The 46,397-nt window shown below is 55.1% G+C and carries 35 protein-coding genes and 1 pseudogene; 17 read left to right on the forward strand and 19 right to left on the reverse strand.

Annotation, left to right across the window (positions count from 1 at the left end; all coding sequences use genetic code 11):
• The first annotated feature begins 169 nt into the window (after positions 1-169).
• Positions 170-1,426, forward strand: a complete 1,257-nt coding sequence (locus H9S92_RS05780) for an IS4 family transposase (protein WP_187465081.1) — start codon at positions 170-172, stop codon at positions 1,424-1,426.
• 168 nt (positions 1,427-1,594) lie between these two features.
• On the opposite strand, the gene H9S92_RS05785 is transcribed toward H9S92_RS05780, so the two are convergent.
• From H9S92_RS05785 to H9S92_RS05795, 3 genes are all read right to left on the reverse strand, one after another.
• On the reverse strand, positions 1,595-2,359 hold the full coding sequence (locus H9S92_RS05785) for a succinate dehydrogenase/fumarate reductase iron-sulfur subunit (protein ID WP_187465770.1): 765 nt from the start codon (positions 2,357-2,359) through the stop codon (positions 1,595-1,597).
• 119 nt (positions 2,360-2,478) lie between these two features.
• Positions 2,479-4,473, reverse strand: coding sequence for a fumarate reductase/succinate dehydrogenase flavoprotein subunit (locus H9S92_RS05790; RefSeq protein WP_187465771.1), 1,995 nt, complete (start codon positions 4,471-4,473; stop codon positions 2,479-2,481).
• 29 nt (positions 4,474-4,502) lie between these two features.
• Complete coding sequence (locus H9S92_RS05795; RefSeq protein WP_187465772.1) at positions 4,503-5,207, reverse strand: succinate dehydrogenase cytochrome b subunit; 705 nt, start codon at positions 5,205-5,207, stop codon at positions 4,503-4,505.
• Positions 5,208-5,736: 529 nt separating this feature from the next.
• On the opposite strand from H9S92_RS05795, the gene H9S92_RS05800 reads away from it, so the two are divergent.
• A complete protein-coding gene (locus H9S92_RS05800) occupies positions 5,737-10,992 on the forward strand; it encodes a T9SS type B sorting domain-containing protein (RefSeq protein WP_187465773.1) in 5,256 nt (1,751 codons plus the stop codon).
• A gap of 243 nt (positions 10,993-11,235) precedes the next feature.
• Here H9S92_RS05800 and H9S92_RS05805 read toward each other — a convergent pair whose 3' ends face one another.
• Positions 11,236-12,852, reverse strand: coding sequence for a CTP synthase (locus tag H9S92_RS05805; RefSeq protein WP_187465774.1), 1,617 nt, complete (start codon positions 12,850-12,852; stop codon positions 11,236-11,238).
• Positions 12,853-12,998: 146 nt separating this feature from the next.
• Between H9S92_RS05805 and H9S92_RS05810 the strand changes: the two genes are divergently transcribed.
• Positions 12,999-13,943: a pepsin/retropepsin-like aspartic protease family protein gene (locus tag H9S92_RS05810; RefSeq protein WP_187465775.1), complete on the forward strand. Its 945-nt coding sequence runs from the start codon at positions 12,999-13,001 to the stop codon at positions 13,941-13,943.
• 49 nt (positions 13,944-13,992) lie between these two features.
• Positions 13,993-14,238, forward strand: a complete 246-nt coding sequence (locus H9S92_RS05815) for a hypothetical protein (protein WP_187465776.1) — start codon at positions 13,993-13,995, stop codon at positions 14,236-14,238.
• A 13-nt stretch (positions 14,239-14,251) separates the two neighbouring features.
• Here the strand turns inward: H9S92_RS05815 and H9S92_RS05820 are convergent, their stop codons facing one another.
• Complete coding sequence (locus H9S92_RS05820) at positions 14,252-15,358, reverse strand: flavin monoamine oxidase family protein (protein ID WP_187465777.1); 1,107 nt, start codon at positions 15,356-15,358, stop codon at positions 14,252-14,254.
• Positions 15,359-16,018: 660 nt separating this feature from the next.
• Between H9S92_RS05820 and aroB the strand changes: the two genes are divergently transcribed.
• Positions 16,019-17,086 (forward strand): 3-dehydroquinate synthase, encoded by a 1,068-nt coding sequence (gene aroB / locus H9S92_RS05825; protein ID WP_187465778.1) that lies wholly within the window; start codon positions 16,019-16,021, stop codon positions 17,084-17,086.
• A gap of 427 nt (positions 17,087-17,513) precedes the next feature.
• Here the strand turns inward: aroB and bshC are convergent, their stop codons facing one another.
• A complete protein-coding gene (gene bshC, locus H9S92_RS05830) occupies positions 17,514-19,106 on the reverse strand; it encodes a bacillithiol biosynthesis cysteine-adding enzyme BshC (RefSeq protein WP_187465779.1) in 1,593 nt (530 codons plus the stop codon).
• 181 nt (positions 19,107-19,287) lie between these two features.
• Here bshC and glpK point away from each other — a divergent pair, with 181 nt between their 5' ends.
• Positions 19,288-20,784, forward strand: a complete 1,497-nt coding sequence (gene glpK, locus H9S92_RS05835) for a glycerol kinase GlpK (RefSeq protein ID WP_222935993.1) — start codon at positions 19,288-19,290, stop codon at positions 20,782-20,784.
• A 300-nt stretch (positions 20,785-21,084) separates the two neighbouring features.
• Here glpK and H9S92_RS05840 read toward each other — a convergent pair whose 3' ends face one another.
• The 11 genes from H9S92_RS05840 to H9S92_RS05890 form a co-directional block, all read right to left on the reverse strand.
• Complete coding sequence (locus H9S92_RS05840) at positions 21,085-21,813, reverse strand: class I SAM-dependent methyltransferase (RefSeq protein WP_187465780.1); 729 nt, start codon at positions 21,811-21,813, stop codon at positions 21,085-21,087.
• A 269-nt stretch (positions 21,814-22,082) separates the two neighbouring features.
• On the reverse strand, positions 22,083-22,970 hold the full coding sequence (locus tag H9S92_RS05845; RefSeq protein ID WP_187465781.1) for a WD40 repeat domain-containing protein: 888 nt from the start codon (positions 22,968-22,970) through the stop codon (positions 22,083-22,085).
• Complete coding sequence (locus H9S92_RS05850; protein ID WP_222935994.1) at positions 22,964-23,731, reverse strand: SH3 domain-containing protein; 768 nt, start codon at positions 23,729-23,731, stop codon at positions 22,964-22,966. The genes H9S92_RS05845 and H9S92_RS05850 overlap by 7 nt, the downstream gene beginning before the upstream one ends.
• 448 nt (positions 23,732-24,179) lie before the next feature.
• A complete protein-coding gene (locus tag H9S92_RS05855) occupies positions 24,180-25,292 on the reverse strand; it encodes a hypothetical protein (RefSeq protein WP_187465783.1) in 1,113 nt (370 codons plus the stop codon).
• A gap of 411 nt (positions 25,293-25,703) precedes the next feature.
• On the reverse strand, positions 25,704-26,120 hold the full coding sequence (locus tag H9S92_RS05860; protein WP_187465784.1) for a hypothetical protein: 417 nt from the start codon (positions 26,118-26,120) through the stop codon (positions 25,704-25,706).
• On the reverse strand, positions 26,098-26,661 hold the full coding sequence (locus H9S92_RS05865; RefSeq protein WP_187465785.1) for a hypothetical protein: 564 nt from the start codon (positions 26,659-26,661) through the stop codon (positions 26,098-26,100). The genes H9S92_RS05860 and H9S92_RS05865 overlap by 23 nt, the downstream gene beginning before the upstream one ends.
• Positions 26,662-26,748: 87 nt before the next feature.
• A complete protein-coding gene (locus H9S92_RS05870) occupies positions 26,749-27,666 on the reverse strand; it encodes a hypothetical protein (RefSeq protein WP_187465786.1) in 918 nt (305 codons plus the stop codon).
• A gap of 112 nt (positions 27,667-27,778) precedes the next feature.
• Complete coding sequence (locus H9S92_RS05875) at positions 27,779-28,237, reverse strand: hypothetical protein (RefSeq protein ID WP_187465787.1); 459 nt, start codon at positions 28,235-28,237, stop codon at positions 27,779-27,781.
• Positions 28,238-28,385: 148 nt separating this feature from the next.
• Positions 28,386-28,811 carry a hypothetical protein gene (locus tag H9S92_RS05880; protein WP_187465788.1) on the reverse strand — a complete coding sequence of 142 codons (426 nt, stop codon included), beginning with the start codon at positions 28,809-28,811 and terminating at the stop codon, positions 28,386-28,388.
• A gap of 545 nt (positions 28,812-29,356) precedes the next feature.
• Entirely contained in the window at positions 29,357-31,279 is a 1,923-nt protein-coding gene (locus H9S92_RS05885) for a plastocyanin/azurin family copper-binding protein (RefSeq protein ID WP_187465789.1), read from the reverse strand.
• A 50-nt stretch (positions 31,280-31,329) separates the two neighbouring features.
• Complete coding sequence (locus tag H9S92_RS05890; RefSeq protein WP_187465790.1) at positions 31,330-33,012, reverse strand: PA14 domain-containing protein; 1,683 nt, start codon at positions 33,010-33,012, stop codon at positions 31,330-31,332.
• Positions 33,013-33,455: 443 nt separating this feature from the next.
• On the opposite strand from H9S92_RS05890, the gene H9S92_RS05895 reads away from it, so the two are divergent.
• The 7 genes from H9S92_RS05895 to H9S92_RS05925 all read left to right on the forward strand — a co-directional run bounded on the left by H9S92_RS05895 (position 33,456) and on the right by H9S92_RS05925 (position 41,511).
• Positions 33,456-33,926, forward strand: coding sequence for a single-stranded DNA-binding protein (locus H9S92_RS05895; RefSeq protein ID WP_187465791.1), 471 nt, complete (start codon positions 33,456-33,458; stop codon positions 33,924-33,926).
• Between the two features lie 572 nt (positions 33,927-34,498).
• Positions 34,499-35,545, forward strand: a complete 1,047-nt coding sequence (locus H9S92_RS05900; RefSeq protein ID WP_187465792.1) for a glycoside hydrolase family 26 protein — start codon at positions 34,499-34,501, stop codon at positions 35,543-35,545.
• Positions 35,546-36,032: 487 nt separating this feature from the next.
• Entirely contained in the window at positions 36,033-37,562 is a 1,530-nt protein-coding gene (locus tag H9S92_RS05905; RefSeq protein WP_187465793.1) for a SulP family inorganic anion transporter, read from the forward strand.
• A gap of 56 nt (positions 37,563-37,618) precedes the next feature.
• Positions 37,619-38,821, forward strand: coding sequence for a THUMP domain-containing class I SAM-dependent RNA methyltransferase (locus tag H9S92_RS05910; protein ID WP_187465794.1), 1,203 nt, complete (start codon positions 37,619-37,621; stop codon positions 38,819-38,821).
• A gap of 297 nt (positions 38,822-39,118) precedes the next feature.
• Positions 39,119-40,681 (forward strand): carboxylesterase/lipase family protein, encoded by a 1,563-nt coding sequence (locus H9S92_RS05915; RefSeq protein ID WP_187465795.1) that lies wholly within the window; start codon positions 39,119-39,121, stop codon positions 40,679-40,681.
• A 50-nt stretch (positions 40,682-40,731) separates the two neighbouring features.
• Positions 40,732-41,004 carry a hypothetical protein gene (locus tag H9S92_RS05920; RefSeq protein ID WP_187465796.1) on the forward strand — a complete coding sequence of 91 codons (273 nt, stop codon included), beginning with the start codon at positions 40,732-40,734 and terminating at the stop codon, positions 41,002-41,004.
• 57 nt (positions 41,005-41,061) lie between these two features.
• Positions 41,062-41,511 (forward strand): DinB family protein, encoded by a 450-nt coding sequence (locus H9S92_RS05925; protein ID WP_187465797.1) that lies wholly within the window; start codon positions 41,062-41,064, stop codon positions 41,509-41,511.
• Positions 41,512-41,582: 71 nt separating this feature from the next.
• On the opposite strand, the gene H9S92_RS05930 is transcribed toward H9S92_RS05925, so the two are convergent.
• Positions 41,583-42,497: an SDR family oxidoreductase gene (locus tag H9S92_RS05930; protein WP_187465798.1), complete on the reverse strand. Its 915-nt coding sequence runs from the start codon at positions 42,495-42,497 to the stop codon at positions 41,583-41,585.
• Positions 42,498-42,515: 18 nt separating this feature from the next.
• On the reverse strand, positions 42,516-43,298 hold the full coding sequence (locus H9S92_RS05935; RefSeq protein WP_246463687.1) for a nuclear transport factor 2 family protein: 783 nt from the start codon (positions 43,296-43,298) through the stop codon (positions 42,516-42,518).
• 228 nt (positions 43,299-43,526) lie between these two features.
• On the opposite strand from H9S92_RS05935, the gene H9S92_RS05940 reads away from it, so the two are divergent.
• The 4 genes and pseudogenes from H9S92_RS05940 to H9S92_RS05955 form a co-directional block, all read left to right on the forward strand.
• Positions 43,527-43,958 carry a winged helix-turn-helix transcriptional regulator gene (locus H9S92_RS05940; protein ID WP_187465800.1) on the forward strand — a complete coding sequence of 144 codons (432 nt, stop codon included), beginning with the start codon at positions 43,527-43,529 and terminating at the stop codon, positions 43,956-43,958.
• A 470-nt stretch (positions 43,959-44,428) separates the two neighbouring features.
• Positions 44,429-44,698, forward strand: coding sequence for a hypothetical protein (locus H9S92_RS05945; protein ID WP_187465801.1), 270 nt, complete (start codon positions 44,429-44,431; stop codon positions 44,696-44,698).
• A 121-nt stretch (positions 44,699-44,819) separates the two neighbouring features.
• Positions 44,820-45,758: an alpha/beta hydrolase gene (locus H9S92_RS05950; RefSeq protein WP_187465802.1), complete on the forward strand. Its 939-nt coding sequence runs from the start codon at positions 44,820-44,822 to the stop codon at positions 45,756-45,758.
• Between the two features lie 318 nt (positions 45,759-46,076).
• Positions 46,077-46,397: pseudogene (locus H9S92_RS05955) on the forward strand (transposase); the annotation flags it as partial.

Here is a 46,397-nt window from a genome sequence, read left to right on the forward strand (position 1 = left end):
GCTACTCTCCCTACACAAGTTTATTCGTTAAAACATCGCATATTTACCTCATGGAGATTCGTTTAAAAAAAGATTTGACAAGATCAGCTCGCTGATCCGTCTGAGCCTGACATGCGTTGTAAACCGCTTCGGCTCGAACAAGGCCGAGCAAGTAGCCACAGAACGGTTTATGAACAATGAAAATGTCACGCTGGAAGACTTGGGAGAGTTACTCTCAGCACCTTGTCACTTGCAAGACTTGGATCATGTCGTGTTGGTTCAAGACACCACGCAGTACAACTTCGAGGCACACCGAGGGCGGTTTTCGGCGGATGATGCCGATATTGGCGTTCTGGGGGATAACCGTTCGCTGGGTCTGTTCGTGCATCCGACCTTGGGCTTCGATGAGGCAACGGGGATTCCGTTTGGGATTACCGACTTAGCAATCTACCAGTTGCCAGAGGATCGGGAACTGAAAGCAAACAGGGGTTATACCAAGCAGCCCATCACCGAAAAGCATTCTTACCGTTGGATCAAGTCAATAGAGGATAGTGTGGCCAAGATGCCAAAGGTGAAAAACTTTACAGCCATTGCTGACCGGGAAGCCGATATGTATGAGCTCTTCGCCCACCCCTTTGATAGCCGGGTTAAGTTGTTGATCAGAAGTGCACAAAACCGTAAATTAGCCAATGGACAGTTGCTTCATGCCTATCTGGACGACCAGCCCTGGCAAGGGGAGTACGAGTTGGAAATCAAGGGCAATAAAAAACGGTGCGACCGCACCGCCCAGATGACCATCAGGTGGTCAACTGTAGAAGTTGTTTGTCCTTCTAGTTTACATCGGCTGAAAAAAGATCATCCAGCTACAATTTCCATACAGGCCATAGAAGTCAAAGAGATAGAAGCGGGGGAAAGGGCCGAAGGGGAAGAACCTCTCCACTGGTATCTGTACACTACTCATGAGGTAACAAACTTGGTGCAGGCACTTCAAGCTGTCGAGTGGTACGTCAAGCGTTGGTGGATAGAGGACTTCTTTCGCCTCACTAAAAGTCAGGGGTTCGAGCTGGAGAAAAGTCAATTTAGTAGTGGAATGGCACTCAAACGACTAATCTACTTGGTTTACGGGGAGGCAATCAAGGTGCTGGCGTTGCGACAAGGTCGAACACTAACCGTTTCAGATAGTGCCAGGCTCGTCTTTGATAATGTAGAACTCCTCTTGCTAAAAGCATTGCTCCCTAAACTGGAAGGACGTACGGCTAGCCAGGCCAACCAGAACCCTACCAATAGTATTGCTTGGGCTGTATGGATTATCGCCCGACTAGGAGGCTGGACACCAAGAAACATCAACGTGAGACCCCCAGGCGTGATCACATTGCTTAGCGGGCTAAAGATTTTCAAGCAACGACTCGAAGGGTTTAAATTGATCTACAGTCAAATATCACCCTAATTTCTAATGATTTTTGCCCCAAAACTTGTGTAGGGAGAGTAGCTCCCATGGAGAGGGACCGAGGGAGAGGGCAAATCCGGTAAGCCTACCCTTTATAACGGACCCTCCACACCCGTTATAAAGCGTCACTCCGTACGATGCAACCTAACCCAACACCACTATTGGTGCCTACCGCACCGCCCCAATGCTGGCCGCCAAATACTCGCGGTTGAGGCGGGCGATGTGTTCCACGGAAATTTCCTTGGGGCACTCCGCTTCGCAGGCCGTGATGTTGGTGCAGCGGCCGAAGCCTTCGGCGTCGTGCTGCTCGATCATCCGCTGGGCGCGCTGGGGAGACTCCACTTCCCCCTGGGGCAGGAGGGCGAGGTGACTGACCTTGGCGGCGGTGAAAAGCATCGCCGAAGCATTGGGGCAAGCCGCCACGCAAGCACCGCAGCCGATGCAGGTGGCCGCATCCATGGCCGTGTTGGCAATTTCCTTCTCCACGGCAATGGCGTTGCCGTCCTGGGCCTGACCGGTGTTCACCGAAACGTAGCCACCGGCCTGGATGATGCGGTCGAAGGCATCGCGGTTCACGACGAGGTCTTTCACTACCGGGAAGGCCGCCGAGCGCCAGGGCTCGATGGTGATGGTATCGCCGCTCTTGAAGTGGCGCATGTGCAGCTGGCAGGTGGTCGTACCCTGCTGCGGACCGTGGGGGTAGCCATTGATCATCAGGCTGCAGGTGCCACAGATGCCCTCGCGGCAGTCGTGTTCAAAAGCGACGGGCTCTCCCTTGCTGCTGATGATTTGCTCGTTGAGCACGTCCAGCATCTCCAGGAAAGACATGTGCTCGTTCACAGTGTCGAGGGTATAAGTCTCAAACCGGCCTTTAGCGTTCGTATTGTTCTGCCGCCAGATCTTGAGGGTAAGCTTCATGTTTTCGGATCCCATGGTTACGATGATTTTGGTGCTCCGCTCCTGGCTTTCAAAGACTTTCCCGGCACCTGCGGCCGCGCCCAAAAAGCGCTGCCAAGGCCGGCGGAAACCCGGAAGGGGAGCTGGCGACTGATTTATTTGTAGGAACGGGTTTTGAGTTCGACGTTTTCGAAGACGAGTTCTTCTTTGTGCAGGATGGGTTCGGTATCGTTCCATTCCCAGGCGGCTACGTAGGCGAATTCGTCGTCGCGGCGCAGGGCCTCGCCGTCTTCGGTTTGGTATTCTTCGCGGAAGTGGCCGCCGCAGGATTCCTCGCGGTTGTTGGCGTCCACCATCATGAGTTCGCCCAGTTCGAGGAAGTCGGCCACGCGCATGGCTTTTTCCAGTTCGGGGTTGTACTCGTCGGCGCGGCCGGGAACGAACACGTCGCGGTAGAATTCGTCGCGCAGTTCGCGGATGAGTTGGCGGCCTTTGGCGAGGCCTTCGGCGCTGCGGGACATGCCGCAGTAGTCCCAGACGTAGTGCCCGAGCCGGCGGTGGAAGCTTTCGACCGACTGGTTGCCCTGGATGCTCATCAGGCGGCTGATGCGCTCATTGACCTGGGCTTCGGCTTCGAGGAAGGCGCTGCCGTTGGGGTCGATTTTCGGCGTCCGGATCTCGTTGGCCAGGAAGGTGCCGATGGTGTAGGGCAAAACGAAGTAGCCGTCGGCCAGCCCCTGCATCAGAGCGGAGGCCCCGAGACGGTTGGCGCCGTGGTCGCTGAAGTTGGCTTCGCCGGTGGCAAAAAGGCCGGGGATGTTGGTTTGCAGGTTGTAGTCTACCCACAGGCCGCCCATGGTATAGTGCACGGCGGGGTAGATCTTCATCGGCATCACGTAGGGGTTCTCGCCGGTGATTTTCTCGTACATCTCAAAGAGGTTGCCGTACTTCTCGGCGACTACTGCCGTGCCGAGTTCGCGGATGCGGGCTTCGCTGGCGTTGTGCTCGTTGAGGGTGCTGGCGCGGCTCTTGCCGTAGCGCTGGATGGCGTCGGCGAAGTCGAGGTAAACGGCCAGGCCGGTGGGGCTTACGCCGTGGCCTTCGTCGCAAACGACTTTGGCGGCGCGGCTGGCTACGTCGCGGGGGACGAGGTTACCGAAGGCGGGGTAGCGGCGTTCGAGGAAGTAATCGCGCTCTTCTTCGCGCAGTTCGCGGCCCGTCTTTTTGCCTTCGCGGATCAGGCGGGCGTCTTCTTTGCTCTTCGGTGCCCACACCCGGCCGTCGTTGCGCAGCGACTCCGACATGAGGGTGAGTTTCGACTGGTATTCGCCGGAAACGGGAATGCAGGTGGGGTGGATCTGCGTGAAGCAGGGGTTGGCCATGTAGGCACCGCGTTTTACCGCATTCCAGGCGGCGGAGACGTTGCAGTTCATGGCGTTGGTGGAGAGGTAGAACACGTTGCCGTAGCCCCCGGTGCCGAGCACCACGGCATGGGCGGCGTGGCGCTCAATCTTGCCCGTGAGGAGGTTGCGGGCGATGATGCCGCGGGCTTTGCCGTCCTGGATGACGACGTCGACCATCTCGTGGCGGTTGAAGAGCTGGACGTTGCCCAGGCTGATCTGCCGGCTCAACGACTGGTAAGCACCAAGTAACAGCTGCTGCCCCGTTTGGCCACGGGCGTAGAAGGTGCGGCTGACCTGCACCCCACCGAAAGAGCGGTTGGCCAGGAGGCCGCCGTACTCGCGGGCGAAGGGTACGCCCTGGGCGACGGCCTGGTCGATGATGTTGGTACTGACTTCCGCCAGGCGATGCACGTTGGCTTCGCGGCTGCGGTAGTCGCCGCCCTTGATCGTGTCGTAGAAAAGGCGGTAGACGGAGTCGCCGTCGTTCTGGTAGTTCTTGGCCGCATTGATGCCACCCTGGGCGGCAATGGAGTGGGCGCGGCGCGGACTATCGTGGAAGGTGAATACCTTGACCTTGTAGCCCAGTTCGCCCAGCGTGGCTGCCGCAGCACCACCGGCCAGGCCGGTGCCTACTACGATCACCTCCAACTGGCGCTTGTTGTTGGGAGCCACCAGCGGCATGGAAGAACGGTACTGGGTCCACTTTTCCGAAAGTTCGCCAGCGGGGACGTTAGATTGGAGTGCCATGATCTTGAGTTTTTAAGGCCGGTTGGGAATTACTGGTTCAGGTAGAAATACACGTACAAGGGAATGATGGCAAAGCCCAGCGGTACCAAAATGCTGTAGGCACGGCCGACGAACTTGATGAGCGGCGTCCATTTTTTGTGGTTGAGCCCCAGGGTCTGGAACGCCGACTCAAACCCGTGAAAAAGGTGGAAAGCGATGAACACCATGCTGATGACGTAGAAGATCACAAACCAGATGTTAGTGAAAGCGGTGTACACCAGCGTATAGAGGTCTTTCACCGCGTACTCCGCGCCGGGGTAAGTAACCTCCGCAACATTACCGGTAAACTTCATCTGGGCCCAGAACTGCACCATGTGGATGATGATGAAGATGAGAATCACCATACCCAAAGACCCCATGTAGAGCGAGCTCTTGGGGGCCGTGGCCAGGCGGTCCCGCTTCACGGCGTAGCCCTGGCTGCCCCGCGCCAGACGGTTCTGGTTCCACAGGATCAGGCCCTGGATGGCGTGGAGGAGGATGAAAGCATACAGGCCGTAACTAGTGAATTTGATCACCGGGTTGTGGGTCATGAAATACGCGTATTCATTAAAGGCCTGCCCACCGTCTCCAAACATCAATTGTACATTGCCCGCCAGGTGGACGGCCAGAAAGGAGATCAGGAAGAGGCCCGTCAAAGCCATCACCACCTTCTTTCCAATGCTAGAGGTGATGAACCGAACAAACCATGACTTCATACGAGGTAATTTTAGCGAAACGCGGCAAAACTAACAGTTAAAAAGCGGATATACCAAGTGGTTGAAGCCGGATGCCGGAATCGGCACTGTTTAGATCGCATCTAATTTATCCCCAGCAAATTAGGCTGCCTCCGGCTAAGCCGCCGCCCCCCGCTCTCCGCCGTTTCCCTACCGCTGCCCGGGCCACCAGCCCGTTGTTAAGCCAGCATTAAAAAGTCGGGCGGCTATTGGAACCTGACGCGCCCGCTCCCCACTTTTGCGGCGAGAGAAAAGCTGGGCTTCCCGGGCCGGGGGTGCGTACCTTCGCCCCGGAGAAAAGCAGCTTTTTTCCCGCTTTTTTGCCGTTGCCAATACTAAGCGCGCTGGCCCGGGCGTACTTAAGGCTGGACCCGTCAGCGGGCCTGGCCCCAAAAATTTTTCCCGCAGCCATCGGCCCCTCCGCCTCCGGGCGTCGGCGGTCAGATTGCCTTTTCTGAATTCTTTCCTGAGAGCGGACGACCGAACAGCACACTCACATACCTAGTCCCAGATGATGAAAGTTTACCCGTTTATCGGCCGTTTTGCGGCTGGGCTTGTTCGTTTCGTTCTCCCCTTTCTTTGCACCCTTCCGCTGGCCGGGCAGTGCCTGAATCCGGAATTGGCCGTCATCAATTCCTGCATCGAACATCCCAATCCTGGGGGTGGCCCGCTCAATGTGGAATCGGAAATCCTGGTGGTTTCCAGCGGTCTGGTGCCCGTCAACGTCGCCGACGCGGGCGTTGACTTGCCCTTCAACGGTTTCGGTGCGGCGAATGCCGACATCAGTGCCGAGCCTGGCGACTGCCCCTTCAAGTTCCCCACCGTTACGGCATTGCCGGGCTGCCCGGGCGCCATTCCCCTGGGGCCCAATGACGTCATCCCAGCCGGTGCCATCGTCGTGATTTTCGTTACGGGCACGACCATTTCGGCCGATATTCTCGACGTCGACTTCAGCAACATCTGCCCGAACGGCCAGCCCGTGTACATCCTGCAGAGCAGCTGTGAGCGGACGGCCGGGGCCTTCGCCAACGGCTCAACGGGCGGCAATCCGCTGCGCACCATCGGGGTCACTTCCCCCTGCGGCGTGCGGGCGTTTACCTACAATACCCAGGAGATCAACCCCGCCGACGGTACGTACTACCTCGTGGGGGCCAATGCGGTGGGCAACCTCGATTGCGACCTGCCTACCATCCCCGAAACCTGCCCGGCCATCGACCTGACCTACTACATCTGCGATCCGGCCGGCGCGCTGGCTCCCGTGCCCGCCACCGACCTGGCCAGCATCTATCCCCTGAGCGACGTCTCCGTATCCTTCTTCCCTACCGCAACGGCCGCCGAGACCAATACGGGACGCATCACCCAGTACCAGCCTGCGGGCATGGCCACTGATACGCTCTACGCCCGGATCATTTACGCTACCAATTTCTGCATTGTCGTGCGGCCCCTCATCATCCGCTACCAGACGGGGCCCGCCCAGAGCACGGCACCCGCCGCCCCCCTCCCGGGCTGCGCCGATGAGGGGATGGGCCTTTTTGACCTGCGCAGGCTCGACGCGGAAATTGGCGGCGGGCAGCCCGTAACCTATTATACGGACGCCGCCGGCAACAGCCCCGTTACGGACCCCGGCAATTATGCTGGCCCGGCGGGCACCCTTTTCGCACGGGCGGGCGAGGGAAGCTGCGCCGGGGCCATCGTGCCGGTGGAACTCGTCTTGGTAGATCAGCCGGCGCTCAGTCCCGTGGCCACCCCCACCACCTGCCCCGAAAACACGGACGGCATCGTGGCGCTCAATCCCAGCGGCAACGGACCCTTTTCCTTCGCCTGGGCGGGAGATACCCTGCCGGCGAGTGCGACCCTGACGGACTTGCCGGCGGGCGATTACACGGCTACCGTGCGGGACGTGAACGGCTGTTCGAGCGCGGCCAGTGCGACGGTTTTGGCCGGGCCTGCCCTGACCTTAAGTTGTGGCCTGGGGGCACCCGCCAGTGGTCCGGCCCAAAGCGACGGCGTGGCTACGCTGACCATCACCCAGGGGCGTCCACCGTATACCGTCACGTATTCGGGCGCGGCCGCAGGTGCCGTGCAATTCCCAACGGCAATGGGCGACGTGGCCGGCCTTCCCCCTGGCGACTACACCTTCGTCGCTACCGATGCCAACGGTTGCACCAGCACGGACTGCTCCCTCACCATCGGGGTGGCTTTTCCCATCGACCTGATGTGCTTTGTGCGCAACAACAGCAACGGCAGTACCATCCTCGGTGCCATCCGCATCGAGCTTTCCGGCGGAGTCCCCCCCTTCCTGGTGGAACTTACCGACCAGAACAACAACACCTCCTCCTTCCCGAATCGGCCGGCGGGAACGCAGGTATTCCCCAACCTGCCCGTAGGCACTTATACCATCACCGTCACCGACGCCCAGGGCCAGGAAACGAGTTGTACCCGCAGCATCGTCCTCGATAACTGTCCGCTCACGGTCACCAACGTCCAGCTTCTGGCCAGCGATTGCAGCGGAGCAGACAACGTAATCATCCGTCTTTCCCTGGCGGGCAACAGCGGGGCCATCGCCACCGTCTGGTCCGGCGGCAACAACATCGAACAGTTCAACGGGCAGCAGGAGGCCGGTCCGCTGCCCCCCGGCGATTACTTCGTGCAGGTGTCCGACCAGAGCGCCTGCCCACCCATTTTCCAGGGCCCCATTACGGTCACCAACCCCGGCCCCGTGGTGTGGACGAACAGCTCCAGCGGCCAGTCCAATCCCTGTACCCCCGACGGCCTCATCGAAGCCACGGTGCAGAGCGGCGGGACCCCGCCCTACACCATCCGCCTGCGCGACGAAGACAGCGGCACTGAACTGGCCAATTTTCCGAACGTTACAGCGGGCCAGACCGTGCAGTTCACCAACCTGGAAGGTAGCGCAACGGGCCGCAACTACGCCGTTTTCGTGACCGACGCCCTGGGCTGCCCTACCCCACTGGCCCCCTACACCATCACCTCCCTGCCCGCGCCGGCCATCACTTTCCTCCCCGCCGGGCAAATGATCACCGCCCCGACCTGTACGGATGGAACGGACGGCTCCCTCACCATCGCCGCCAGCGGTGGAACGGCGCCCTACACCTACCGTTGGATCGATTACCCGGAGCGCAGCCTTGGCCGGGTGCTGGCCGACGGACCGTCCCAGACCAACCTTCCGGCGGGCGATTACCAGATTGAAGTCCGGGATGGCCTCGGCTGTTTGGATACCCTGGTCCTGAACGTCCCGGCCGGCAGCAGCCCCACCCTGGCTTGCGGACCCGCGACCGACGCCATAGGCCCCACGGGCGGCACGGTCGAGGTTGACCTGGCCGGCGGTAGTGGCCCCTACGTCCTTACGCTGACGCGCCTGGGAGAAAACCTCGTCTTCCCCAACCTCCCGGCGGGCACCACGCTGATCAGCGATTTGCCGGGCGGCGATTACAGTGGCCGGATTACGGACGCGGCGGGCTGTACGTCCTTGCCCTGTACCTTCAGCGTAGGCTTTACCCCTTGCCAGCTGGGGGCCACGGCAATTACGGTGCCGGCAGACTGCGCCGGCCCGGGGGAGATTGCCGTAACGGTTACGGGTGCGCTCGGGGCCGTTAGCCTGGCGTGGGCGGACCCGACGTTTCCGGCGGCGACGGTGGTGATGCCTGTCGATTCCGGTGCCTACTTCGTGAGCATCACCGACGCGGCGGGTTGCCAGCTGGATACCTTCTTCCGCGTCGGCCGGGTGGATGACGCGCCGGCCCTCCTCAACGTGGGGGCTACGCCCTTGGAGCTTTGCCTGACGGACACTTTCCAGATCGACCTCGATTTCGGGGGGACGCCGCCTTTTGTCCTGAGCTACGAGCTGCAATTTACCGACCGCCCCGCGCAGCCGGGGATGCAGACCTTCAACGGAAGCCAGGGGAGCTTGCGGATTGATGCGGCGCAGATTCCGGGCGACAGTGCTTTGCTGGTCATTACCGAGCTGGCCGACGCGCGTTGCCGTACCACCGTCATGGCACCTGCGACCGCGCTGAAATTCGTCCGGCCCGACACCATCCGCCGCTTCGACATTACGTGCGACCCCAGCCCGCTGGACATCGGGGGGCGACTCTTTGACGCCACGATGCCTTCCGATACTTTTATGGTCGACGACGGCAGTCTCTGCGGCCTGCGTTACGAGGTAGACCTCACTTTTGAGGCCCCCGAAGTGCCCGATACAAGCCTGGTTTTCATCTGCCCGGGCACCCAGTACATCGTTGCCGCCACCCAGGATACTTTTGACGCGAGCCGCCCCGAAGGCCGCGTGGTGTACCCCCGGCCGGGGGCCTGCGACAGCATCGTTTACGTGCGGCTGGACATCCCGCCGGTCTTCGTCGGGAGCTTCTCCACGGGCGCCTGCGCGGGCGATACGGTATTTTACGGCGACCGCTTTTTTACTGCCGAGAACAGCAATGGCCTGGCGCGGCTGGTGGGGCAAGCCTCCACGGGCTGCGATTCGCTGGTGGCCGTCAATGTCATTTTCACGCGCGTGGGCGAATTGCGCCTGCTGGGCAACCACCGCATCTGCCGGGGGGATTCCATCCTGCTGCGCTTTGCCTACGACGGGCCGGGCCGCATTGACGCCCGCCTGGCGGACACCCAGGGCAACGTCTACAATTTCAACGGCCTCGGCAACGGCAGCCGGGAAATGCTCTTCCCCACCGTCTCCACCACCTACCGCATCCTTTCCGCCAACGTGGGGATGTGCCCCGGCGAATTCCAGGGCAGCTCCACCGTGACGATCAATGACCTGGACCTCACCACAGAAGTCTTGCTCGACCCCGCCGCCTTTTGCTTCGATACCCTCGGCAAGGTAGCCGTTTACCCTTCCGGCGGCACCGAACCCTACGCCATCCGCTGGAGCAACGGGCGCAGCGACTCCATCAACCGCAACCTGCTGGCGGGCACTTACGCCGTGACGGTGGAAGACGCCGACGGCTGCCAGGTGATTGACTCCCTGGTCTTGAACGAACGGCAGGCACTGACGGCGGCCGTCACGGCCCTGCCCCCCGACTGCCCCGGCGGCACAGGCAAGATCCGCATCGATACCCTCTACGGCGGTGGCGGCTTCTACGAAGTCAGTCTGGATGGCTCCTTTTTCATCGCCGCCGACCGGGTGGGCGACTTCAACCCGCCCGAGGGGCTGGGCCGTCTGCTGATCCAGGACGTGGACGATTGCGCTTTGCAACTCGACTTCTTCGTGCCCGGTCCCCTACTACCGGAATTGAGTTTGCCGGAAGACACGCTGATTTTCCTGGGGGATAGTTTGCTGCTGGATCCGCAGGTGTCCGTGGAAGTGGATTCGGCCTGGTGGTCGCCGCCCTTGGGGCTGCGCACCCCCAACCGCGCAACGACCCTCGCCGCGCCGACGCAGAGCACCGACTACCTGCTCAACCTCATCACCGCCAGCGGTTGCCGCCTGAGCCAACTCGTTTCCGTGCAAGTGGACGAGCGGGTGCCGATCTACGCCCCCACCGCCTTCAGCCCCAACGGCGACGGCACCAACGACACTTATCGCCTGGAACTCGGCGCGCGGGTGGCCGAAGTGCTCAGTTTCCGGATTTACAACCGCTGGGGACACCTCGTTTTTGAGGGGCTGGATGGCTGGGATGGCATCACCAACGGAGCGCGCGCGCCAGCGGCGGTTTACGTTTTTACCGCTACCGTCCGGCTGAGCGACGGCAGCGAGCGGGCGCTGCGGGGAGATTTTGTGTTGATGCGCTAGGAATTTACAATTTACAATTCAACATTCAACATTTTGGCATCCGCCGGGAAGATGGATAAATCCTGGCGAGGGGGAGGTTTTGGAAAAGGATTGATGTTTAGCACTCCTATTACCAAACCAACCATCCTCCTAAACGATTTCTCCTCCGAGGCATCTTTTGCCGTTCGCAGTGAGGGAAATTCCTTCGGGGGGATAGTCTTCCGAGGCAAAAGTTCCTCGGAGGTGTAAATCGCGGGGCCAACCTCACTCCTTCTCCCGGTGCACCAAGGCGGCCGCAACGAAGGAAACGAACAGCGGGTGGGGGTTTTCCACCGTGCTCTTGAGTTCGGGGTGAAACTGTACGCCGACGAAGTAGGGGTGGTCTTCGAGTTCAATGACTTCCACCAGGCCCGTATCCGGGTTGGTGCCGACGATTTTTAGTCCGGCCTCCTTGAGTTGATCCAGGTAGGCGTTGTTGAACTCGTAGCGGTGGCGGTGGCGCTCGCTGATTTTGGTGGTACCGTAGGCTTCGGCGGTTTTTGAGCCTTGGGCCAGGGTGCAGGCGTAGGCGCCCAGGCGCATGGTGCCGCCCTTCGTTTTGATCTTCTTCTGGTCGTTCATCAGGTCGATGACCGGGTGGGCAACTTTGGGGTCGACCTCCGAGGAGCCCGCACCGGCGATGCCCGCCACGTTGCGGCTGAACTCCACCACGGCGCACTGCATCCCGAGGCAGATGCCGAAGAAAGGGATCTGGTTCTCGCGGATGTACTGAATGGCGGCAATCTTGCCCTCAATGCCCCGCTCGCCGAAGCCGGGGGCGACGAGGATGCCGTCGAATTGGTCCAGGAATTTACCCACCTCCGCGTAGGGCCCTTCCAATTGCTCGGAGTTGACGGGGATTACCTTGACCTTGCACTCATTGACGGCACCGGCGTGGATGAAGGCTTCGTAGATGGACTTATAAGCGTCGCGCAACTCGATGTACTTGCCGACGAGGCCGATGGTGACTTCGCCGGTCGAATTCTTGAGGCGGCCGAGGAAGTTCTTCCAGCGGCGCAGGTCGGGCGCTTTGCGATCCTGGATGCGGAGCTTACTGATGACCTGCGCGTCCAGCCCTTCTTTGAGCATGAGCAAGGGCACGTCGTAGATCGTCGAGGCATCGATGGCCTCGATGATGCAGGCCTTTTCGACGTTGCAAAACAGCGCCAGTTTGCGGCGGATGGAATCGTCGATGGGGTGCTCGGTGCGCACCACCAGAATGTCGGGCTGGATGCCGGCGCTGAGCAATTCCTTGACGCTGTGCTGGGTGGGCTTCGTCTTCAGCTCTTTGGCGGCGGCCAGGTAGGGAATCAGGGTGAGGTGGATGGCTACGCAGTTGTCGCGGCCCAGCTCCCAGCGCAGTTGGCGCAGGCTTTCGAGGTAGGGCAGGGACTCAATGTCGCCCACCGTGCCCCCGAGTTCGGTGATGACGATGTCGTACTCGCCGGTTTGGCCGAGCAGCTGGACGCGGCGCTTGATTTCGTCGGTCACGTGGGGAACAACCTGAACGGTCTTACCCAGAAAGGCGCCCTCTCGCTCCATCTCGATCACCGTCTGGTAGATCCGGCCGGTGGTTACGTTGTTGGCCTGGCTGGTGGGCGTGTTGAGGAAGCGCTCGTAGTGGCCCAGGTCGAGGTCCGTCTCCGCCCCGTCGTCGGTTACGTAACATTCGCCGTGCTCAATGGGGTTGAGCGTGCCGGGGTCTACGTTGAGGTAGGGGTCAAACTTTTGGATGGTAACGGATAAGCCGCGGGCCTGCAACAGCTTAGCCAGGGATGCGGCAATAATTCCTTTGCCGAGGGAAGAGGTCACCCCGCCCGTAACGAAAATATACTTACTCATGTGCTTCGATTACGGAACGCAAAGGTAAACGGATAATTCGGCCTGGCGGCACAAAAGTGTTAAATGCGGGGTTAAAGGGAGAAAAAAGACTCCAAAGTTAATTCAATGTGAACTTAGTGTTAACTTAGCGACGTTATATTTAGGCTATGTTAAGACCAGTGTCCTCCTTGCTTACCCTTGGTTTCCGGTGGCTTCTTGCCGTCGGGATGCTGCTGGTATGCAGTTCGGGGGCGCTGCCGCAGGATGCCGTGTCGGTCTTGAAGGCAGGGAAAGTCGGGGCCAACGCCGGTGGGGCTACGGCTGCGACCCTTTCGCTGGAATTCGAGTTGGAGCGCAACCTGATTTTCTTTCCGGCGGTCCTGGACGGGGATCCGGGGACCTTCATTCTCGATACGGGTGCTCCCCGGCTGCTGCTCAATAACCACGGTGCGGCCGCCGCGCCGTCTTTTCCCACGGGCATGGCGGCGGGCGGGGAGGTTGCCCTGACCAACCGGCGGGTCAACTCTTTCCAGATGGGTGGCCGGGAAAGCGGCAAACAATGGGCTTTGGCCCTGGACCTGCGGGCCATGGAACAACGGCTTTCGACGCCCATTGACGGCTACGTTGGATACGAACTTTTTAAAGGCAGCGAACTGCGTATTGACTACCCCGCCCGCACTTTCCAGCTCCGCAAGTCGGAACGCCGCCCCCAGCACGATGGTCGGGCTCCGCAGGCCATCTTCCATTTTGAGTACGTAGACCACCTGCCGGTCATTACCGTTAAGTCCGGCAAAACCAAACTTCGCTTCGCCATTGATACCGGTGCGGGTGCCAACCTGATCGACGCCAGCCAGGAAAAAATCTTCCGCCGCAAAGGCAGCCGGATGAACATCCAGGGCCTCGACGGTGCTAGCAGTAACTACGACATCGTCAACCTGGAAGTGCCCCTATTGCCCGGTGTACCGACGGATGCCACCGACTTCGTGTCAATGGACCTGACGCACCTGCAATCACCGGAGCACAGCCCGATTGACGGTATCCTAGGTTCAGCTTTCCTGGCTGATTATTGCGTAGGTATTGATTACCGTCGTAGGAAACTGTATCTTTGGTAGCCCGGCCCCAGTTTTTTGTGTTCCCCTAACCACCGGAAATAAAGCGATCATGAACCTAAGTCAATTCCCCGAGCGCTTGCGGGCGCGGGTGCTCTCCAGCATTGTGCGGTATGGCCGCGCTGGCATTGCTTTTCGATTGGGCGACTTACAAGGGGAAGTTCTCCCCCTCACCGTGGCCCAGGTTTCCAGCTCCCCCGGGCCGCTTTTGCCCCCGCAGGAACTGGAGCGGCAGGCCCGCGTGGCCTTTGGTACGCTGCCGTATACGCTCCACATTGAGGTGAAGGGGCCGGAGTGAGGGGTGCGGGGGACTACCCGACCAGCAACTGCTCCACGGCGCTTTTGGCGGATTGGGCGGCGGTGTGGACCGAGACCCAATCTTCCCCATCGGTAAATGCGCCCCCGGCAAAGTAAATTTTTTCCGCCACGGGTTGGCCCAGTTCCCGGACCTTTCGCCAGTCTGCGTAGTCACTCAGGTATCCGCCCCTGATGAAGGGTTCATTGTTCCAGTTTTGGGCGATGTGCTTGACGTAATTCGGGGTGGCGCGGTTGGCGTAGCGAGCATCCAGTTCGCCCAAAATGGTGGCTTTAAACTGCGCATCGGAAAGTGAGAGGTAATCGCGCGCGGGGGTACCTACGGCGAACAAGCCCAGGATGTTCCGGTCCGTATTTTGCCCGAACGCGGCGTCGTAGAATATCTTTTGTCCGGCGCTTTCCGGGGTGATGGTAAACGCCCACTCGGCATCGTAGAACTTTTCGGAGAACTCAAAAAATGCTTTGAAGCCATCCCAGACGGTCATTTCGGCCACGGTCTCCCGTTTGCTGGCGGGGAGGGCGGGCGTGAAGAGGATGTCTCCCTCCTGCAAAATCTTCAGGGGTACGGCCAGGACTACCTTATCCGCCACGTAGACTCCCCCTGCCGTCGTGATGACGGTGCGTTCGGCAGCATAATCAATGGACTGGACCACGGTACTGTAGCGGATACGGGCGCTAAGCGGCGGGACGATGTAATCCTCAAAAAATTGGAACCAGGAGTAGTTGACGAACTTTCGATCTGGCGCATCGGGGATGGTTTGGATGTTGACCTGAACGGTGGGGTCATTGACAATTTCCTGAAATACACTGGCATTGGTTTCCAACCATTCCGCCCCCAGGGGGATGGGGAAGTCGGCGAAGTCCCGGTTAATTTTCATCCGCCCGCCGAAGACGGGGGAGGCCTCCAGGATTTCGACGTCAATACCTTGTTGTTGGAGCAAATAGGCGGCGGAAAGCCCGCCGGCGCCGGCACCGATGACGATTACCTTCCCGGAGAAATTTGGTTGGCGCGCGTCGGCTTTTCCGCAGGCCGCAAGCGCGGCTTCCAGGGGGAGGCTCACGCCGAGGATGCCGCACATTTTAATAAACTCTTTTCTGGTCATGGCAAATGACTGGGTGATGTAGTGGAGCAAGGCTAACGCATTCTCCCTCAACTTGAGGTGTATCCTTCAATAATTTTTAAGCGCTTTCGATCCGCAGTAGGGTCTGGTTGCGGGTGTCCCCACTCGAACGGCCATGATTCGGGTGGGGACACCCTCAACCGGGAATTTTCTGAACGGTGGGCACCCCGAAGGCTAACGCAGCGATGTTTAACTCAGGGCATGCTTCCTTCGCTGTTTTTAAGGGTTTTCGGTTCGCAGTAGGGTCTGGTTGAGGGTGTCCCCACCCGAACGGCCATGATTCGGGTGGGGACACCCTCAGCCGGGAATTTTCGTGAAGCGTGAACATACCGAAACTACCACAACCGTTCTTAGCCCAAGCTATGCTTCCCTCCATGTTATAAAGGCTTTCAATCCGCAGTAGGGTCTGGTTGAGGATGTCCCCACCCGAACGGCCATGATTCGGGTGGGGACACCCTCAACCGGGAATTTTCTGAACGGTGGGCACCCCGAGATTCACCCCACAAAAATTATTTCCTTGTTGCGGGAGCCCCTCCCCTGCTCTTCCGGAGGCGCGGGCCTTTGCACCTGCGACCGCGCCCCCTTGCCCATCTCCGCGGCTGCGCTACCTTTGGGCCGCAAGGACAGCAAAAACAGAGGGCCATGACTTTACCCGTAGCGGACGCGTACAACATAGAAATTGGGGGCATCGGGGCGGGGCATTTCGAGTGGCTGCGGGCGCGCGACTACGCTGGGTGGGTCGTTTTTGTGGACACCAACACGCGCGAGCACTGCCTGCCGCTGCTGGCGGGTTACCTGGACCACCCGAACCTGGCCATCATCGAAGTGCCGCCGGGCGAACCGAATAAGCACCTGGGCACCTGCCAGCGGATGTGGGAAGACATGTTCCGCGCCGGCGTCGGTCGCCGGTGGTGCGCCATCGGCCTGGGCGGCGGGGTGCTGGCGGATATGAGCGGTTTTGTGAGCGCCACTTTTAAGCGGGGGATCGACTTTTTGCAGATTCCCACCACCCTGCTGTCGATGGTCGATTCGTCGGTGGGCGGAAAATTGGGCATCGACTTTTTCGACGTAAAAAACAGCATCGGCGTATTTGCCAACCCGATTGCGGTGTGGATCGACCCGGTTTTTCTGCAAACTTTGCCGCCGCGGGAAATCCGCTCCGGCTACGCCGAAATCATTAAGCACGGCCTGATTGCCGATGCCGGGCAGTGGTGGGAGCTGCAAAACATTCGCGCGCTGGAGGGGGTGGATTGGCAGCGGATCATCCCAAAGAGCGTAGACGTAAAACGGCGCATCGTTCTGGAAGACCCGTTTGAAAAAGGCTTGCGCAAGGCACTCAACTTTGGCCACACGATCGGGCACGCGATCGAGTCCTATTTCCTGGCCACGCCCCAGCGGCTTTTCCACGGCGAAGCGATCGCCGCCGGCATGATCATGGAAGCCTGGCTGAGCCACCAACTCGACGAACTCTCCGCCGCCGATCTGGAAACCATTACCCGGTATTTTCTCCACCACTACGGCCACCAGCCCATCCCCGCCGCCGCCTTTGACACCCTGCTGGCGCTGATGCAACAAGACAAGAAAAACGAGGACCACCGGATTAATTTTACCCTGCTCCACGCTCCCGGAAAGGCGCGGATTAACGCTACGGCTACGGGGGAGGAGATTTGGGGGGCGGTAGGTTATTATAATGAGCGAATGCGTGAATGAGTACAATGAGTGAATGCGTGAATGAGTACAATGAGTGAATGCGCGAATGAGTGAATGAGTGAATGGCTACCGCACGTGATATGCGAGCCTGGTGATTATTCATTCAGCGATGGCTTGGTTAATGCGTGAATGAGCGAATGAGCGAATGGCTATCGCACGTGATATGCGAAACTGGTGATCATTCACTCAGCGGTTGCTTTTTGAATGAGCGAATGCGTGACCGCCGTAGTCAGCAGCGTAGCTAATAACCGAATAATTAAATGAGCTACCGCACGCCATATGCGCGCTTAAGGATTAGCCACTCAGCGGTCGCTTGTTGAATAAAGAAATAATTGAACTTTCCCGCAGCCAGCGCGAATTAATGCCTTGCGGTAGCCCTATCCCGTGCGGTAGCTTATTCACGCATTCACTCATTGTACGCATTCACTCATTCACTCATTATCACCACCATCCCTTCCTGGAGGGGGTTGAGCGCCTCGATGAGGGTATCGAAGAGCGGTTCGCCGACTTCGAGGTAGAGGTTCAGGAAATTGTCGGTTCGTTCCTGGAGGCTGTTGTTGGGAAAGAGTTTTTCGCGGAGGGCGCGGATTTGCTCGATGGCCTGGTCGAAGCGTTGTTTTTCGATGCGGCGCAATCGTCCTTCAAAATTTTCGATGACTTTGGCCTGGCGGGTGGCGTCGGCTAAGGCGGCACCTTCGAGGGTGGGGTCAACGGCTTTGGCCTTGGCGGCGATGCTGTTGTAGAGGTCGTGGAGCTGGGCGAGCTCGGGGGCCAGGGAGAGTTGGTTGGTGGACTGTTCGGCGACGTAATCGCGGATGATGAGGTCCGTCGCGCGGAAGAGCTGGCGGTAATCGAGGCCCAGCTTCGCGATTTTTTTCTGGCTTTTCTGGTCGATCCACAGCACGGAGTTGCGGCGGATGAGCATGGGGAAGTTGAGGCCGAAGACGGCAAACTGTTCCTTGCGTTCCAGCCAGTAGGCGATCTCTCCCCCGCCACCGACGTAGGCCAGGTTGGGGAAGGTGAACTCCTGGAACAGGGGGCGCATGACGACGTTGGGGCTGAAGCGCTCCGGGTGGTCGTGGAGCTCCTGGCGGAGGGCTTCGCGGCTGAAGACCAGCTCGGTATTGAGGATTTGGTACTGTTCTCCGTCCTGGACGATGCGGTCGCGGCGGCCGGGACTGAGGTAGAAGAGGTTGATGTCGCGGGCGTGGGCCTGACCGGAGAAGCCCGCCTCGGCGAGTGCCGCCTGGGTCTTCTCGATGAGGGGTTGGCTGACTTGCTCGAAGATCTCCCGTTCCATGATGGGGCGGAAGGCGGCCTTGAGGGCGGGGCGGCTGGGGTCGGCGACGACGAGGCCGGTACCAGAAAAGAGGTCGTGGACAAACGCCACGGTCGCTTCCCCGTAGGTCGCGTAGCCGGTGTAGGCGCGGTGGAAGCGCTGGTAGATGTCCCAGGGCGTGACGTCGCCGCCCAGGATTTCCCGCAGCGTGGCCAGGACGGGGCCCAACGTGGCGGTGCTCATGGCCCCGACGGCTCCGCCTTCGTCATTTTCCCAGGTGATGCGCTGCCCGTTGATGCGGGCGTGGTTGATTTCCTCGAAGTCGTGGTCTTCGCCGCCGGTGATGAAGACGGGGACGACGTGGTGATCGGGGTAGCGTTCGTTGAGTTGCCGGGCCAGGTTGATCGTTGAGCAGATCTTGTAAATGAAGTACAGGGGGCCGGTAAACAGGGCGGGTTGGTGGGCGGTGATGACGGTCCAGGCATTGCCGTTCAACAGGCTCTGCACCTGCGTCCGCGCCAAATCTGCGTTCGGCAAACCCGCGTACTGATCGAGCAGTTCCCGGACCAGCAGGGCGCGATCGGTGGCGTCTTTGGCCTTATCGGCCATCACGTCGGCGAAGGACTCGAGGGAGACGGGGTAGCGGAAAAAGGGGCGTAATGCGGGGTCGCCGGTGGCGTAGGCTACGTCGTTGGCGGAAAACTGGGGAACCTCCTGGAAAGGAATGTGGTCAATTTGCATGGATGTCTTTGGTGGCGGCGCCAATGACCGGCGAAAGTACGGTGGTAGAGATCGGGATAGCAACCCGCCGCCGCGCCTTTAAGTTTAGCGGCGGGCGCAAATGCGGGGGGCGCTGCATTTCCCCATCCGGCGTAAATTCGTTAACATTGCCAGCCGGAAACATAGCCAGCCGACCGCGATCATGCCAAAATACATTCTTTCCCTCGACCAGGGCACCACCTCCTGCCGCGCCATCGTGTTTGACCACGCGGGCGACATCAAGGCCATCGCCCAGCGGGAGTTTACCCAGTTTTACCCGCAATCTGCCTGGGTGGAACACGACGCCAACGAAATCTGGAAAACCCAGCTGGCCGTGACCCGCGAAGCCATCGAAAAAAGCGGCATTCAGCCCGACGAGGTGGCTGGCATCGGCATCACCAACCAGCGGGAAACCACCCTGATCTGGGACCGCAAAACCGGCGAGCCCATCCACCACGCCATCGTTTGGCAAGACCGCCGCACGGCGGCTTTTTGCGACGAACTGAAGGCCCGCGGCCTCGAAGACCACGTGCGCGCCACCACCGGACTGGTGATTGACGCCTATTTTTCGGGCACCAAAATCAACTGGCTCCTCGATAACGTACCCGGCGCGCGCTCCCGCGCCAAGGCCGGGGAACTGGCCTTCGGCACCATGGACAGCTGGCTGGTGTACAAACTCACCGGCGGCAAAACCCACGTGACCGACGTGACGAACGCCGGGCGGACCATGCTTTTCGACATCAAAAAGCGGTGCTGGGACGAGCGTTTGCTGCGGGAGCTGGACATCCCGGCCGACCTCCTGCCCACGGTAAAAAGCAGCAGTGAAATTTACGGACAGACCGACGCGGCGCTCCTCGGCGCGGCCATCCCCATCTCCGGCATGGCGGGCGACCAGCACTGCGCGCTCTTCGGGCAGGCCTGTTTCTCGCCCGGGCAGGCGAAAAACACTTACGGCACGGGCTGTTTCATGCTGATGAACACGGGCACGGAGGCCGTCACTTCCCACAATGGTTTGCTGACGACGGTGGCCTGGGAAGTCGACGGCGTGATGGAATACGCCCTCGAGGGGGCGGTATTCATTGCCGGGGCGGCCATCCAGTGGCTGCGCGACGGGCTGAAGCTCATTGACGAGGCGGCCGACAGCGAATTTTACGCCAGGAAGGTGAAAGACACCGGTGGGGTGTACGTGGTGCCGGCCTTCGCGGGCCTCGGCGCGCCGTACTGGGATATGTACGCCCGCGGGGCCATTTTTGGCCTGACGCGCGGCACGACCAAGGCCCACATCGTGCGGGCCACCCTGCAGAGCCTCGCCTACCAGGTGCGCGACGTACTCGATGCGATGCAAAAAGATTCAGGCAAAGACCTGACCACTTTGCGGGTGGACGGCGGGGCGAGCGCCAATAATTTATTGATGCAATTCCAGGCCGACATCCTCGGCACCCGCGTGGAACGGCCCGAGATTGTGGAAACCACCGCCCTGGGCGCCGCGATGCTGGCCGGCCTGGCCGTAGGTTTCTGGACCAAAGCCGACCTGGAAAAAACCTGGAAGCTCGACCAGCGCTTCGAAGCCGAAATGGACGCCGAGAGCCGCGAGACGCGCTACCGGGGTTGGAAAAAGGCGGTGCAGCGGAGTATGGATTGGGAGGATGGGGGGTTGTAGTTTAGTAGTTCATAGTTCAGTAGTTCAGTAGTTCTGTAGTTCAGCGTGGAAGTGGGGAAAATCAGCTGGCAAAAGTTAAGCCTGGTGCTTATTTGCTTGGCGTTGCTGGAGCCTATTGCACTACTGAACTATGAACTATTGAACTGATAAAAAGGGCGCGGCCGCAGGTGCTCCCCCCCGGCCCCCCGAAGGGGGGAGTTAGGACGCCCCCCGGCCCCCAAAGGGGGAAGAGCAGGGGGAGGGAGGACGAGCGAGCTTATTAGGATTACGCTGTAAATATAGGCTACATCGCTTTATCCACTATTTTCGTCCTACTATGCCCGTAGCGCAGCCGAAGAAATATTCCCTGACTTGCACGTCCATTCCCTCTTTCGCCAAGAGGTCTTTAAAGTCGGTGCAATTTTTAAATTTCTCGCAGTACACGCCCAGCATCCGGTAATCCAGGGCGTTGCCCATGAACAACTTACCGATGACGGGTACTACTCTTTTTAGGTAAAACATGAAAGGGATTCTGAGCACCCAGCTGGCGGGGACGGATACCTCAATCAAAGCAATTTGTCCGCCAGGTTTTAAGACTCGGTACATTTCCTGAGCCAGGATTTTTTGCTTCGCGGGAGAAAAGGTTTTTAGCCCGAAGGTGGAGATAATGAAATCTGCCGAAGCAGCTGGCAGACTATTTTCCAGGATATTTTCTTCCAGGATGCTGACGTCCCAACTGCTTTTCTTGTGCAGCTTTTTTTTCGCCTCCTTATTCATTTCAGAAGACATGTCGATGCCGACTAATTTTACCTTTTTGTTTTGCATGACCAGGTGCCAGCTCTCGCCCATCCCGGACATGAAATCGTAGCCCTCTTGCAGGTCTTCCTTCCAATCGATTTCATTGACGCACTGCTTTCTCCATAGTTCTGTAAATCCGAAGGAGGACAGGTAATTGAGGACGCCGTAGGTTTCGGACATTCTGTTGAACAAGGTCTCTACGAACTCGTCCTCGTAGATCGTGTTCTTCTCCTTAATTTTATTGCGTATCAACTGGAGTCTGCTTTGCTGGGGTTAATTTAGGATGCGGGGCGCGCTGTTGCTTTGGCACCTTTGGTCCGTTCTGCACCAAACATACGCTGCTGGTTTTGGTTGGCCAAACAGTGGAGGTCGGGCGGAAGAGGATGGAACGGAGACGGGGGGGGGAATGTCCTAGATGGGTTGGGTGACGCTGAGGGGCTGGGCGGCACTGCGCAGCAAACGGATGATTTTCAGGAGGTACTATTGAACCAACTAAATGAGCTTAGCATCAGCCATTGAATTCAGTATTTGTTGATTTTTATTTCTTCAAAATCATCAACATAATCAAACACCTCACGCACACCACCTTTACCTCGTATTACCACCAAGCCTGAGGGGTAAAACCCTATGGTATCCTCCATTTGCTGCCCTTTCATTCTCCTGTACCTTAGCGTTCTATCTGCTGGATTAAAAACATATACTGTTTTATCAGAAGAAGTGCTGCCGCTTTCGTATAAAGTTGCAATGAGTAAATGACTGTCTTGTACATTCCCCGGATTTGACCACATTTCCTCCTCACACTTCCCCAAAATGAAGATCTTTCTTCCTGTGGTTAAATCTACAGCCTGAATGGACTCTATATCGTTACGCGAGGATGTACCAGACATTATCGTATTGTAATCATTCGAGAAAACGGAATTCACCAGTTGGCTTCGGTCCTCACTGTATGGATGCATCAGGGTTCCGCTTGCATCATAAAGACTTACCGTCGAAGCACACGAAAGGTATTCATTGTCTTCGGACATGCGGTATAGGCCATAGTTTACATAAACTTTGCAATCGTCGTGAATGACTACATCTGCTTGACTGTTGAGGTAAACGATTTTTTCCTCGCTGGAGGGGTCCAGGTATTGGCGGGAGTATTCCTGCGCCTCGGCAGGAGACAGGTGGTAGATGTTCATACCGTAGCTGGCATCAATAGATTTTCTCTTAAACGGAAGTTTGTTGTAGGGGTTTTCCTGAAAAAGATTGATGCTGCGAATTAGCTCATTGGTCTTAGGGTGGTAGAAGTTGAATTTTCTTTCCTCAAAAGAAGTGTTCACCTCTCTGCCTACAGGGCATTGCGCAGCGGCTACTACTGACAGAAGGAAACCCAGCAGTAGTATAATGTGCTTTACTAGGCTTAACATGCTGATGACGTTTCAAAAATAACCATTTCTCTCAATATTGTAATAGTAATCTGGACATCTACACCGTGGGTAAACATAAATCCTAGAGTTCTAAATTGCTCTTCCTCAACAAACCTATTCTTATACAGCCTGAGCCCTCCATGCTCCCTTGCCAAATCACTATTTTTCAAAAACAGAACAATTTCTTCCATTGAAAATCCAGGCAATATGATTCTAATATAAGCTGACTTTTCCCCTGAATTTAAAAGGCTTACGCCTCCCCCATAGTACGTCTCTCGAAAAAAATAATCACCATCAGATGCTTCCTTATGGCTAAGCAGGCCAAATTCACGTGATAAATAGTCATGGAGCCCCTCCGAATATCTATTTTCTAATATTCGTGGTGCAGCATATTTAGATAAATAGCCATCAAAAACATATCCCTCCAGATCGCCATACATAACTTTCACCCATTTTCCGCTTAGTGATACTTCCACATAATCCGGTTCATCTTCTCCTTGAAAGGCCGAGGTTAGTTTTATTTCTTCTTCATGAATCCTAAAAAGTTTCGTTGACTTCACTATTACTTTACCCCCGTAAGGTATCACACCCATTCTTTGTCCAGACAAGGAATTAGTATCACGAATACTTAATCCTCCTTCTGCCCAAACCATCAAAGTATCTCCTTTGAAATAACTGTTTATAGCGAATCCTTCACCTGCTGTAAAAACAGTTAAAGCAATTAAAATCAGGTATTTTTTCATTATTTTAATAATTTTCATCCTAGTGAAAGGCATTTACTCTGCCGCCGTGACAACCCTGCTTAACAATAGCCCTTTTAGTTGCGCGCCAGCTATCGACACCGCTGGCGTAGGTCCGCCAGCCGCAATCCAGAAGAGTGTAGGGTGTAGAGGAAGGTCAAGTATATAAGGTTTTCGTGGACAGGAAGCGCCGATGTGCTGCCTGAAAAGCTAAAAGCGTTGACAAGTTAAGGTTTTTTCCGGGCATGGTACTGGTTCCCAAGAAAATTTTGGTTGGGAAATCGCTCTAGTGGAGAACTGAGTGGGATTGGTTGCCTGAGGTGGAATGGAAACTAGGGGGGATGGAATCTACACGCTGGGGTGGGTGGGGACCTTTCGGGCCGGAGGGGGTGCGCAGTAAACAGATGAGTGCCAGATACAAGGAGAAATTGGCAACACACTTTAGGCAATACCCCTAATAATGTTCAGCTTATTCATTGCAAGTGTTTTTATTTTTCACAAAATCATCCTTGTAAGACAATGTTTCAACCAACGTATTATTGGCGTAAATTTGAACGCCTTCACTAATTCTCCTAAAATCAGGAATTAAATATGTATATTCAAATACTTCATTATCAACCAGTACAAATTCTTTCACAGACCATTCATCGCTATCAAAATATTGCTGCATATAGGGTAAGTTGTTACGAGAGTCATACCCGGCATAAAACAAGTACCCTTCCTCGCTTTGAAAGCAAATTCTATTGTTGGTTAAACTATATACTGAACACATTTGCGACCAAAACTCATCATCTAGCAACCTATCTCCGAACTTGTGATTTGGAACTTGATGAGTAAAGAGTAAAGTCTCTTTATTTTTTGGAGCTACAATTTCGGAAATACTAAATGGAAGGTTAATTGTCTCACCAATTTTTTCATTCCCTTTTGAGTTGTAAACGATCAGGGTAGTTACACCTGGATAAGGAACATTTTCTAGGATTTCATTTCCCGGCAATAGGTTAAGTCCAAAATGCAAGACAATTGGACACTGGGAACAGGTAGTTACTACCCGTTGAGGTACATTAATTTCCGATACATGATATTCGTCTATGATCCCATTAAACTGCTCGACGTTAACAACATCAGAAATATCTTTAATCGACAAATTTACCTTTTTATTTATACCAGCCAATTGATGATGTGATTCATCGTCGTATCCCTTTTGAAAAAACGGATTCAGATCACTCAATCTTATTTCATTCTCTACACTTTCCAATTCCTTATCGTACCAAATGACATAGTCTTCAGCATTAATTTTACGGTTAAATAGTGTATAAAGAGTGCTTTCATCGTTGTCTTGTAAAACAGATACCCCTTCAATGAAAAATTCATCATGCTCCTCTATAATTTCAAGAATCTTAGGGGGAATATGTCCATCATGAGAACTAACTTTACGTTGAATGATTAATTCCTTGCTCTGCTCAGACTTAAAATCTGCGGTAGATGTCTCTTGACCATTCTTATTTTGACTAGATATACAATTTATAAACATTAAAAATATTGGGAGGAAAAGTAACGCAGTTATGTGAATACCTGGTTTCATAAAGTATAGGATTAATTTGATTTGTTAATGAGGTGCCTGGAACTAAAATCGCAGAAGCCCTGTATAAAACCAACATTTAAAATGCACCAACCATTATTTGGGTAACTATTCCACCTTCTGGCGACACAATTGCCTCGCCATCATGGAATTCTATAGAATCTTGGTCTCTGAAATCCAAGCCAGTATGCCACCTATTCCCCACTGCGACGTGCCGCTTATCATAATCACTAGATATATCTCTCTGTCGCCAATTATTTAAAGAATCTCTATAGTCCCTTAAGGGAGCAGTACCAGTTTGATTCAAGGAATAATTAGCACAACGTCGGTACTGCATACCCAAGCTTTGCCCCAGCAGGCCACTAGTGTTAATCAAGCCAAGCAGCATAACCACTATTATCATTTTAAAATTCATTATAGCTCAATTTTTTTGTATCCAAGTTCCTGAAGGATTAGTTTGGGATCTTTATCAGGTTGTTCTTTCATCCTGAAATACTCAATTCTACTCAACTCTTGCAATTCTGCTTGGGTTTTCGGCATCGGCTTAGCCAGAATAAAGTCTTCCTCTGGAAAAAAGTGGTAGAGAAGTTCATCGGAGGCATGAGGCCAAGATTTGGCTAGTGAGTTAAAAACAATGTCTCTACCCCATCCGCCAGGTATTATTTTTTTAATTACTTTACATGATAATACATCAACAAAATAAATAGTTGTTGGATGCAATTGCCCCCCTCCTTCCCCCCATTGCTCTGCACTTATTACTGCTACAATAGAGTTAGAATCATTACTACTCAAGCCTGTAGCAGGAACATCAAGCATTACAAAATCTTCCAATTTCCCCTTTATTGGAGTAGCAGGGAATTGCCGACTTACCTCCTAGGTAAACGATATCTTCTGCCTCAGAAAGCACAGGGTTGTTCAGTCCTACAGCAGCGAAAACACGTTGCGTATAAGCCGAATAGGTTCTCTTATCGTAGATATAATCAATAGCATCAGCTACATAAACCCAGGAGTATATCTTACTTCCATCAGCGGGGTAGTCTTCCTTTGCCACTACCATTTTTATACTTTCCAGCAGGGCTTTCTTTTGGGAAGCATCGCTATAATCCAGCACGAAATTGGTAAAGCTGTGTTTGCCGTCCGTCACCTGCGGGACTTTGGCATTCAAAAACGGGTTTTCTTCGGGCACGAGCTCTGGCGCCTGAAGCCTCACTTGGTGCTTAAGTTTCTCTTCCTGGATTGTCATTTCTTCTTTAGCTACGGTATCTTCAATCGGTGGCTTAGCAAGGAGCATTTCCTCGGAACGGCTTCCATCCGAGCACGACGTTAAAAGCAGGAGGAGGACCAGGCTGTAAGCGGCGTGGGTGGGGCGCATGGGTTTGGTTTTTGCTGAGAGAGGAGCGCTAAAGAAAAGGTTGGAGGGCTTGCCTACCTGTACGGCCCCAAGATACGACGCGTCGTTTTATTTTATTTCTATTATTCGTTCTTCAATATGTATCGTTCCTTGGGCTTCAACCCTTTTGGTTTGAATGCTGTAGATTAACCAGCCAGTTTCGTGGAGCATTGAAGCTGTTGAGATCACATTGGTCATTTGTCCAATGTCTTCTTTCGTAGGTGCAGGGATTTTCATGGATTCTGACAAGGATTTTAGATAATTGTAAGTCACCTCGGTCAGTTGGCCTGAGTCAATTTCTTGACTGGAACGTATTATGAAATTATTGTCTTCTGGATTCAATTCATCAAGGGACAAGGTGACTTTAGAGTCAAGTGGTTTATTTTGGTCATACATGTTTGACACCGGCAACGGAAATTCTAAAACTTCTCCAAGAAAGTACCTGCCACCGTGAAAAGTATGAAACTGTTGAGCGTCTTGAATTGCTGTCGCTTCGATTCCTTCTTTGGTCAAGTACATGTTTTCCAATTTCTTGAACAATTGTTCTAGTTGGGGTGCATCTTGAAATTCATCTTTCAAGGGCTGGATGGATTTCTCCATGTATTCGCTTACTTCCTTCCAGTTTTCCACACCTTTCATGACTCCAAACTCATCTGTCTCAATTATTACTTTAATGTCTTCGGAAAGGGCGGTAATTTTCTTGACAATTTCACTGGTTGAGTTTGTCTTGTAGTTTTTGTAAAACCACTCGACCAGATACGAATTTTCGGTTGAGTCAATAACTGTAATATCTACGTCATAGGTCATTAACACATTTTCAGTTGTGTCTTCGCCTTGTAATTTTATCGTTTGGAAAGACATGCTATAGCTCTGTTTTTCGCCGATGCTCCAGTAGGAAATAACTTGAGCGGTCGAGTCTTCCATACTAATCTGGCCAAAGGCGGTTGTGGCAAACAGTGTTAAAAGGAGGGTAAAGAGTTTGTTCATTGATTTTTTGATGTGAGAATTAACGGTAGCCCCCCCTGCTTGGCGGACGACTGACGGGGAGAGAGTAGGCGTGGTGCCAATTGCTATCTATGGTAAAGATATTATATAATTATCAGTATCCATCTTCAACTTCCTTTTTTATCAATTCATAATTGCATTTGCTGTAATAAGAATATATCCTCAAGTACCCTTGCTGGATTCTTTTGTTCATCTTACCCCAATATCCATACTCAAATCCTTTTTCAGTTGCGCTCATCAATTCAAAGAAATCGGCACTAACTTTTTTACTCATCATATTTGTTGTTTTCATTCCACCTCGGCTCGAAAAGTCTATTATCGAATTCAGGAAATTAGAAACATGCTGGTTTGAAGAGTTGAACGACTTGACTAACTCTGCTGTGTAATCAAATTGGTTCTCCAATTGGACCACTATTTCATTTATTTCTTTCTTGCCATCTGCATGCTTTTTCAATGCATAAAACATTTTCAGCAGATTTTCCAATTCAGGCTCAATCATTTTCATGAAAGATTGAACTTCTCCGATTGTTGAGATTTCACGTTTAACTTCCATTCTTATTTTTAGAGCTATTTTTAAAGAAAATGAAACCAATCGATCTGCATATGCCTTGTGGCGGCTTCGACGTGTTTGCCTGTCCGCCGGAAACAAAGCTGACTAGGGCGCGGAAACCTTGCTCTTGGGCGTTCAACCGCCTGCGTGATTAGCCATCGCTTTTATTTTTCAGCAGATGTTGGTATTTCTTTTTATTTTTCAAGTGTTTACCTTTTGCAACGACCCACTGCGATTCATCTTCTAAATCTTCAATCATGAAGTCGACTGGCTCCCCTACACCACCTGGATTATCATACCAATAGATTAAACGTACGTTGTCACAATCCATAAAGTATTCGTAAGAATGTCCGAAAAAGTCTCTTTTTTCCGTGCGCAACCAGAAAACGTCAATTTTTCCTCCAATTCTCTCTGACCAATTACACTCTTCAGTCAACATTTTGAATTGAACCTCCAGTCCTCTTTTCTCTATGATGGAACTATCAATAGATTCAGCTGGGAATCTTGAGGCCCTTTGACCAAAAGTAGTATTCGAGATGATTAAGGTGAGGAAACCTAATAGGACTGATTTGATCATTTTTCGTGATGTTTATTTTCAAGGATGGCTAACTACCTTATTCCCAGCCCCCCCTCTACCACAGTTGCCATTCCCCTCCCGAACAGGTCAGGACTAAGGCTAACGAAGCTACTAGCCTGAAGATCAAATACCGGCGCATCCCATAAAGCAGACTTCGCACCTTCACGGCCTCCCTGCCCCGCCAGCAGCTGGATCCGCTTCCAATGGACGTCCGAGAACCGTAGCGCCAGCCGCAATCCAGAACGGTGTAGGGTGTAGAGGATGGTCAAGTATATAAGGTTTTCGTGGACAGGAAGCGCCGATATGCTGCCTGAAAAGCTAATAGCGTTGGCAAGTTAATGGTATTTTTCCGGGATTGAACCTATGCCGGAGAAAATTCTGGACGGTTTTTCGCTTTAGTGTAGGAGAAATTGATCGGGTTAGTTGAGGTATACCGATCGAAAACGAGAGGATCAAATCCCCTCGCTACGCTGGGCGACCCTCCAGGTCTGGGCGGGCGCCACACCAACCTACATGCATTTCAAAAGGGCTCCTAATCTAATGGCCTACTCCACCTTCAACACCCCCCGCATCTGCTGGTAATGGCCGGGGACGGTACAGACGTACTCATACAGGCCCGGCTGGGTGGGGGCGCGGAAATAAATGACGTCGTCCATTTCGGGTTCGACGAGGATGGTGTGGACGAGGACGTCTTCCATATCGGGGACGTAGTTCATGGCTAGTCCTTGCAGGCCGAGTTCGCCGGCGGCCTGGCCTACTTTGTCGCCTTTTTTGCCGGAGGTGAGCACGAAGTTGTGCTGCATATCATCGGGGTTGCGGAAGGTGAGGCGGACTTTGGCACCGGCCTTGACGGTGAGGTAAGTCTGCTTGAACTTCATCCCTTTGGCGGATTCGAGGAGGAGGTCGGTATCCACCTTTCCGTTCCAGTCGGAGGGCATGGTGGTGGGGTGTTTGGCGCTGCTGGCCTCCGCGCCCAGCTCCTCCGTCGTGGCCACTGCACCTGCGTCCGCGCCCGATTGACCGGGAATGGCGTTGAGCGTGTAGTAGGCAAAATCGTGGAGCAGGCGGGTGCCCGCGGCGGCCCGGACGCCACTCACTTTCACCTCATAGATGTAGCCCGGGCGGAAATCGGCGAGCGTGAGGCGGACGGTCTTGCCATCGGGCTCCAGCGTGGCAGCGCTGACCGGATTGGCCTGGATATCGACCGTGGGGCTGCCGTAATTATGGTGGTAGCGGTAGGTAAAATTCTGGACCGTGAAGGAGCTATTGCGCACGGTCGCGGCGTCTACCGGCGCGGTGAACTCGATGAGAAAGCCCGATTCGGCGGCGGTAATTTTGTACATCTCGAAGGGTACTTTGCCCGTCCAGCGCAGTCTTTCCAGCGCAAATTCTTCGCCACCAGTGGCGGCCCAGCCCCGGGCGGTTTGGCCAGCGTAGAGCGTGTTATCCTGGTTAAATGACAGGCGCAGCAGGCCGGAGGAAAAGCCTTCGACGAAGGGAAATACGGCGCCCTGGTATTCGCCATTGACCTTTTCCAGCGCTACGCGCATGATTTTGCTCTGGCCCTGGTCGCTGACGAACATTTGGTTGGTGAAGGGCCCGAAGCCGCCTTCGGTGCGGTCGGTGATGATGGCTGCCGTGGAGATGCCGAGGATGCCGTGGGGGAACCAGACGGCGGGCAGTTTGAGGCCGGGGAGCTCGGCTTTGGCGCGGTACATGGTTTGGAATTCGTCCGTCACTTCCGCTTCGCGGAGGGCGACGGTGGAGCCATCCTGGTCGGCCCAGGCCAGGCTGGCGGGGTGGCCGGCGAAGTCGCCCTTGGCCAGGTGGGTGATGCGGCCCGAGCCGATCCAGTCGCCCTGGTTTTCGGCCACGAAGACGTCGCCCTCCGCGTTGGTGCCGAAGCCCGCGGGGCTGCGCATGCCGGCGGCGTAGGGGATGATTTTATTTTCCTGGGGGTCGTACTGCAGCATCCAGCCGCGCCATTTGGACTTGCTGACGCCCTTGCCTTCCCAGCCGACGTTGAGCGTGGTCAGCATACTGCCATCGGGACGAAAGAGGGGGCCGTAGTGGTATTCGTGGTAATTGCCGGTGAGGGGGAGCTCGTAGACGGTCTCGAAGAGATCGGCGCGGTCGTCGTCGTTACTGTCCGTCAGCTTGGTGACTTCACCGCGCTGGGAGACGTAGATGGCGCCATCCTTTACGGCCAGGCCGAGGGGCTCGTGGAGGCCGCGTGCGAAGCGGGTGTAGGTGGCTTGGTCTTCCAGGTCACCAATCAACCAAACTTCTCCGCGGCGGGTGCAGACGGCCAGGCGGCCGTCGGCCATGAAGTCCATGCCCCCCACTTCCAGGGCGACGCCATCGGGCACCGTAATTTTTTCGATCTGGTAATAATCGGCTTCCTGCTGGGCGGAGAGTCCGGCGGCGGAAAGCAACAGTACGAGGAGGGGAAGGAAAAACTTTGGCATGGCGGAAAAGTGTAAAAAATGTAAAAAGCGTTTGTTGGGCGGCGTGTGGATTACCAATCCATTCGGTAGCGGATGTGCCCTTTGGCGCGCATGTGGGCGATGAGACGGTCTTTGCCCGCACTGCGCTGGAGGGTGAGGCCGCTGCCGTCGTAGCTTTCGATTTTCAGGCGGAGGCCGGGGCCCTGGAGTTCGTATTCGCCGGGGGCGATTTCCTTGATGCTCCGGGCGGCGGCCAGTTGGGTGAAGGTGTGGGGGGTACCGCCAGCCATGAAGGTGAGTTCGCGCAGCAGGCCTTGGCCAGTGGGTTGGAGCTTATCGGAGACGGAGCCGGGGCCGTAGGTAAAGTGAAAGGTGGGGCGGCCGAGTGAGTCAAGTTCGTAGGCGCTCAGGCTGAAGTCGTCTTCTTCCGAAGGCAATGGTTCGGCGGGCCAGGCGTCGGTGGCGGAAGCGGCCCACTGCGGAGACCCATCGAAGGCCAGGGCCGCGCCGAGGGGGCGCATGACCTGGGGCTCGCCGCGGTCTGCCCACATATCGTAGGCATCGGCAAAGCCGCCGCGCCAGACCTGGAGGAGGGCACCCGTTTGCAGGTCGAGGGAGTAGTGGGGCCCGGTGCCTTCCCCGACGCTGATGACGTGGGTGCGTTTGGTGGCCTCTTCGTACATCCTGGGCGCGGGGAAGTAGAGGAAGCTGCGGAGGAGGTAAGGCTCGTCGTCGGTCTCCACCACCAGGGGCTCGCTGGCGGCGGGGGTGGCGATGGCCTTGTCGCCGCTCATGCTGTTGAGGATGCCTTCGGGCTGGTCCTTGAACTGGTAGGTGACGTCAAAGGCATTCCAGCCACCGGTTTGGATGTATTCCAGGCGCACGTCGTGCGGACCAGCGGAGAGCGTGACGGGGGCAGTGGTTTCCCGTTGGTTGTGGGTGCCGGGATTATCGATGACGAGGTTACCGTCAATGTACATCCTGGCGAGGGTAGAGGAAAAGATCCGGAAGGTGTAGGTACCCGCCTCGGGGATTTCCAGGGTGCCGAAAAAGCGCGCGGCGTAGTTGTTGACTTTGCGGATGTTGTTGAGGTCCAGGCGGTGGATGTAGCCGGAGGCGGTGGGGGTGAGTTGGGCCCAGTTGCTGACGTCTTTGGTGTTCTGCGGCAGCTCGTAGTAGTCGTAGCGGAGCAGGGGCATGTTCAGCACGACGTTGCCGTCGGGATCAACGCTGGAGCTGCGGCCGGCGACGGAGCCCTGGCGCAGGTTGGCCAGCTCTACGCCACCGCTTTGCACGGCGAGGGTGAGCGGACCGGCCGGGGCGGTGCTGGCGGGCAATTCCTGCTGGTAGTAGATCAGGTTGCCATCTAAGTACAGGGCAACGAGCAGCGCGGGGGTGGTGGCGGTAGGTGCCTTGAACTGCAATTCCAGATCGTGCCAGTAGCCAATGCCCGTTTCGGGCGTCATGCGCTTGGTCGCGCCGGCCACATCGAGGGAAGGCAAGGCGATGGGGTATTTGCCCTGGAGGGTGAGCGTGGCTGAGGACTCCGCTTCCGCCCGGTAGGACAGCCGCAGGGTGAGGTCTTCGTGGCTGCTGAGCAATTCCACCTGGTCCCGCACCGGCCCTTCGACCGTGTAGGGGATTTCAGTCAGTCCATCACTGGCGGCTTCGGCGGAGATATTGACCACATCCAGCTTGAGTGGATCGGAAGAACAGGCTACAAAGAGCAGCAGCAGGGGTAAAAAACGCAACATGGGCATTGATCACTAAGCGAGGTAAAGGGGAAGTGCGCCCAAAATAGGGTATTCCCGCTAGTCGGAGGGACCGGGGCGAAAAATTCCTGTCTGCCCTGCCCTGACGGCTGGCTGTCCGAAAGTCGATTCTGCCGAACTTTTCGAAAACGATGCAAAAAAGGGAGAAAAAAATTTCTTGAGCAGGATTTATCGCAAAACATTCACTATCAATGTTTTAGCTCATTTTTTATCGTATTTATACGTTTTTATACGAATAAAAACGCAAGTATATGTTTAAAAAACGATTGCGATTTGCCCATCCCATCACCTTTGCACTGTCACCGATTGAACGGGATGGCTGCTGGGTAGCACCAGTAGTTTGGCCTTACACCCGATGACGACTTCATCCATCACCGGAGCGTGTTTCATACCATACCAACGCGTTCCACAAACTTTTCTTTACCATGCAAGTTCGCAATTCCATCACCCTCATTGGCAACCTCGGTTCCGCACCCAAAACCACTGTCCTGCCCTCCGGCACCACCGTTACGGATTTCAGTCTCGCCACCAACGAGTACTACCGCGACAAAGACGGCAACCGGCAGACGCGTACCGAATGGCACCGCATCAAGGCGTTCGGCAAGACGGCCGAGATCCTCAGCAAGTACCTCGACGCTGGTTCCCAGGTCGGCATTTCCGGCACGCTGCGCTACAACAAGTGGACGGACAAGTACGAGCAGCCCCGCACTTCCGCCGAGATCATCGTATCCGACTTCACCTTCCTCAGCCCCGGCAAGCAGAGCCAGGACGAGCCCATCGAAGCCTACGAAGAAAGCAGCCAGGTAGCCGAGCCGGAGCCCGCCAAAGCCTCCACCCGCAAGACCAAGAAGGCGGCACCGGCCAAGATGGAGCTGGAGGAAGAGCTGCCCTTCTAATCGATTTCCGCAGCGAGCGGCGTTTCCCTGCGGCCCAAAGCCGGGGGAGACGCCGCCGCCCTGCCCCCCTTCCGGCCCAGAGACAAAACCCAAACAGCAGACCTTTATTGACCTCGTGGGGGCGCAGACTTCGGTTTGCGCCTTCGCTGGTTTGGGGGGGGGAGCCGTGATGCTTTGGCTTGCCCGCAAAGGGGCCTCCACAGTCGCCTCCCAACCAGGGGAACAGCGGGTTTATCCCTTGCCGGCAGCTTGGCATTGCCTTACAACGGGACATTGCATCCTGCGGGCGCGCCCTGTACTTGACCGCTGGAAATAGCGGAGATTGTTGATCTTAGATCGAAAAAATATCGGAACCTTGGCGGAACATCGAAACCGTGTCAGAAATATCGAAAACGGTCGGAAGTTATCGAAAACGTGTCGGAAATATCGAAAACGTCGGGCTGCACCCGACGCTACGCAAGCGGCCCCTTCAGGGCCGGGAAGGGAGCGACACATTGCCAAGACGAGTCCCGTGCGGTAGCTCCTTTATTCCTTTATTCCTTTCCCCCTTTATTCCTTTCCCCCTTTATTCTATGGTCTTCACCAAATCCACCCAGCACCTCTACACCAACCTCGCCCACCTCGCGCAAACCCGCACGCTCTTCGGGCAGCAAGACGCGCTGGCCTACGGCGTTGGGTGGACGGCCCGTACCGTAGACCGCAGCGACGTCAAAGACACCTGCGGCAGTCATCCGGCGGTGTTTGGTTGGGACGTCGGGCGCATCGGGCAAGAAGAATACAACCTCGACGGCGTTCCTTTTCAGCGCATGCGCGAAGGCATCATCGCCGCCTACCGCGCGGGTGGGGTGAACACCATCAGCTGGCACCTCGATAATTTTTTGGGCGGCGACAGCTGGGCCGTCGGGCCGCCAACGGTACGGGCCATCCTCCCCGGAGGCTCCCACCACGCCATTTACCGGGAGCGGCTGGACCACCTGGCGGCCTTTTTCGACTCGCTCGAAACGGGTTTCCCTTACCCCCGGCCCATCCCCATCGTTTTCCGGCCCTTCCACGAGCACACCGGCAGTTGGTTTTGGTGGGGTAAGCCGCACGTGACGGCTGCCGAATACCGCGCCCTCTGGCAATTTACCGTCCATTACCTCCAGGACGAAAAACAAATCCACCACCTCATCTGGTGCTATTCCCCCGACGTATGCGAAACCGAGGAACAGTACCTGGAGTATTACCCCGGAGATGACTACGTCGATGTCCTCGGCCTCGATGACTACCACGATCTGGGCCGCTTCGGAAAGATGTCCGACCTGACGCGCCGCCTGCGGATGCTCACCACGCTGGCCGCCGCGCGCGGCAAAATCGCCGCCCTCACGGAAACTGGCGTAGAGGGCGTTCCCGACGCCCGTTGGTGGACCCAAACCCTCCTCCCCGCCCTCCACGCTGACCCTGCCGCCGCCCGGATTGCCTGGCTGCTCGTTTGGCGCAACGCCAACCACAAACACCACTACGGCCCTTATCCCGACCACCCTTCCGCCCCGGATTTTCGCGCTTTTGCAGCGGATGAGCGGATGGTGCTTTTGGACGGTGTTCCGCCGCTTTACGCTTCTTCTTTTTCACCACTATGAGCGTAAGAAAAACTAAGGGCCATTAAGCTTTGCTTTTTTATGCACTCCCCTTTTGTGTCGCTTTGTGCCCTTAATGCCTTTGTGGTTCAAAAAAACCGCGCAGCGGAAAAACCCATTGGAGCGCACCCCTAACCATTTTACCCCACCCCCAACCCCTCCCCAGAGGAGGAGGGGAGCCAAGAGGTTGACTTATCATTCTAAGAGATTTGATTTTAGAAAAGGATTACGTCAATGCCTTTGCGTTAAGCTAACGATCAATACACACCTCGGCTGATCATATGCTATTGAATAACAATTCTTTATAAACTAAACAAGACTGGAGCGGTCACCCCTCTCCATCGGGGAGGGGCCGGGGGAGGGGTATCATTCACGCCCCCCAAAACCTTCTCATCCTCCCTCCCACCAAGCAAGCCCCCCTCAAAAAACCCTACCTTTGCGCCTTTTTTCAGCGCTCCCCCCCCACCGAGCGCGCCCCAATCCTCAAAAAATGCAGAAATACCTCAACCTGTTCGACTTCAGCCAGCGGGTGGACTACCGGACCGAAATTCTGGCGGGCCTCACGGTAGCGCTGGCCTTGATTCCCGAGGCCGTCGCCTTTGCCCTCATCGCGGGCCTCGACCCTCTGATCGGCCTCTACGCCGCCTTCGTGATGGGCCTGGTGACGGCCATTTTCGGGGGTCGACCCGGTATGATCAGCGGAGCAACGGGCGCGGTGGCCGTAGTGATCGCCGCCCTGGCCCTCTCCCACGGCAAGGAATACGTCTTCGCCTGTGTCATCCTGGCTGGCCTGCTTCAAGTACTGGCCGGCGTCTTCCGCCTCGGCAAACTCATGCGCCTGGTGCCCCACCCCGTCGTCTTCGGTTTCGTCAACGGCCTGGCCATCATCATCTTCACCGCCCAGCTCGAGCAGTTCAAAGACCCCAGTGGCGCCTGGCTGACGGGGGCAACGCTCTTTACCATGCTCGCCCTGGTGGCCCTCGTGATGCTGATCATGTGGCTTTTGCCCAAAGTGAGCAAAGTCGTGCCTGCGGGTTTGGTCGGCATCCTCGTCGTATTCGGCCTGGTGACGTTCTTCCACATCGATACCAAGACGGTGGGCGACATCGCCTCCATCCAGGGCGGGTTCCCACCGCTGTCCATCCCCATGGTGCCTTTCACCTGGGCTACGCTGGAGATCATCTTCCCCTACGCACTGATCATGGCGGGGGTTGGCCTCATCGAGAGCCTGCTCACCCTCAACATCGTCGATGAAATCACCGAAACCCGCGGCCGGGGCAACAAAGAAGCCGTGGCCCAGGGCGTAGCCAATGTCCTCAGCGGCTTCACCGGCGGCATGGGCGGTTGTGCCATGATCGGCCAGAGCCTGATCAACATCAGCTCCGGAGCCCGCGCCCGCCTTTCGGGCATCGTTGCGGCCACCATGCTTCTGGTTTTCATCATGTTCGGTGCCAGCCTGGTCGAGCAGTTGCCCATGGCGGCGCTGACGGGCATCATGATCATGGTCGCCATCGGCACCTTCGAGTGGGCGTCCTTGCGCACCTTCGGCAAGATGCCCAAGTGGGATCTCTTCGTGCTGGTACTCGTCACCCTCATTACCATCGTCTTGCACAACCTGGCCCTGGCCGTGCTGGCCGGCGTCATCATCGCCGCCCTCGTTTTCGCCTACGAAAATGCCAAGATGATCCGCGCCCGCAAACGCATCGATGAAAATGGTGTGAAGCATTACGAGATTTTTGGTCCGCTCTTCTTCGGCTCCGTCGCCACGTTCAATACCAAATTCGATCCCAACAACGACCCCGACGAAGTGGTAATCGATTTCATGGAGTCCCGCGTGGTGGATATGTCGGCCATCGAAGCCCTCAACCGCATCACCGAACGCTACGCCAAACTGGGCAAAAGGGTGGTCTTGAAGCACCTTTCCCCCGATTGCCGCCGCCTGCTCGCCAAGGCCGAAGAAATCATCGACATCAACGTGACGGATGACCCCACCTACAAGGTGATGACGGATTTCGACTAGGAGGACCCTATCTTCGGGCGCTCATGGCCCTTTAGCGCAATGCTTTTTCCTGCGTTGTGCCCCTGCCAACCGCTTCCAAACGCTCAATCTCCGCTCCCATCGAAAATTTCGCCATCACAACTTTTGCCGGCCTCGAAGAGGTCCTGGCCGCCGAGATCACCGCCTTGGGAGCCACCGAAATCACGGTCGGCCGCCGGGTCGTCCGCTGCCAGGGCGATAAGACCTTCCGCTACCGCGCCAACCTCGAACTGCGCACCGCCATCCGCGTCCTGCGGGAAGTAGGGCAGTTCCGCGCCAACAATGAGCAGACGATGTACGACCGCTTGCGCGGCATCGACTGGGCCCCGTGGCTAAAAGTGGACGGCAATTTGTGGATCGACGTGGTCACCCAGTCGGAGCGCTTCCGCAACGGTGTCTACCTGGCCCAGCTGGCCAAAGACGCCATCGTCGACCAGTTCCGCGCCAAAACCGGCGAGCGCCCCAGTGTGAGTAAAGACAATGCCGACCTGACGATCCACCTCCACGTTGGCCGCGCCAACGAGGTGACCGTCTCCGTCGATGCCTCCGGCGAAGGCCTCCACCGCCGGGGCTACCGCAACCGCACCGGCGGCGCGCCCCTCAACGAAGTCTTGGCCGCCGGACTCCTCGCCCTGGCGGGTTTCGACGGCGAAGTGCCCTTCTGCGACCCCATGTGCGGCTCGGGCACCCTCGTGGCCGAAGCTGCCACCATCGCCGCCCACCAGGCACCGGGGCTCCACCGCGAGTTCGGCTTCCAGCGCTGGCCCGATTTTGATGCCGACCTCTGGTCTTCCATCCGCCAGGCCGCCCTCAACCGCATCCGCCGCCCACCCTACCCCATCCTCGGGGCCGACATCGACGAACTGACCACCAACCTCGCCAAAATTACCGTCGATCGCACGGGCCTCCTCCCCTACGTCGAATTCCGCGCCAGCGACTTCACCAAACTCCTCGCCCCACCCGCCATCCGCCCCGCAGCCGGCGGCCTGCTCGTCACCAATCCCCCCTACGAAATGCGCCTCCAAACGGGCGACATCCTCGGCCTCTACCAAAGCATCGGCGACGCCCTCAAACAGCACTGGGCGGGCTACACCGCCTGGCTCATCTCCGGCAACCCCGACGCCATCAAGTCCGTCGGCCTGCGCACCAGCCAGCGCATCCCCCTCATGAACGGGCCCATCGAAGTGCGCTTCTGCCGCTACGACCTCTACGAAGGCAGCAAAAAAACCGAGGCGGAATAAATACGCAGCACTATTTTACCCAGCGCATTTAGGGCGCGGCCGCAGGTGCCAGGAACAGTGAACTAGCAATGTATGGGACCACACACGCCCGACCCCGGCAGGGGTCACCACCGAAGGTAGCAGCGCAGCTCAACCTTAATAACCCCGGATGAAGGATGCGCCAGCATCCGGAATCCGGGGATGCTAAACGTGAAGGTTGCGCCATCCAAACAAAGATTCTACTAGCGAATTAAAATAAAAATCAATACCCCCCACACCCCCACCAACACTACCAACAAACCACCAAATCTTCAAACGATGAGACCTTCAACAACCTTTCTTTTATTTTTCTTAATCACCGCCGGGTTCTACTTTACAGCTTGTGGCCCAACGCCAACCGATGATCAGGAGCCCGTGGCTACCACCACCCACGGTGATGTCATTGGCAATTTTAACGATAGTGTATTCGCTTTCCTGGGGATCCCTTATGCCAAGGCCGAAAGATTCATGCCTCCCCAGGATCCCGATTCCTGGGCCGGAGTACTGGAATGTAAGGACTTTGGCCCCGTAGCCAAACAAGTAGTACCGTGGTATCCCGATTCCGTCCAAAACGAGCAGGCACTCTTCAGTTTAAATGTGTGGACCCAGGGGCTCAAGGATGGCAAAAAGCGTCCCGTAATGCTCTGGTTACACGGCGGTGGCTTTCACGTTGGCGCCAGCAACGATCCCATGACCTACGGGGAAGCCCTGGCCCGCAAAGGTGACGTCGTGTTCGTATCGGTTAATCACCGCTTGAACATTCTGGGCTTCCTCGATTTGTCGGCATTTGGCGATAAATACGCCCAGTCGGCCAACGTAGGGATGCTCGACATTGTGAAAACGCTGGAGTGGGTCCAAAATAATATTGCGGAGTTTGGGGGCAACCCAGCCGATGTAACCATTGTAGGCGAATCGGGAGGTGGCGGAAAAGTGGGCACCCTCATGTGTATGCCAGCGGCCAAAGGTTTGTTCCACAAGGCAATCATTCAGAGCGGTACCCTGCTGAACACGATGACTAAGGAGAAATCGCAAGCCCTTGGTTCAGCTGTGCTGGAAAAACTAGGACTTACCCCCGAAGAGGTTGGTAAGCTGGATACGATTGCTTACCCGGATCTTGTAAAAGCAGGAAACGAGGCCATTGCAAGTATCGCGGGACCCCGCACTCCCGGTTCTCCCAGGATGTTTGGCTTCTCCCCTTCTGCCGATGGGGTGCTGTTGCTCCAGCAACCCTTCAGTCCCGGATTTGCCGACATTTCCTATGACATCCCCCTCATGATTGGCTCTACGCTAAATGAGATGATGCCCACTGTGTACGGTGAAAAAACGCTGACCCTTGAGCAGGCCAAAGAACGCCTCGAAAAAGACTACGGGGACAGTACCGACCAATACATTGCGCTTTTCGCCAAAGCGTATCCCGACTATACCCCCCAGGATCTGCTTTCTATCGATAAGGTTTTCAGGCCCTACACCATCCGCACCGCCGATGCCCGGGCTTCGGAGACCAGCGCCCCTTTGTACGTCTATTTCCTAGCCTGGAAAAGTGGGGTGGAAGACTCCTCCAAGGGTTCCTTTCATGGCTTGGACATTCCGTTGGCATTCAACACAGTTGACCTGAGATCCGACTGGACAGGCAATACCGAAGAAGCTTGGGAAATGGCCGATAAAATGAGTTCGGCGTGGATTAAATTCATCAAAACAGGCGATCCTAATGTAGCGGGCAAACTGCCCACCTGGCCACCCTATACTGCGGAAAACGGAGCCACCATGTACTTTGACGATGAATGCAGAATCGTGAACAACCACGACCGGGAATTGATCCATTTCATTCAACCTACGGAGTAGGCATGGTCGCAATGCGCGAAGCCAAACAACACTTCACAACGTAAACCGCCATGGAAAATAAGGATTATTCCACCTTAACCGATGCCGAACTTTTAGTCGAAAAAAAGAAACTGAAGAACGCTAAAATTCTTCATGCCGCACTTATTGGCTTTCTGGCCGGCATTCTCATTTTCGGAGTTGTTGGGTGGATTTTGTCCCCGCAAAAGCGATTAGGCTTCTTTATCCCGATGCTCATCCCCATCGCCTTCATCTACGGGCTGCTGAAGAACCCCAAAACCAACCAGGACCTGGAGAACACCTTAAAAGAACGTAACCTGAATTGACGGATTCAGGAAGCGCTACAGAAGCATTAAGTCAACCACCAACCTGCAATCGGTTCTATGCAAAAAGAAATTTTGCTCGAAATGGTAAATCAAAACCTGCTGACCTGTTCCTACGCGTGGAACAGGGTTACGGAGGAAAACAAAGATTGGCGGCTGAACGAAGGAACTGCCTCGATGGGGTTTATCCTCCGCCACATCGGCGAGACGATCAACCTGTTTGGATATTTTTTCGGCGTGCCAACCGAAGTTCAAAACACCACAATCGGCCAAATCGATACGGGAAAAAACTACGACACCGCCACCAGCCGGGCTTTAATCGACACCGGATTTGCCATGCTGAAGAACCTGGTTGAGACAACACCCGATGCGGGTTGGCTCGACCCAATCGACACCCCCTTTTTTGGAACCGTATCCAAAGCAAGGCTATTTTCTCACATCCTCTACCACAACAGCCACCACTGCGGACAGCTTTCCTTGACTCTGGAAAAAGGTGAAAGGCCAAATTAAACATGTGGCTGAGGAGGCATAGATAAATCGGCCATCGCAAAATGACGGACCATCGCATAGCGCCAACCCTACTAACCTACTCGAACGACTTGCGGCCCGGAGATATAGGCAGTTGCCTTACCCGAAACACCCCCCAACACTGAATCAAGCTGCATTTCTTTCAGCACCCTGTCTTGGATAGGTTGGGTCAGGGCATTGATTTCATCTACTCCCCAAGTGATGCCCACTACCGTTCTTGTCGGGCGACTACCAAAGGGCATTTCTGCCAGTTTCAGATACGCATCCACCACCCATTGTGGGTCGGGTGCGCCTTCGCTTTGTAACATTTGAGCAAAACTTTCGCCCATGGCGGCAGGAACACCTGCTAATGCGCCATACGATTCCAATACTTCGCTGTGCGCAGGTGCTTGACCCGATGCCAACAGTCCGGTACCAAAAGGGCCGGGCTCTACCATCACGATATCCACACCAAAAGGCGAAACTTCATAGCGCAAGGCTTGTGAATAGCCTTCCAAAGCGTGTTTGGTGGCGGTATAGGTGCCGAAAAACGGTGGCGACATACGGCCCACCAACGAAGATGTATTGATAATCAGACCATTACCAGCTTTACGCATACATGGCAAAACGGCTTGCATCGTTCTAATGGCACCATAATAGTTGGTTTCCATCTGCTGGTGCGCTTGAGCCACACTAAATGCTTCGGTGATGCCCAAGTACATAATTCCGGCATTGTTGATGAGGATGTCGATGTTTCCTGCTTCTGCCAGGATACCCGCCATCGCTTCTTTTACAGACGCATCGTTGGTGACATCCATTTCCACCACTTTGATGAGGGCGGAATGCGCTTCCAATTCCGCTTTTGCCGCTGCATTCTTTCCACCGGGATTGCGCATGGCGGCAAAAACCTGATAACCTTGGTCGGCAAAAACTTTGGCGGCCTTTGAGCCAAATCCGCTGCTGCTGCCGGTGATGATTACATTTTTCATTTTGAAAATTATTTGTGATTAAAATCCACCGAACATTCCATTATCATTCGCCAACCCCGTGATGGGTATTTCCTGAATCACATCCCAGTGCTCTACAATTTTTCCACCTTTCATGCGGAATAAGTCGTAAAACACTTGCTTCTTTCCGCTCCATTCGCCTTCACTCACCGTAAGCACGAAGTTGCCTTCGCCCAAAACCTTGTGGATTTTAGTATACTTAAACATATTGTTTTGTGCAGCGAGGTACTGTACCGCTTCTACAATGCCGCTCAATCCATCTTTGATATCCGGATTGTGCTGGTCGTATTGTTCTGCACTGATGTATTCGGTGATCTTTCCCGGGTTTTTACCCATCAAAACATCTTCAATGAGGGCAACGGCCAACGTTTTATTCGCCTCGGTATGGTCTAAGTCTTCCACCGTGGTAGGGCCATCCGTTTGGGTTCTTCCGCTGGCAGTTTCTTTTACCAATACGGTCATTGCATCCCAATGCTCGGCAACCTTGCCGTTTTCATCAACACGGATAATGTCGAAAGCTACCATTTCATCTGCTCCAAATGGCTTGGCATTGTGCCAAATATTGTGCATGAACACAAAGTTGCCATCTTGAAACATTCGCACGTTTTCGGCATACGTTCCGTGTTCTTTTAGAACAGGTAGCAAGCCGATGAATGGCTCAAGTCCAGTTGGGACAAAGGGGTTGTGTTGAATGTAATCCGCATTTGCCCATTCACGCATCGTGCTGGTGTCCTGCTTTGCTACCGCACCTAAAAAAATGCCAACGATTTCTTTCTTGTTCATGTTTGTAATGTTTGATGGATGAGGCTCGTTCTTTGCGGCGGTGGGGGCGGTACCACAGGAAGCAAGGACTCCCGTGAGGACCAGGCCAATTAAGACTTGTCTCATAGCTGGAAAATTTTACTTTTGTTTCGCAAGCAAAGATATTACATTGCTTGCATTTTGCAAGTCATTGGACAAAAACTTTCATTTTACAAGCAAAATTTAACATTTTCATAACTTACACTTAACATGAAACTTGAATTCCGCTGCAATTGTCCGTTTACCTCCGCCTTAGATATATTAGGGGATAAGTGGATGTTGGTTATTGTGAAGCAAATACTGATCGAAGGCAAAGAAACCTTCAAAGACTTCACGGAAAGTGAGGAAGCCATTGCAACCAACATTCTATCGGCCAAACTCAAACTCCTGGAGGAAGCAGGAATCATCACCAAGACCAAAAAACCGGGGAACCGAAAGAGTAACCTCTACCTCTTGACCGATAAAGGACTTGCCTTGACCCCCCTCCTGGTGGAGCTTGCCACCTGGAGCGATAAGTACCTGAGGGACCTTCACCCAACCCTGCAAAACGAAAAAGGAATGGATCAACTCCGAAATGACAAGTCCGCATTCGCGCACATACTAGTAGAAAAGTACCGCGAAAAGCAGGCTGCCTTGGGGTAGCCCAGCCATTCTCTAAGCCTTTCTCCCTTTTTTCGCCTCTTCCCAACGCGTTAGTACTTACTGGCTGGAGAAGCCCTTGCCCCAACGGCGGCCCCACATTCCAGCCTGCTTCGCCGCCGGTAAGGCACGGTAGCACGGATGAACTTGACTTTGCTTTTTCTTACGGGACAAAGCGGAAAATTGCTGGGGAAGCGTTTATCTTGCCTACCGAACGCTCATCGTAAGGTTACTCCCCTTCCTTACTGCATCGTCTTGCCCCCCACTTACTCAATCCGGCACCGCCGTACGCTGCCCCACCAGCTGCCCGGCCACCACGACATCAAGACCACTAGGCTTTAGCCCCGCGCATCCGGTCAGCACTTGCACAGCATAGTCAGCCCTGGGTTGATATGCTGCGCAGCGAAAAGGCCAATGAAAATGCGGGGATGTTGCGGGTGTCAACAAATTGACAGACATTCAAAATATTACGAATGAACTTCATCATTTGGATCTTATCAGCCATAAATATCTACTTTGGAATGAAAAATTTCCTGAACGTAATTAATGTATTGCAAGACACCAAGTATTCTCAAAGCTCCACCGCGGTGTTCGCTGTACTATTTTTAGGCATGGGTATTGGCGGATTGTATCTGTTCCATATTCAACACAACAGTAAGCTGGCGCTTTGGCTGGAACTCGGGCCTTGGGTCTTAGCACTCCTTGTTTTATTGTTTACGATGGCAACAAGTAAGTATAATTAAGTGCCAACAATTACATAAAACCACTTTAAATCGCGAGGTTCGTATTCTCGAAAAAAACCTCATTCGTGAATGTCTTTTCGAGAAGGTCCGGTTTTTACGCGAACCAACAACTACCATAAAAATGAAATACTTTACTCCTCTGATAGTTCTTGCTTTAACGCTTTGGGGATGTGCGCAAAACGCGCTTGACACCAATAATTTGAACTTATCCAGTGGAAGGGTAGAAAGAATCGAGAACTTTGCATCAGAATTTGCAGCACCCCGAAACATTGACGTGTGGCTGCCAGACGGTTATTCCGCCACCGAGGAATACGCGGTTCTGTATATGCACGACGGACAAATGCTTTTCGACTCTACCGCATCATGGAACAAACAGGAATGGGGTGTTGACGAAACCATGAACCAACTTCTTGAAGAGGGGACGATTCGCAATTCAATAGTGGTTGGGATATGGAATACGGAATCCCGACATTCAGAATATTTTCCGCAGCAACCCTTTGAAAGTCTTCCTGAAGAAGTTCAGGATTCTTTGCTGACCCAAGGCAAAAGAAATCAGGAATCCGGACGTTTTAAGACCGCAGTAAGCTCGGACAACTACCTGAAATTTATTGTAACGGAGCTGAAACCCTTCATTGACCAAAAATACTCCACGCTACCAGATCGGAAGAACACCTTTATCGCCGGATCAAGCATGGGTGGATTGATTTCCATGTACGCGTTATGTGAATATCCCGACGTCTTCCAAGGCGCAGCGTGCCTGTCAACGCACTGGATTGGTACCTTTGACACACTCAACAACCCTATCCCAGCAGCGTTTGTAGCGTATTTAGATGCCAACTTGCCGAGCCCGCAGAGTCATTCTATTTATTTCGACTTTGGTACGGAAACGCTCGATGCGCTGTACGAACCTTATCAGGTAAGCGTCGACTCCATAATGGTGAAGCATGGATTCAGCAGCGAGAACTGGAAAACCCTGAAATTTGAAGGGGAGGATCACTCTGAAAAAGCATGGAAGAAAAGGCTTCATATTCCTTTGCAATTCCTGCTGGGTAAAGAATGATAAAGTACGGGGAGTAGTCAAATGGGCTGAGCACCTATTCGACATCTCTCCCTACCCCGCTATTCTTCTTGAAACCCGACCAGCCTACTACACTGCGCTCGCTTGGCAACTTTGCTCGTCCTTCTTGATGATTATCTTTGGGAATGGAGTTGGCTAATCAGTAGCGACAAAAGGGGTACTCCTCCTCTCCACCAGAGCGTTCCGCAATAGAAGGAAGTATCACACCAATGGTCCGCTACGGTTTGAGGCAACACTTTAGCAAAGTATGCATATAAAGAGGGCAAGCCCTATCTTGTTGGTTCCTTACACCGTACAGATATGACTTGCCCAACGAAGATCGAAATCCTCGTCGCCTCAATTTTGCAAAAACTTCCTGGTATTTCCGCATGGCGCTACCGCTTTTTGCTCCATCTTTTCGTTTTGTGGCCCTCAATGATTGGCCGACGGAACTTTGTCAACCTAGGTCGTCAAGGCGAATATTCTGAGTTCACTTACCGTAAGCACTTTGGTAAACGCATGGATTGGCTGGGCTTCAACAGAGAGTTGAGCGAGCCGTTTTTAGGCCCCAACCGTATCATTGCTCTCGACCCCTCATACCTGAGTAAGAGTGGCAAGCATACTGCTGGAGTCGGTTATTTT

It is taken from the genome of Neolewinella lacunae (genome assembly GCF_014349155.1).
GTDB classification, from domain to species: Bacteria; Bacteroidota; Bacteroidia; order Chitinophagales; family Saprospiraceae; genus Neolewinella; species Neolewinella lacunae.

Excerpts from the sequence above, each read along its gene's own strand:
- H9S92_RS05880 (WP_187465788.1), bottom strand. The coding sequence starts at position 28,811 with ATGATCAAATCAGTCCTATTAGGTTTCCTCACCTTAATCATCTCGAAT.
- H9S92_RS05800 (WP_187465773.1), top strand. The coding sequence starts at position 5,737 with ATGATGAAAGTTTACCCGTTTATCGGCCGTTTTGCGGCTGGGCTTGTT.
- H9S92_RS05855 (WP_187465783.1), bottom strand. The coding sequence starts at position 25,292 with ATGAAACCAGGTATTCACATAACTGCGTTACTTTTCCTCCCAATATTT.
- H9S92_RS05795 (WP_187465772.1), bottom strand. The coding sequence starts at position 5,207 with ATGAAGTCATGGTTTGTTCGGTTCATCACCTCTAGCATTGGAAAGAAG.
- glpK (WP_222935993.1), top strand. The coding sequence starts at position 19,288 with ATGCCAAAATACATTCTTTCCCTCGACCAGGGCACCACCTCCTGCCGC.
- H9S92_RS05900 (WP_187465792.1), top strand. The coding sequence starts at position 34,499 with ATGGTCTTCACCAAATCCACCCAGCACCTCTACACCAACCTCGCCCAC.
- H9S92_RS05945 (WP_187465801.1), top strand. The coding sequence starts at position 44,429 with ATGAACTTCATCATTTGGATCTTATCAGCCATAAATATCTACTTTGGA.
- bshC (WP_187465779.1), bottom strand. The coding sequence starts at position 19,106 with ATGCAAATTGACCACATTCCTTTCCAGGAGGTTCCCCAGTTTTCCGCC.
- H9S92_RS05940 (WP_187465800.1), top strand. The coding sequence starts at position 43,527 with ATGAAACTTGAATTCCGCTGCAATTGTCCGTTTACCTCCGCCTTAGAT.
- H9S92_RS05815 (WP_187465776.1), top strand. The coding sequence starts at position 13,993 with ATGAACCTAAGTCAATTCCCCGAGCGCTTGCGGGCGCGGGTGCTCTCC.
- H9S92_RS05930 (WP_187465798.1), bottom strand. The coding sequence starts at position 42,497 with ATGAAAAATGTAATCATCACCGGCAGCAGCAGCGGATTTGGCTCAAAG.
- H9S92_RS05875 (WP_187465787.1), bottom strand. The coding sequence starts at position 28,237 with ATGGAAGTTAAACGTGAAATCTCAACAATCGGAGAAGTTCAATCTTTC.
- H9S92_RS05905 (WP_187465793.1), top strand. The coding sequence starts at position 36,033 with ATGCAGAAATACCTCAACCTGTTCGACTTCAGCCAGCGGGTGGACTAC.
- H9S92_RS05820 (WP_187465777.1), bottom strand. The coding sequence starts at position 15,358 with ATGACCAGAAAAGAGTTTATTAAAATGTGCGGCATCCTCGGCGTGAGC.
- H9S92_RS05790 (WP_187465771.1), bottom strand. The coding sequence starts at position 4,473 with ATGGCACTCCAATCTAACGTCCCCGCTGGCGAACTTTCGGAAAAGTGG.
- H9S92_RS05870 (WP_187465786.1), bottom strand. The coding sequence starts at position 27,666 with ATGAACAAACTCTTTACCCTCCTTTTAACACTGTTTGCCACAACCGCC.
- H9S92_RS05890 (WP_187465790.1), bottom strand. The coding sequence starts at position 33,012 with ATGTTGCGTTTTTTACCCCTGCTGCTGCTCTTTGTAGCCTGTTCTTCC.
- H9S92_RS05950 (WP_187465802.1), top strand. The coding sequence starts at position 44,820 with ATGAAATACTTTACTCCTCTGATAGTTCTTGCTTTAACGCTTTGGGGA.
- H9S92_RS05865 (WP_187465785.1), bottom strand. The coding sequence starts at position 26,661 with ATGCGCCCCACCCACGCCGCTTACAGCCTGGTCCTCCTCCTGCTTTTA.
- H9S92_RS05925 (WP_187465797.1), top strand. The coding sequence starts at position 41,062 with ATGCAAAAAGAAATTTTGCTCGAAATGGTAAATCAAAACCTGCTGACC.
- H9S92_RS05915 (WP_187465795.1), top strand. The coding sequence starts at position 39,119 with ATGAGACCTTCAACAACCTTTCTTTTATTTTTCTTAATCACCGCCGGG.
- aroB (WP_187465778.1), top strand. The coding sequence starts at position 16,019 with ATGACTTTACCCGTAGCGGACGCGTACAACATAGAAATTGGGGGCATC.
- H9S92_RS05805 (WP_187465774.1), bottom strand. The coding sequence starts at position 12,852 with ATGAGTAAGTATATTTTCGTTACGGGCGGGGTGACCTCTTCCCTCGGC.
- H9S92_RS05885 (WP_187465789.1), bottom strand. The coding sequence starts at position 31,279 with ATGCCAAAGTTTTTCCTTCCCCTCCTCGTACTGTTGCTTTCCGCCGCC.
- H9S92_RS05780 (WP_187465081.1), top strand. The coding sequence starts at position 170 with ATGAACAATGAAAATGTCACGCTGGAAGACTTGGGAGAGTTACTCTCA.
- H9S92_RS05785 (WP_187465770.1), bottom strand. The coding sequence starts at position 2,359 with ATGGGATCCGAAAACATGAAGCTTACCCTCAAGATCTGGCGGCAGAAC.
- H9S92_RS05920 (WP_187465796.1), top strand. The coding sequence starts at position 40,732 with ATGGAAAATAAGGATTATTCCACCTTAACCGATGCCGAACTTTTAGTC.
- H9S92_RS05845 (WP_187465781.1), bottom strand. The coding sequence starts at position 22,970 with ATGTTAAGCCTAGTAAAGCACATTATACTACTGCTGGGTTTCCTTCTG.
- H9S92_RS05895 (WP_187465791.1), top strand. The coding sequence starts at position 33,456 with ATGCAAGTTCGCAATTCCATCACCCTCATTGGCAACCTCGGTTCCGCA.
- H9S92_RS05810 (WP_187465775.1), top strand. The coding sequence starts at position 12,999 with ATGTTAAGACCAGTGTCCTCCTTGCTTACCCTTGGTTTCCGGTGGCTT.
- H9S92_RS05935 (WP_246463687.1), bottom strand. The coding sequence starts at position 43,298 with ATGAACAAGAAAGAAATCGTTGGCATTTTTTTAGGTGCGGTAGCAAAG.
- H9S92_RS05850 (WP_222935994.1), bottom strand. The coding sequence starts at position 23,731 with ATGAAAATTATTAAAATAATGAAAAAATACCTGATTTTAATTGCTTTA.